The organism is Lactobacillus mulieris, assembly GCF_007095465.1.
Taxonomy (GTDB): Bacteria; Bacillota; Bacilli; order Lactobacillales; family Lactobacillaceae; genus Lactobacillus; species Lactobacillus mulieris.
On record NZ_SDGL01000010.1, the window covers coordinates 1 to 57,671 of the forward strand.

General features: G+C 33.3%; 57 protein-coding genes and 1 pseudogene (1 of these 58 running past the window's edge). 32 read left to right on the forward strand and 26 right to left on the reverse strand.

Annotated elements, in window-relative coordinates:
- Positions 1-145 precede the first annotated feature (145 nt).
- A complete protein-coding gene (locus ETI37_RS05330) occupies positions 146-796 on the forward strand; it encodes a restriction endonuclease subunit S domain-containing protein (RefSeq protein ID WP_006587305.1) in 651 nt (216 codons plus the stop codon).
- A 35-nt stretch (positions 797-831) separates the two neighbouring features.
- Here the strand turns inward: ETI37_RS05330 and ETI37_RS05335 are convergent, their stop codons facing one another.
- Entirely contained in the window at positions 832-1,755 is a 924-nt protein-coding gene (locus tag ETI37_RS05335) for a site-specific integrase (RefSeq protein WP_006586687.1), read from the reverse strand.
- 43 nt (positions 1,756-1,798) lie between these two features.
- Positions 1,799-2,920: a restriction endonuclease subunit S gene (locus ETI37_RS05340; RefSeq protein ID WP_006586688.1), complete on the reverse strand. Its 1,122-nt coding sequence runs from the start codon at positions 2,918-2,920 to the stop codon at positions 1,799-1,801.
- Positions 2,921-3,277: 357 nt separating this feature from the next.
- Between ETI37_RS05340 and ETI37_RS05345 the strand changes: the two genes are divergently transcribed.
- From ETI37_RS05345 to ETI37_RS05360, 4 genes are all read left to right on the forward strand, one after another.
- A complete protein-coding gene (locus tag ETI37_RS05345; RefSeq protein ID WP_006586689.1) occupies positions 3,278-4,201 on the forward strand; it encodes a restriction endonuclease in 924 nt (307 codons plus the stop codon).
- Positions 4,202-4,739: 538 nt separating this feature from the next.
- Positions 4,740-5,036, forward strand: coding sequence for a helix-turn-helix domain-containing protein (locus tag ETI37_RS05350; protein ID WP_006586690.1), 297 nt, complete (start codon positions 4,740-4,742; stop codon positions 5,034-5,036).
- 103 nt (positions 5,037-5,139) lie between these two features.
- The gene (gene rpsN / locus ETI37_RS05355; protein WP_006586691.1) at positions 5,140-5,409 is read left to right on the forward strand and encodes a 30S ribosomal protein S14; all 270 of its coding nucleotides are present in this window, start codon (positions 5,140-5,142) and stop codon (positions 5,407-5,409) included.
- Between the two features lie 14 nt (positions 5,410-5,423).
- On the forward strand, positions 5,424-5,849 hold the full coding sequence (locus tag ETI37_RS05360; RefSeq protein ID WP_006586692.1) for a hypothetical protein: 426 nt from the start codon (positions 5,424-5,426) through the stop codon (positions 5,847-5,849).
- Here ETI37_RS05360 and ETI37_RS07850 read toward each other — a convergent pair.
- Positions 5,842-5,997 carry a hypothetical protein gene (locus tag ETI37_RS07850; protein WP_006586693.1) on the reverse strand — a complete coding sequence of 52 codons (156 nt, stop codon included), beginning with the start codon at positions 5,995-5,997 and terminating at the stop codon, positions 5,842-5,844. The two genes, ETI37_RS05360 and ETI37_RS07850, sit on opposite strands and share 8 nt — an antisense overlap.
- Positions 5,998-6,146: 149 nt before the next feature.
- Between ETI37_RS07850 and ETI37_RS05365 the strand changes: the two genes are divergently transcribed.
- The gene (locus ETI37_RS05365) at positions 6,147-6,698 is read left to right on the forward strand and encodes a Panacea domain-containing protein (RefSeq protein ID WP_006586694.1); all 552 of its coding nucleotides are present in this window, start codon (positions 6,147-6,149) and stop codon (positions 6,696-6,698) included.
- Complete coding sequence (locus tag ETI37_RS05370) at positions 6,695-7,114, forward strand: type II toxin-antitoxin system death-on-curing family toxin (protein ID WP_006586695.1); 420 nt, start codon at positions 6,695-6,697, stop codon at positions 7,112-7,114. Before ETI37_RS05365 ends, ETI37_RS05370 begins: the two co-directional genes overlap by 4 nt.
- A gap of 158 nt (positions 7,115-7,272) precedes the next feature.
- Here the strand turns inward: ETI37_RS05370 and ETI37_RS07905 are convergent.
- Both ETI37_RS07905 and ETI37_RS05380 read right to left on the reverse strand, forming a co-directional pair.
- Positions 7,273-7,481: pseudogene (locus ETI37_RS07905) on the reverse strand (ISL3 family transposase); the annotation flags it as partial.
- 117 nt (positions 7,482-7,598) lie between these two features.
- Complete coding sequence (locus tag ETI37_RS05380; RefSeq protein WP_022091160.1) at positions 7,599-7,715, reverse strand: putative metal homeostasis protein; 117 nt, start codon at positions 7,713-7,715, stop codon at positions 7,599-7,601.
- 499 nt (positions 7,716-8,214) lie between these two features.
- Here ETI37_RS05380 and ETI37_RS05385 point away from each other — a divergent pair, with 499 nt between their 5' ends.
- The 22 genes from ETI37_RS05385 (at position 8,215) to ETI37_RS05490 (ending at position 31,434) form a co-directional block, all read left to right on the forward strand.
- Entirely contained in the window at positions 8,215-9,039 is an 825-nt protein-coding gene (locus tag ETI37_RS05385; RefSeq protein ID WP_006586697.1) for a hypothetical protein, read from the forward strand.
- A gap of 122 nt (positions 9,040-9,161) precedes the next feature.
- On the forward strand, positions 9,162-9,665 hold the full coding sequence (locus ETI37_RS05390; protein WP_006586698.1) for a sigma-70 RNA polymerase sigma factor region 4 domain-containing protein: 504 nt from the start codon (positions 9,162-9,164) through the stop codon (positions 9,663-9,665).
- 241 nt (positions 9,666-9,906) lie between these two features.
- The gene (locus tag ETI37_RS05395) at positions 9,907-10,785 is read left to right on the forward strand and encodes a PRD domain-containing protein (RefSeq protein WP_006586699.1); all 879 of its coding nucleotides are present in this window, start codon (positions 9,907-9,909) and stop codon (positions 10,783-10,785) included.
- Positions 10,763-11,107, forward strand: coding sequence for a PTS sugar transporter subunit IIA (locus ETI37_RS05400; RefSeq protein WP_006587309.1), 345 nt, complete (start codon positions 10,763-10,765; stop codon positions 11,105-11,107). The genes ETI37_RS05395 and ETI37_RS05400 overlap by 23 nt, the downstream gene beginning before the upstream one ends.
- Before the next feature lie 19 nt (positions 11,108-11,126).
- A complete protein-coding gene (gene lacG, locus ETI37_RS05405; RefSeq protein WP_143458481.1) occupies positions 11,127-12,536 on the forward strand; it encodes a 6-phospho-beta-galactosidase in 1,410 nt (469 codons plus the stop codon).
- 15 nt (positions 12,537-12,551) lie between these two features.
- Positions 12,552-14,264, forward strand: a complete 1,713-nt coding sequence (locus ETI37_RS05410) for a PTS lactose transporter subunit IIBC (protein WP_006586702.1) — start codon at positions 12,552-12,554, stop codon at positions 14,262-14,264.
- Positions 14,265-14,291: 27 nt separating this feature from the next.
- Positions 14,292-15,575: a PTS sugar transporter subunit IIC gene (locus tag ETI37_RS05415; protein WP_006586703.1), complete on the forward strand. Its 1,284-nt coding sequence runs from the start codon at positions 14,292-14,294 to the stop codon at positions 15,573-15,575.
- Positions 15,576-15,594: 19 nt separating this feature from the next.
- A complete protein-coding gene (locus ETI37_RS05420) occupies positions 15,595-17,481 on the forward strand; it encodes a DUF4838 domain-containing protein (RefSeq protein ID WP_006586704.1) in 1,887 nt (628 codons plus the stop codon).
- 177 nt (positions 17,482-17,658) lie between these two features.
- Complete coding sequence (locus ETI37_RS05425) at positions 17,659-18,006, forward strand: hypothetical protein (RefSeq protein WP_006586705.1); 348 nt, start codon at positions 17,659-17,661, stop codon at positions 18,004-18,006.
- A gap of 7 nt (positions 18,007-18,013) precedes the next feature.
- Positions 18,014-19,690: a formate--tetrahydrofolate ligase gene (locus tag ETI37_RS05430; protein WP_006586706.1), complete on the forward strand. Its 1,677-nt coding sequence runs from the start codon at positions 18,014-18,016 to the stop codon at positions 19,688-19,690.
- Positions 19,690-20,148 carry a signal peptidase II gene (gene lspA, locus ETI37_RS05435; RefSeq protein WP_006586707.1) on the forward strand — a complete coding sequence of 153 codons (459 nt, stop codon included), beginning with the start codon at positions 19,690-19,692 and terminating at the stop codon, positions 20,146-20,148. The genes ETI37_RS05430 and lspA overlap by 1 nt, the downstream gene beginning before the upstream one ends.
- Positions 20,145-21,053, forward strand: a complete 909-nt coding sequence (locus ETI37_RS05440) for an RluA family pseudouridine synthase (protein ID WP_180363055.1) — start codon at positions 20,145-20,147, stop codon at positions 21,051-21,053. The genes lspA and ETI37_RS05440 overlap by 4 nt, the downstream gene beginning before the upstream one ends.
- A gap of 8 nt (positions 21,054-21,061) precedes the next feature.
- Positions 21,062-22,120, forward strand: coding sequence for a carbamoyl phosphate synthase small subunit (locus tag ETI37_RS05445; RefSeq protein ID WP_006586709.1), 1,059 nt, complete (start codon positions 21,062-21,064; stop codon positions 22,118-22,120).
- Position 22,121: 1 nt separating this feature from the next.
- Entirely contained in the window at positions 22,122-25,295 is a 3,174-nt protein-coding gene (locus ETI37_RS05450; RefSeq protein WP_006586710.1) for a carbamoyl phosphate synthase large subunit, read from the forward strand.
- A 103-nt stretch (positions 25,296-25,398) separates the two neighbouring features.
- Positions 25,399-25,572, forward strand: coding sequence for a hypothetical protein (locus ETI37_RS05455; protein WP_022091161.1), 174 nt, complete (start codon positions 25,399-25,401; stop codon positions 25,570-25,572).
- Between the two features lie 296 nt (positions 25,573-25,868).
- Positions 25,869-26,417, forward strand: coding sequence for a hypothetical protein (locus ETI37_RS05460; RefSeq protein WP_006586712.1), 549 nt, complete (start codon positions 25,869-25,871; stop codon positions 26,415-26,417).
- Between the two features lie 399 nt (positions 26,418-26,816).
- The gene (locus ETI37_RS05465; RefSeq protein ID WP_006586713.1) at positions 26,817-27,038 is read left to right on the forward strand and encodes a helix-turn-helix domain-containing protein; all 222 of its coding nucleotides are present in this window, start codon (positions 26,817-26,819) and stop codon (positions 27,036-27,038) included.
- 122 nt (positions 27,039-27,160) lie between these two features.
- Positions 27,161-27,451 carry a type II toxin-antitoxin system MqsR family toxin gene (locus ETI37_RS05470; RefSeq protein ID WP_006586714.1) on the forward strand — a complete coding sequence of 97 codons (291 nt, stop codon included), beginning with the start codon at positions 27,161-27,163 and terminating at the stop codon, positions 27,449-27,451.
- Positions 27,452-27,464: 13 nt separating this feature from the next.
- The gene (locus ETI37_RS05475; protein ID WP_006586715.1) at positions 27,465-28,388 is read left to right on the forward strand and encodes a type II toxin-antitoxin system antitoxin SocA domain-containing protein; all 924 of its coding nucleotides are present in this window, start codon (positions 27,465-27,467) and stop codon (positions 28,386-28,388) included.
- 161 nt (positions 28,389-28,549) lie between these two features.
- Positions 28,550-28,834 carry a hypothetical protein gene (locus tag ETI37_RS05480; RefSeq protein ID WP_006586716.1) on the forward strand — a complete coding sequence of 95 codons (285 nt, stop codon included), beginning with the start codon at positions 28,550-28,552 and terminating at the stop codon, positions 28,832-28,834.
- A 961-nt stretch (positions 28,835-29,795) separates the two neighbouring features.
- Positions 29,796-30,851: a tyrosine recombinase XerS gene (gene xerS, locus ETI37_RS05485; RefSeq protein WP_006586717.1), complete on the forward strand. Its 1,056-nt coding sequence runs from the start codon at positions 29,796-29,798 to the stop codon at positions 30,849-30,851.
- A 214-nt stretch (positions 30,852-31,065) separates the two neighbouring features.
- A complete protein-coding gene (locus ETI37_RS05490; protein WP_006586718.1) occupies positions 31,066-31,434 on the forward strand; it encodes a helix-turn-helix domain-containing protein in 369 nt (122 codons plus the stop codon).
- A gap of 41 nt (positions 31,435-31,475) precedes the next feature.
- Here the strand turns inward: ETI37_RS05490 and ETI37_RS05495 are convergent, their stop codons facing one another.
- From ETI37_RS05495 to ETI37_RS05525, 7 genes are all read right to left on the reverse strand, one after another.
- The gene (locus tag ETI37_RS05495) at positions 31,476-32,978 is read right to left on the reverse strand and encodes a TcaA 3rd/4th domain-containing protein (RefSeq protein WP_022091162.1); all 1,503 of its coding nucleotides are present in this window, start codon (positions 32,976-32,978) and stop codon (positions 31,476-31,478) included.
- A gap of 153 nt (positions 32,979-33,131) precedes the next feature.
- Positions 33,132-33,797 carry a hypothetical protein gene (locus ETI37_RS05500; RefSeq protein ID WP_006586720.1) on the reverse strand — a complete coding sequence of 222 codons (666 nt, stop codon included), beginning with the start codon at positions 33,795-33,797 and terminating at the stop codon, positions 33,132-33,134.
- An 84-nt stretch (positions 33,798-33,881) separates the two neighbouring features.
- Entirely contained in the window at positions 33,882-34,862 is a 981-nt protein-coding gene (locus tag ETI37_RS05505; RefSeq protein WP_006586721.1) for a hypothetical protein, read from the reverse strand.
- Positions 34,863-34,986: 124 nt separating this feature from the next.
- Positions 34,987-35,454, reverse strand: a complete 468-nt coding sequence (locus tag ETI37_RS05510; protein WP_006586722.1) for a Dps family protein — start codon at positions 35,452-35,454, stop codon at positions 34,987-34,989.
- A gap of 79 nt (positions 35,455-35,533) precedes the next feature.
- Positions 35,534-35,779: a hypothetical protein gene (locus ETI37_RS05515; protein WP_006586723.1), complete on the reverse strand. Its 246-nt coding sequence runs from the start codon at positions 35,777-35,779 to the stop codon at positions 35,534-35,536.
- 106 nt (positions 35,780-35,885) lie between these two features.
- On the reverse strand, positions 35,886-36,770 hold the full coding sequence (locus ETI37_RS05520) for a DegV family protein (RefSeq protein ID WP_006586724.1): 885 nt from the start codon (positions 36,768-36,770) through the stop codon (positions 35,886-35,888).
- Positions 36,771-36,843: 73 nt separating this feature from the next.
- On the reverse strand, positions 36,844-37,257 hold the full coding sequence (locus ETI37_RS05525; RefSeq protein ID WP_006587315.1) for a MarR family winged helix-turn-helix transcriptional regulator: 414 nt from the start codon (positions 37,255-37,257) through the stop codon (positions 36,844-36,846).
- 279 nt (positions 37,258-37,536) lie between these two features.
- On the opposite strand from ETI37_RS05525, the gene ETI37_RS05530 reads away from it, so the two are divergent.
- The gene (locus ETI37_RS05530) at positions 37,537-39,225 is read left to right on the forward strand and encodes an Rqc2 family fibronectin-binding protein (RefSeq protein WP_006586726.1); all 1,689 of its coding nucleotides are present in this window, start codon (positions 37,537-37,539) and stop codon (positions 39,223-39,225) included.
- A 66-nt stretch (positions 39,226-39,291) separates the two neighbouring features.
- Here the strand turns inward: ETI37_RS05530 and ETI37_RS05535 are convergent, their stop codons facing one another.
- The 4 genes from ETI37_RS05535 to parE form a co-directional block, all read right to left on the reverse strand.
- Positions 39,292-39,876: a peptidylprolyl isomerase gene (locus ETI37_RS05535; RefSeq protein ID WP_034530348.1), complete on the reverse strand. Its 585-nt coding sequence runs from the start codon at positions 39,874-39,876 to the stop codon at positions 39,292-39,294.
- An 81-nt stretch (positions 39,877-39,957) separates the two neighbouring features.
- Positions 39,958-40,893, reverse strand: coding sequence for a manganese-dependent inorganic pyrophosphatase (locus ETI37_RS05540; RefSeq protein WP_006586728.1), 936 nt, complete (start codon positions 40,891-40,893; stop codon positions 39,958-39,960).
- A 66-nt stretch (positions 40,894-40,959) separates the two neighbouring features.
- Positions 40,960-43,440, reverse strand: coding sequence for a DNA topoisomerase IV subunit A (gene parC, locus ETI37_RS05545; RefSeq protein WP_006586729.1), 2,481 nt, complete (start codon positions 43,438-43,440; stop codon positions 40,960-40,962).
- Between the two features lie 12 nt (positions 43,441-43,452).
- Positions 43,453-45,396, reverse strand: a complete 1,944-nt coding sequence (parE, locus tag ETI37_RS05550; RefSeq protein ID WP_006587317.1) for a DNA topoisomerase IV subunit B — start codon at positions 45,394-45,396, stop codon at positions 43,453-43,455.
- Positions 45,397-45,480: 84 nt separating this feature from the next.
- Between parE and plsY the strand changes: the two genes are divergently transcribed.
- On the forward strand, positions 45,481-46,101 hold the full coding sequence (gene plsY / locus ETI37_RS05555; protein WP_167494286.1) for a glycerol-3-phosphate 1-O-acyltransferase PlsY: 621 nt from the start codon (positions 45,481-45,483) through the stop codon (positions 46,099-46,101).
- 68 nt (positions 46,102-46,169) lie between these two features.
- Here plsY and ETI37_RS05560 read toward each other — a convergent pair whose 3' ends face one another.
- The 8 genes from ETI37_RS05560 to ETI37_RS05595 all read right to left on the reverse strand — a co-directional run bounded on the left by ETI37_RS05560 (position 46,170) and on the right by ETI37_RS05595 (position 55,359).
- Complete coding sequence (locus ETI37_RS05560; protein WP_006586732.1) at positions 46,170-47,054, reverse strand: aldose 1-epimerase family protein; 885 nt, start codon at positions 47,052-47,054, stop codon at positions 46,170-46,172.
- 13 nt (positions 47,055-47,067) lie between these two features.
- Positions 47,068-48,450, reverse strand: coding sequence for an ATP-dependent protease ATPase subunit HslU (gene hslU, locus ETI37_RS05565; protein WP_006586733.1), 1,383 nt, complete (start codon positions 48,448-48,450; stop codon positions 47,068-47,070).
- Entirely contained in the window at positions 48,451-48,981 is a 531-nt protein-coding gene (hslV, locus tag ETI37_RS05570; protein ID WP_006586734.1) for an ATP-dependent protease subunit HslV, read from the reverse strand. It lies immediately after the preceding gene.
- A 2-nt stretch (positions 48,982-48,983) separates the two neighbouring features.
- Complete coding sequence (gene xerC, locus ETI37_RS05575) at positions 48,984-49,892, reverse strand: tyrosine recombinase XerC (protein ID WP_006586735.1); 909 nt, start codon at positions 49,890-49,892, stop codon at positions 48,984-48,986.
- Positions 49,885-51,204 carry a methylenetetrahydrofolate--tRNA-(uracil(54)-C(5))-methyltransferase (FADH(2)-oxidizing) TrmFO gene (gene trmFO, locus ETI37_RS05580; RefSeq protein ID WP_006586736.1) on the reverse strand — a complete coding sequence of 440 codons (1,320 nt, stop codon included), beginning with the start codon at positions 51,202-51,204 and terminating at the stop codon, positions 49,885-49,887. The genes xerC and trmFO overlap by 8 nt, the downstream gene beginning before the upstream one ends.
- 99 nt (positions 51,205-51,303) lie before the next feature.
- The gene (gene topA, locus ETI37_RS05585; RefSeq protein WP_006586737.1) at positions 51,304-53,391 is read right to left on the reverse strand and encodes a type I DNA topoisomerase; all 2,088 of its coding nucleotides are present in this window, start codon (positions 53,389-53,391) and stop codon (positions 51,304-51,306) included.
- Between the two features lie 161 nt (positions 53,392-53,552).
- Positions 53,553-54,395, reverse strand: coding sequence for a DNA-processing protein DprA (gene dprA, locus ETI37_RS05590; RefSeq protein ID WP_022091164.1), 843 nt, complete (start codon positions 54,393-54,395; stop codon positions 53,553-53,555).
- Between the two features lie 70 nt (positions 54,396-54,465).
- Entirely contained in the window at positions 54,466-55,359 is an 894-nt protein-coding gene (locus ETI37_RS05595) for a mucin-binding protein (RefSeq protein ID WP_006586739.1), read from the reverse strand.
- Positions 55,360-55,902: 543 nt separating this feature from the next.
- Here ETI37_RS05595 and ETI37_RS05600 point away from each other — a divergent pair.
- A complete protein-coding gene (locus tag ETI37_RS05600) occupies positions 55,903-56,331 on the forward strand; it encodes a GNAT family N-acetyltransferase (RefSeq protein ID WP_006586741.1) in 429 nt (142 codons plus the stop codon).
- Between the two features lie 46 nt (positions 56,332-56,377).
- Here ETI37_RS05600 and ETI37_RS05605 read toward each other — a convergent pair whose 3' ends face one another.
- Entirely contained in the window at positions 56,378-57,136 is a 759-nt protein-coding gene (locus ETI37_RS05605) for a ribonuclease HII (protein ID WP_006586742.1), read from the reverse strand.
- Positions 57,133-57,671 carry the 3' portion of a ribosome biogenesis GTPase YlqF gene (gene ylqF / locus ETI37_RS05610; RefSeq protein ID WP_006587319.1) on the reverse strand. 304 nt of this gene lie beyond the right edge of the window, so the window shows 539 of its 843 coding nt (coding positions 305-843); its start codon lies beyond the right edge, outside the window; it ends in the stop codon at positions 57,133-57,135. The genes ETI37_RS05605 and ylqF overlap by 4 nt, the downstream gene beginning before the upstream one ends.

Sequence of the window (57,671 nt, forward strand, 5' to 3'; positions counted from 1 at the left end):
TCAAAGCCGGTTGGAAATTGCAATTTTAGCTTATAATTTGGCTTATTGTCTAGAAAGATTTAACTAGCACCACGCGTCTACCTGTATAAAATCACTTGATTCCCTTCTTTCTCTTCAACAACGAAAATTAGAGTTAGAAAATCAGTTGAAGCAGTTTAATCTTCAAAACTTATTTTCAGATGAACAACGATTGTATCCCAAGGTTAGATTTCGTGGGTTTGATGAGCCTTGGAAGAAGGTTAAGTTGGGGAGAAATGTCAAAAGAATACGCAGAAAAAATAAAAATCTAGAAACTAATATTCCCTTAACAATTTCTGCACAATTTGGCTTAGTTGATCAAAGAGATTTTTTTGGTAGAGTTGTTGCCAGTGAAAATCTTGCAAACTATATTTTGCTTAAACGTGGAGAGTTTGCCTATAATAAAAGCTATTCTAAGGAAGCTCCATATGGTTCAATTAAAAGATTGGAAAAGTATAATGAAGGAGCGCTTTCCACATTATATATTGCATTTACACCTGAAAATATTAATTCTGATTTTTTAAAAGCGTTTTTCGACACTACTAAATGGTATTCTCACATAGTTCAAGTTTCTACAGAAGGTGCAAGGAATCATGGATTATTAAATATCTCACCACAAGATTTTTTTGAAATGAGTATAACTATCCCAAAAAGTGATGAACAAAATAATATTTCCAGGATTTATAATCTTATGAATTCCCTTCTTTCCCTTCAACAACAGGATATAAATACTACACAACAACTCAAGCAATTCCTACTTCAAAACTTATTTATATAACACAAAGTCCTAGCCATCTAGCTAGGACTTTTATTTTATAGCTGAGATAAATGATGCATTACTTTGTCATTATCCTTGTTTTCGAGTTCTTGAATAATATGCAAGTAAGTCTTTTGAGTAGTTGTAATATTAGCATGACCTAGTCGTTTGGCTACACTTGCTACAGATACGCCTTCATAAAGAAGCAGTGAAGCATGTGTGTGCCTTAGTCCATGAATTGAAATAACAGGGATTTCAGCTTGATAACATAATCGCTCTAGAATTATGTTTATTGTTGAATTAAAAGCTCGTCCTGATACAAAAATAGGCTTCTCAGGGTCCATACCTTGTGTAATCTGCTTAAATTGCTGAGCAAGTTGCCAATCAATCATTACATTACGCTTCGATGTTGGATTTTTAGTCGGTCTGAACCCTCCACCTGCATATTTGTAATTCCAGGTTTTAGTAACTGTAATAACTTGCTTTTCATAATTAAAGTCATTAGGAGTTAATGCTAGGGCCTCAGCATAACGCAAACCAGTTTTAGCAACTAATAATATAAACCAATCCCAATTAGGTTCTGTACCTAACTTTAGTTGTTTTAACAACATTTGTAACTCAAATAAATTTAGATACTTTTTCTTTTTTGGTTTAGGTTTTCGACCTTTAATAATTACTCTCCGAGTTGGATCAGTTTTTATCATTCCATCGTCTAGCGCGTCTATAATTGCAGCTTTAAGGTGATGATGGAAGTCTAGGGTTGTGTGCTTTTCGTGAGTTTCAGCATAATCATTTAATAATTTTTGATATGTTTGGCGATTCAGCTCAGATAAACGCAATTCTGGAGCTAACTCTCTTAATTTACGCTCGGTCAGATAATACTTATCGAGAGTAACTTGTCGAATTGCACCTTTTTTATACAAATCAATCCAATTACCATAATACCTATAAAACAACTTTGTACTAATTTTCTTTGACATAAGAAAACCTCCTAAATTTTGATTAGGAGGTTATTGTAGCAATCTAGATAAATAGATTTTGAAGTAGGAATTGTTTGAGTTGGGTGTAAACATTTATATTTGCTTGATATATTTTTAAACTTTTGGAATGTAGAATGAAAAGTTTAGAAATAATTACTTGTTCTTCTACAGAAGGAGCAATTGAAAACATAATATTCTGCATCACATTATTCATTAATTTAGGATTTCCAACTTTTGATACGTATTTCCATGCAATTTGATTTAAAGCTTCAGCATTTGCATCATTTACATATCCATTTTTAGATAATAAAACTCCATTAACATTTGTACCATAAAATTTTCCAGCTCTAAGTCTAACCGTACCTGCATTGGCACCATCAGTAGTCCACGTGATAGCATCTTCGAACAAATAATCATGATAATACCCCAAAAGGCCATTATTGAGTGTTTGTGAAGAATATACTGGATATTTCATAATATGATCTTTAGTTTTAGAAATCTTATCTTTTGATAATACCTTTCCTCTTGTAACAGTAAATATATCTCCAACTTTTACTTTTTTCCAATTAGTACTAAAATCATGAAATCTAAGATTAGGACATTTCTTATTATCAGATAAAATATTTTGTAAGCAAAACTTTTTCAACTGCTTTTCTAGCTCTAATTTTCGTTGTTGAAGAGAAAGAAGAGAATTTAGAATTTCAAAGATTTTATCTATTTGTTTAGTTTCACTTATTTTTTGACTTATAAACAGATGAACTTTCATAAAATCTGAATAGCTAATATTTAGTAAGCCATCCATTCGGGCAGATGAAGATATATACTTCCGTAATTGCTTATTCACATCTTTTTTCTTGAAAAAGTTTTCAATAAAAACTGGAGTGGTTTCCTTTATGATTTTAAAACTATGATATACATGAGGAATAAGCGCTTCAGAATAGTTCTGCAAACTGAAAACGGCACCATATTTAGCTACTTTTGAATTACCATGATTATATGATAATTCTCCTTTGTGTAATAAAGTATAATTTTTCTTTTGCTTGCCAGAAATATCACCAGAGAATCTATCTTCTTGAGTCATCCATCCTGTCTTAGCAGATATAGTTAATACAGGGAGATTAAATCTATTGTCATTTCCATTTACTCGTTCACTTATTTCCTCCAACTTAACTTTCTTCCAAGGCTCATCAAACCCACGAAATCTGACCTTCGGATACAATCGTTGTTCATCAGATTATTAATAGGCAACAAAAAGTGATATTTTTGTTTCACCCCAACAAAAAATGGAGAATGAAGTACTGTTCAAGCTTTGATTTTTACCGATAGATTTCATATAATTATAAAAGAAAAGAGGACAACGAAGTGCGAGTTCGTTATCCTCAATCACAGTCGAATAACTGAAGTTCTAGCTAATCTTTGTGATTAGCTTTTTTCTTTTGCTTAAATATTCTTTTATATTTTTGCTCGTTATATTACTGAACATTGATATAATAGCAATTGTATATTTGATTGAGGTTACAAAATGAAAAATTATATTTATCGAAGAAGAAGTGTATGGAAAGCTATTGTCCTTGCTCTTAGAGATTTAGGTGGTTCTGCTTCAAGAAAACAAATTCGTCGCACAATGGCAGAAAATGAATACGATGGTTTGGATTATGAAGGAGTATTTTACGTTAAAGTAAGTAAAAATGGTAAAAAATATTCGCCATTCTTGTTTGATTTTAATTTTGGTATGAAGAACCTATACACCATTGGTTTTATCGAAGAACCTCAACGTGGAAAAGATATTATTTTAACTGACCTTGGAAGAACCGCTGATTTAACCAATTTTCCATCTCAAGAACAGGTTGATAAAATAAGTGCTTATTGGAAGCAAAAAGATGAGTTACGTTACGCTAAGAAAAAACTCAAGGAAAAGATTGGTATAACAGGGGATACAGAATCAGAAGTTGAAGATACTGATGCACAAGATACAGCTGAAGATGATTGGAAAATCCAATTACTTGAACAGATTAAGCAATTTTCACCTGCAAAATTTGAAAGTTTCTCTAGATTGCTAATTTCTAAAATGGGTGTATCAATAGATAAAACAAAAGGAGTTAAACTATCAGGAGATCATGGAATAGATGGTTTTGGCTATTTCAGGTCAGATGAATTTAGAACCAGTCGTGTAGCAATTCAATGCAAGCGTTATACAAATGGATCAGTAGGGGAATCTGAAATTCGTGATTTTAAAGGGACAATGGATAGCTTTAATGCAGAATATGGGATTTTTGTGACAACGAGCTATTTCACAGATTCAGCTAAAGCTATTGCGACTCAAGGCAATAGAACTGTAACGCTGATAGATGGGCAAGAATTAACTGATTTAGTTGAGCGTTATCAATTGCATATTACTCCCGTTCAAACATATAGCTTAGATGATTATTACTTTGAAAAAGACTAAAATTCTCACCTAAATTAGTTAATTTAATTATTGACATAATATTTTTTATGATTAACGAGTATTTAATAAATGTTTTTTAAGCATATCACTGTAATCTTTTTAATAAAACTGCTATTATTGTTGGTGAGGAAAGCAATCTTTCCTCGATATACGCTCCCTAGCATATATTATTCCTACAAACATATATATTCCCACGATTGTTTGAAAAGGTACGTCAAAACTCCAATTGGCGTGCCTTTTCTTAACCAATCATGCTATAATCTTATTTACGGGTAAACAAACACCCAAACAATAATCCGGGGCTATAGAGCCAAAAGAGCATGATTCATTGAATCGTGCTTTTTTAGATTCTAGCAAGTAAAATTTGATATACAAATAAAAGTGTATAGAATCTGCTGAATTTCTTTCCCTAAGATGAATAGGGGTAAGAGATACCTCATTTTTAATTTTTTATCTTACACTGCAGCCTATCTATAATCAGTAGATGGGTGCTTTTTTATGATAAAATATCAGTATTAGGAGGAAAATAAGGGATTTTATGAATCGTACTAATTTGAAGAATTATTTGAAAGATAATTTTGAAAATGATCCGGATTTCGCTAAGGATTTTATTCAATGCAGCCTTAATGTTAAGACTGGTATTGCTATCATTAACTTACGTAAGAAGATGGGGCTTACTCGAGAAGAGTTTGCTCGCTTAGTTAATATGCCCCAAGCTACTATATTGCAGATTGAGCAAGGAGATATTGATGTAACGACCGATTTATTGATGAAGCTTGCCACTGCTACTAAACAACATGTTGAAATTAACTTTAGTCCAATTTTTAAAGACTAATTTAGTGGAGTGGTATTTGCGATGCTAAACAATTGACAAGAGATTTCAAGCTATGATATTCTGCTAAGTTAATTTAATATTTGTCACACAGAAAGGAAAGATTATGGCAAAGAAATCAAAAATTGTAAAAGCAGAAAAGCAAAGAAAGTTAATTGAAGAATATGCTGCAAAACGTCGTGAATTAAAGGCTAAAGGAGATTACATCGGCCTTTCTAAATTACCTAAAGATTCAGCTCCAACTCGTTTACAAAATCGTGATATGTTAGATGGCAGACCACATGGCTACATCCGAAAGTTTGGCCTATCAAGAATTAAATTCCGTGAACTTGCACATGCAGGTAAGTTGCCTGGCGTTAAAAAAGCTAGCTGGTAGAAATAGGTGATATTATGCAGATTTACTATCCACCCTTAGTTGAGCAAGCTTGCCGCTTCTTTTATGGTAGTAGTGATGTTAGTGTTGAGATGAAAACAACCATCTATAAAATGCTAATAGAGGAAAAATTACTTGATGAAAATGGAAATCCAACTGAATATGCCTTGAAAAAAGGGCTAATTTTAAGACGGGAAGAAGTGCCAAATTTATCTTTTGATGAATTTTTAGAACTATATCCAGTTTTTAAACGTTTTCCAGCTTCTAACTTTAGAAAAATAGGCGGCTTTTGGGAGATTAAAACTGAATTTGCAATGCAGATTCTTAAAGAAGTACAAGCAGGGAAATTTGACTTAGAAGAAGAAGTTGAATTAAGCAATTACTTTGAAGATAAGAAGATAAATGTCAATATTTTAAAGTTTAAACAAAGGGCAGTCACATGACTGCCTTTTTTATAGTAAAACCAGATTTAGATTTCTGCTCATGTACTGACTTATACTTCACAGAACCATCAGGCTGCTTAACTAATTTTTTGACACGTTTGGAGTATCTAGCTTGCCAAACTTTGCCTCGCTTAGTGATTGATGCCATTGTGAACTCCTTTCGTTATAATTGAATGTAAAAATAGAATCATTAGTAATTGTTTTTTTGTGTGTTATCAATTTATAATTGAAATTATTATACTTACGTGATAAATTACGGTATTATGATTTTAGAACAAATTGAAAGGAGGCTTTTGAATGTATAATGTTTTTAAAGTAGTTAATTGGTTTCGTTTGAAAAATGTAGAAGAATTAGTTAGCGAAGATGTAAATGTTGAACCATTAACCCAAATGAAGGTAATGAAATTACTTTATTATGCACAAGCAACCTTTTTAGTGAAATATGGTCAAAGATTATTTGATAGTGATATTTTAGCTTGGAAATTTGGACCAGTAATTGCGGAGGTTCATGACAAATATCGCGGGAAAAGAAATATTGTTGAGTCAATTTCTTATGAAGCATATCAAGACTTTAATACTTTGGAATCAGATATAAGAGCCTCTCAAGTTTTGAATGCAGTTTATATAGCTTTTGGCTCATATTCTGCTTCTACTTTGATGAAAAAGACACATACAGAGATGCCTTGGAAGTCTACTTCTCAGGGAGCAAAAATTGAAGATGATAAAATGGAAAAATTTTATAAAGAAACTGGGCTTGATACTGAAGTATCAGAAAAATATGATCATGTTATTATGAGAAAACTTTATGAAGAAAATAGAGAAGCAATGGATATTTTAAAATATAAATGATATATCTGAGTAGTAAGCAAATAATAGAAATGAATAGGCTTGTTCTAGATGAAGCAGATGAAAAATTTCAAGGGATTCAGTATGAAGATGGATTGTCCATTATCGAAGAACAGCTACAAGCTATTTATTTTGGTCAGGAATTATATCCCTCAATATGGGAAAAAGCAGCATTTATAATGCAAAAAATCACTAAAAAGCATATTTTTGGTGACGGAAACAAGAGAACTGCATTATTAGCTACAGTTTTTTTCTTGTATGAAAATGGCTATAAGTGGCAAAGAAGCCAAAAAGATAAAGTAGACCTTGTTTTAATGGTTACCAAATTAGATGATTCAAAAGAAGTTATGGATTTTTTAGCCGATGTATTAAGTAAAGAATGCATTGCCGTTAAGTCAAATCCTGTTGATAAGGAGTGATTTAAAGAACCAAGCAATATATAAATTGCTTGGTTCTTTTTATTTAACTTTGTTTTCTTCTAATCTAATTCTTGTTAGTAAGTTAATGTAATTTGAATAACCATAAGCCGTTCGTTCTATTTGTTTCTGAGGATTTGAACCACTTCATAATTTTGACTATCACAACAAATAACTCTTTGTTTATTTAACCTGATAATCACAGGACTACTAGCATTAGAAGTAATAAATCTAATATTAGTCTGAAGATGACCATTATGAATCAGATTAATAGAACCGCAAAAAGACAAGCAGGCTGAACAAGAGTAGCTTGAAAGACCTTATACTTAATACCGTTAATTAATTTAAAGAAATAATCAGTAAAAATGATATTAAGGCAGTCACATGACTGCCTTTTGTTGTATCAAAAAAGCAGCTTAGCATTAGCCAAGCTGCGTCTCCAGTAAACATGAATTTAATTAAAAATACAACGTCAAGGTTAATTAAATTACTTGTTACCTTTTGCTCGTTTGTGAGCTTTGATTATTTTCAAAGCCCGTTTACGTGTTTTAATGTTAGGACTTTGAAGTCTGCGATAAGCGCTGGAAAGATTGTTCTTTTCCATTTCGTTACCACCTTTTCCTGAAAGTTATTCACTTTAAGAGTAAATCCTCCTTTAGTGAACTAAGTAGAATATCATACTAAATCATTTTTGCCAATAACTTTCTAAAAAGATAAAAAATGATGATTAGTAGATAAGTTGAAGTTATCAAAATTATCATTACTATAATCATAGTTGTTAGAAAACTACCAATTACACGCATTGCGTGTAATTTATTCTTTAAGAGATCCTGTAAAGTCTTGATGATAAAGGTATAGATGGATTTTTAATGAAATTATTTTATAATTTAAAACACACCGATTCTACAATCTTTTTGAAATTTTAAGGACAAAATGATTCAAAAAACTTGTTTTACTATATTAATAATGTCTAGCAAAAATATCTTTCTTTATAAATTCTTAATAACATATATCTTGTAAATTAATGAAAAAGCAGATATTATTAGCAAATATATTTATTTAACCATCATAATTATTCAATTTTTTATTTATTAGGAGGATATATGACCGCTAATCACCAAGCTAATTTACCAACTGCTACCGAATTTCAAGTTTGGGATAAAGATAAGATTAGAGAGTACATACCGCACCACGATGCTTTGAAAAGATATATTACTATCAATTCTGATTATAAAGTACAGCCATCAATGATTGTTTTGTTTGACTTTAGTTCAGAACCAATTGCTACTAAATACAAGTCCGTTATTTTTGATACACAGGCTGGCATTATTTTAACTACCAAGAATTCTCGGCAACTTTTCAACTCATTATCGAAAAATAGTACCTTGGGCTTAAAGTATCAAAACAAACTCCGTGAGCAGCTTGGACTTAAAAGAAAGCATGTTTTCGCTTTAGGTAACTATGCTTACTTTTCGCTAAATGGGTTTAGCCAAATAAATACTAGTTGGCTAGCTTTACATCAATTTTCTGATTTTATTCAACTCGCTGAAACAGAGGCTCAAGCTTCAACAATCCAGCTAAATTCAATTCAATATTTATTTAAATTCAGTTCTTGTGCGCCTCAGATTCAAAAGCGACTTCACGAATCTATTACCTTAAATCAAGAATTAAAGCAAACAGCCATTAATTTTCACCGAGAACTTGGCCTTAACCAAACTATAAATAATAATCTCCTAACAGAAGAAGAACGGCTTTTCAAATTGCAAATGGCGAATAAACCTTCGCTCGCATCCCTAATCAAGCAAGTTCAAAATGATGACTTCGAACAATACAGCTTTTTCATGAAGAGTCAAACTGGCATGATTTGGACTAAAAACGATCACCAAACTGGGCTAAGCTTTACCAAGCGTAATAACTTAATGTTTTAAATCTTGCCTAATCTTGATAGTTTATACCATTAAGCAAAGTATAGCTTGTTTAGCGGGCTTTTTTCTTTTTTCATATTATTAATTCCGCAAGCTTGCAAAAATAGCAAGAAGGAAGTTAAGTAATGAAAAAAGAAAATATTTCTCCGCAAAGTCTTTTATTGGCTTGGGAAAATAAGGCATTAATTAAGCAAGCTCTTAAAAAAGCTAATGTTTATCGAACATATAATGATTATGAGGATTTATTTCATGAAGGCCTAATTACATATGCTCAATTATTAGATCAGTTTACAGGAAAAAGCCTATCTGAAATTAACAAGCTAGCGCACAAGAAAATCTTTTGGAAAATTAATGATGAATTACGAAAGAATCAAAGACGTTCCGAACTTTTTCTTCCAATTGAAGATCAGGAGTTTGAACTAGAAGAAAGCTTAAGTAGGGAAGATTGGCTTGCCCTTGCCACTGAACTAGGTCAATTAAGCCAAGTTGAAAGTTTGATTTTCAAGGAACATTTTATTCACAAGCGTCCCTTAAAAATTTTAGCCCAACAATATAATTTTGGTCTGCGGACACTTTCAAGAAAAAAGGGTGAACTAGTTAGTCGAATGCGTACTAAGCTAAAAAGATAGTAATATAGTACATATTATTATCAATTTATAAGTTTAAGTGATATGATACCCTTGAACAGTAAAAGTTCGTAATTTATGTAACTTTATAACTATGTAAGGGTTTACAAATTAAAAAGGTTGTGCTAAACTTAAACCATAGGATAATTATAAAGTGGATTGTTACTTTAATTAGGCAAGACCGCAAACACGAGTTACAACTGTACTCGCTGTTTGTGGTCTTTTTTTGTTGGAGGAATTAGTCATGACATTCCGGCTAGTGCAAGTATTGAATAATAATGTGGGCCTTGCTTGTAAAGAGGATGACTCACAAGTAGTAATTATGGGAAAGGGCCTGACTTTCCAAAAGAAGAAGGGAGATATTATTAAGGCTAGTGCAGTCCAAAAGGTTTTCAAATTACATGAAGAAAGTCCGTCAGATTTAACATCCTTGTTAGCGACAATCCCCCTCGACTTTCTAACAGTAAGTTATAGCTTGATAGATGAAGCACAAGAAAAATATGATTATTCAGTTGAACCATACATTTATGCATCCCTAACAACTCACCTTTATGAATCAGCCAAAAGATTAGCCGATGGTAGATTGGTTGAAACGTATTTGCCTGATTTAGAAAAAGATTATCCTTTACCCTATGAAATTGCGGGTTATGTATTAGATGGGTTTGCTACAAGACTTAATATAAAATTCCCTAAACAGGAACAAAAGAGTGTTGCCTTGCATTTCTTGAATGCAAGAACTGATATTCATACACAGAACCAGGCACAAAGAAGAAAAGTTGATAAAAACAAGCAAATACTTGCGATTGTCGAGAATGAATTGAATAATCATCAAATTTATCGGAATCGAGATAATGCCAATGATTATGAAAGATTATTAGTTCATTTGAAGTATTTTATCAATCGGATTAATCAAAAGCCTGCACCGCAAGTTTTATCGGCAGCGATTTTTCAAGAAGTTGTTAAAGATTACCCCCGTACTTTTGCAATTGTTCAAAAGATCAACGACCAAATAAAACAAAAGATGGGCTTAGAATTTACGAATGATGAACAAGTTTATTTGACAATACATATTCCAAGATTGATTAGAAAGGAGGAGACAAATGACAAACACAATGAAAAATAGTGAAGAGGTTGCTACAATTGGCTTTTCAATTGTGGCATATGCAGGAGACGCACGAAGTGATTTAGTAGAAGCACTCAAGAGTGCAAAAAATGGGAACTTTGATGAAGCACGGCAGTTAGTTAAAGAAGCAGAGAAGTCAATAAACTTGGCTCACAATGCTCAAACTAAAATGCTAACCAAAGAAGCCAATGGAGAAAATGTTACACTTTCTTTCATTATGGCTCATGGACAAGATACCTTGATGACTACAATGCTCTTAAAAGATCAAATGGACACTATCCTCGATCTATATGAAAGGGTGTTTGTATTAGAAAATAGGTAGAAGGATGTGACTTATAAAAATGGCTCGAGTGAAGAAGTTGCCAAAAGGCTTTTATCTAGGAGCAGCAACTGCAGCTTACCAAGTTGAAGGAGCTACTAAGGAAGATGGACGTGGTCAAAATATGTGGGATGTTTATCTGGCAAAGCATGGTCAGTATTCCCCTGATCCCGCTAGTGACTTCTACCACCGTTATCCTGAAGATATTGCCTTAGCAAAAGAGTTTGGCTTAAATGCAATTCGCCTGTCAATTTCTTGGGTGAGATTATTTCCTAAAATTGATGGCCCAGTTAATGAAAGTGCAGTGGCTTATTATCATGATTTGTTTAAAACATGTCTTGATTATGGGATAACTCCTTTTGTTGCTTTACATCATTTTGATTCACCACAAGAAATGCTTGAAGAAGGAGATTGGCTTAATCGAAAAAATATTGATCGTTTTATTAAATATGCGAAATTCTGCTTTCTAACTTTTCCTGAGATTAAGAACTGGTTTACGATTAATGAGTTAATTTCTCTAGCAAGTGGGCAATATTTAGGTGGGCAATTTCCACCTAATCATCACTTTAATGTATCTGAAGCAATCCAAGCCGAACACAATATGTTGGTGGCCCACGCTCGAGCTGTAATTGCTTATCATGATTTGAACCTGCCGGGAAGAATTGGCTGTATCCATGCCTTGAAAACAGGCTATCCAAATTCTAATCGCATAGAAGATATTCAAGCTTGCAAAAGGTATGATGCATATAATAATCGCTTTTTGCTTGATGGAACCTTACTTGATGAATATCAAAGTGAAACAATGCAACTATTACAAGAAGTATTGCAGGCAAACGATGCAAGTTTAACTATTTTGCCTGAGGATTTAGCAATTTTAAAAAAAGCTGCTCCTCTTAATGGAATGTTTGGGATGAATTACTATCGCAGTGAATTTGTTAGAGAATATCATGGCGAAAGTATTGATCAGTTTAATTCAACAGGGAAAAAGGGCACAAGTGCTTTTAAATTCAAGGGAGTAGGCGAGTTTGTCAAACGACCAGAAGTGCCAACTACTGATTGGGACTGGAATATTTATCCACGAGGTCTGTTTGATATGTTAATGAGAATTAAACGAGATTATCCGAATGTACCAACTATTTTTCTCACAGAAAATGGTATGGCACTAAAAGAGCAGTTAAATAAAGAAAAAACAGTTGATGATAGTCGGAGGATTGACTTTATTGATCAACATCTAGAGCAAGTCTTAAAAGCGCGACAAGCAGGAGTGAATATTCAAGGCTACTTTGTTTGGTCACTACAAGATCAATTCTCTTGGGCTAATGGTTATAACAAACGATATGGATTATTTTATGTGGATTTTGAAACACAAAAACGATACCCAAAGAAAAGCGCTTATTGGTTCAAACAATTAGGTGCTTCACTTGAGGAGTAAGGATGTGGGTTTATCATGAATAAAATAGTAAAGTGGATCCAGAAGCATCAAGACTTCTTTCTAAAAATATCTAAAAATAATTATTTGATGGCAATCAAAGATGGTTTTATTTCAATCATGCCATTGGTAATGTTTTCAAGTTTAATGATTTTAATTGTTCAATTACCAACCCTTTTTGGCATAGTATTACCTGATAATGCCAAACTAATTATGGTTAAGATATATAACTTAACCATGGGGATTATGGGACTAATGGTTGCTGGGACAACAGCTAAAGCATTGACTGGCAACTTTAATAGAACCATGCCAGAAGGAAAAGCAATAAATTCTACCTCAACCATGATTGCTGCTATGTCAGCTTTTCTATTCTTGGCTGTCAGTCCAGATCCCAAAACAGGAGCTCTTGATGTTGGATTTTTAGGGACACAAGGCTTATTAAGTGCATTTGTTGCAGCATTTTTGACGGTAAACATTTATAAACTATGTATTAAGAAAAATATTACTATTAAACTTCCCAAAGAAGTTCCAGGGACAATTGCTCAGAGTTTTAAAGATATTTTTCCCTTTGCCTTTGCAGTTTTAGCCTGTGTATTAATTGATTTGACTAGTAGAGCAGTTGTTGGTGCACCATTTGCATCAGTCTTTCAAAAGACATTAACACCTCTTTTAAAAGGGGTAGAAACATATCCTGGAATGTGTTTAATCTATGGATTAAGTGCGCTTTTCTGGTTTGTAGGAATTCATGGGCCTTCAATTGTTATGCCAGCTGTAACTGCCTTTCAATTAGCTAACACCGAGGCTAACTTAAAATTATTCGAAGCAGGGCAACATCCCTTGCATGCAATGACTAACAACTTCGGTAACTATATTGCTGCAATTGGTGGGACTGGTGCAACCTTTATTGTGCCACTGGTTTTGATTTTCTTTATGAAGTCAAAGCAACTAAAAACAGTGGGTAAAGCTTCATTTATTCCAGTTTTGTTTGCTGTTAATGAACCATTACTTTTTGCAGCACCATTAGTTTTGAACCCATACATGTTCTTCCCATTTATCTTAACGCCAATTTGCAACGTTATTTTGGGTAAGTTCTTCATTGACGTTTTAGGGATGAATGGCATGATTTACACCTTGCCTTGGACAGTTCCCGGACCAATTGGGGTCTTGCTGAATACTCATTTTCAACTTATTTCTATTATTTTCGTAATTATTATGTTGGTAATGGATGCTGCAATTTACTATCCATTTTTGCGAGTATATGATGCAGAACTAGTCAAACAAGAAAAAAGCAAAGCTCAAAAACTAGCAGAAGAAAAGACTTTTGCAAACACAATGAAAAAAGAACTTGCAAAACAGAAACTAGATAAGCAAGAGCAAGAACAAAAAGAAACAAATCATCCTAACTTAACCAAAGAGCTAAAAGTTTTAGTTTTATGTGCTGGCTCAGGTACTAGCGCACAATTAGCTCATGCTTTAAATGAAGGAGCAAAAGAAGAAAAAATGCCAATTATCGCAAATTCAGGCGCTTACGGCGCTCATTATGAAATTATGGCAAATTATGATGTGGTCATTTTAGCCCCACAAGTTCGTTCTTTTTACTCCGATATGAAAGCGGATACAGATAAACTAGGTATTAAATTAATTGCTACTAAGGGAGCAGAATATATTAATATGACGCGCAACCCAAAGCAGGCAGTAAATTTCTTACTTAGTCAACTAAATCTAAGTTAGTGGTTTTAATCTTAGGAGGAAACTACCATGCATAAATTTATGGATTTTTTGCAAAATAAATTAGCTCCTTTTGGAGAAAAAGTTAGTAAACAACGCCACTTGAAGGCGCTACGTGAAGGCTTCATGTTAGCAATGCCATTAGTTTTAATTGGGTCGCTATTTCAAGTTATTGCAAGCTTCCCAATGGAAAGCTTTACCAAATGGCTTCATCAAGTGGGATTAGATGTTATTTTCAATAATTTGATTAGTAACAGTTTTGGCTTGATTGCCTTACTAACATGTTTTGGTGTTGCTTATCGTTTAGCAACTTCATATAACGTTGATGGTCTTTCTGCTGGTGCATTAGCTGTTGCAAGTATGTTACTAGCAACTCCATCAATTACTGATAAAACCGGTGTAGCAGGTATTCCATATCCAGGAATCGGTGGTCGTGGTTTATTTACTGCTATTATTGTTGGTTTAATCACAGCTGAAATTTTCCGTTGGTTCATCCAAAAAGATATTACTATCAAAATGCCAGACAGTGTACCAGAAGTAGTAGGAAAGTCATTTATGGCCTTAGTACCCGGTGCAGTCATCTTAACATTCTTTGAAGCTGTAACTTGGGGAATCTCCTTAACACCAATTGGTAACTTGAACAACTTACTTGGAATTGTTATCGGTACGCCTTTAGGTTTAATTGGTGGAACATTAATTGGTACTTTTATTGCGATTTTACTTAATTCACTATTCTGGTTCTGTGGTGTTAACGGTGGTCAAGTAGTTAACACTGTTATGCAACCGGTTTGGTTACAAGCAGCTACTGCAAACTTAGCAGCTTGGCAAGCAGGCAAAGCTTTACCAAATATTATTACCTTACCATTTATTGACTTATTCGTTTACATCGGTGGTGGTGGTGCCACAATTGGATTGGCACTTTGCTTAATGTTCTTGAGTAAGAGTAAAGAATACAAGGTATTAGGTAAAGCAGCAGGTATTCCAGCCTTCTTTAACATTAATACAGCAATCTTATTCAGTTTCCCAACTGTTTTGAACCCAATTATGTTAATTCCATTCTTACTAGCTCCAGTAACTAATGCAGTAATTACATACTTTGCAATGGCTTTACATTTAGTTCCTTTAACAACTGGTGCTGTTATGCCTTGGACTATGCCACCTATCATTGGCGGATTCTTTGCCTGTGGTGGTAGTTGGGCAGCTGCAATTTTACAACTGGTATTAGTAATTGTTTCATTCCTTATCTACTACCCATTCTTTAAAGCTGCTGATGCAGCTCGTTTAAAGGCTGAAATGGAAAAAGAAGATAAATAAAAGAAATAGGAGTTAGATTATGACTATTTTAATAAAAAATACTGCAACCAATCCCACAGCAGATTATGCTGCAAGTGAATTAGCATATTATTTAGAAAAAATTACAAAGGCTGAAGTAGGCTTTAGTTCAGATGAGGCTGATATTGTATTACAACTAGTTGCTGATCATGAAGAAAATGATCATGCTCAATATCAAGTTCAAGATGGCCATGTTATTATTTCAGGTAATCGTCCCGTAGCATTATTAATTGCAAGTTATCAATACTTACATGCTCTAGGGGTTAGATTTTTAAGACCAGGCAAAGAAAATGAATTAATCCCAAATATTGAAGTGGCGCAAATTAAGAATGTTAAGGCATACGACCATGTTGCAAGTTACAAACACCGTGGAGTATGTATTGAAGGGGCAAATTCATTAGAAAACATTTTAGAATTTATTGAATGGCTTCCAAAAAATGGATTCAATAGTTTCTTCATTCAATTTGCTAATCCATATACTTTCTTAAAGCGTTGGTATAGTCATGAATTTAACCATTACTTAGAAGGGCGTGACTTAACTGATGCTGAAATTCAAACAATGAGTGATGAAATTGATGCTGCTATGGCTCTACGTGATTTGCGTCATCACCGGGTAGGACATGGCTGGACGGGTGAAGTATTAGGTTACTCATCAGAATTCGGTTGGGAAAGTGGCGTAAAATTAGCAGATGACAAACGTGATTTAGTTGCTAAAGTTGATGGTAAACGAGATCTAATTCAAGGAACTCCAATCTTTACTAACTTGGACATGAGTAATCACAAAGTAAATGAAGAAATGGCTAAAGTAATTGTCGATTATGCCCAAAAGCATAAAGAAGTCGATTACTTACATGTTGGGCTATCAGATGGAGATAACAACGTTTGCGAATGTGATGAATGCCAAAAGATTTTACCAGCTGATCAATATGTCAACTTCCTGAACTATCTCGATGAGAAATTAGCTGAAGCTGGGTTGGATACTAAGATTTGTTTCTTGCTCTACCACGAATTGCTTTTCGCACCACAAGAAAACAAGATTAAAAATCCTGACCGCTTTGTCTTAATGTTTGCACCAATTAGTAGAACTTTTGAAAAGAGTTATGCTGATGTTGATTACAAGCATGGTATTCCAGAACCAACACCATATGTAAGAAATAAAACGACTTTACCAAATTCACTTGAAGAAAACTTAGCATTTTTATTCGATTGGCAAAGAAACTTTAAAGGAGATAGTTTTGTATATGACTATCCTTTAGGTAGAGCTCATTATGGTGATCTTGGTTATATGAAAATTAGTCAAATTATTAGTAGGGATGTTCGTTATCTTGATAAATTGCATTTAAATGGCTATATTAGTTGTCAAGAATTAAGAACTGGTTTTCCAACTACTTTGCCAAACTACGTTATGGGTCGAACTCTTTGGGACAAGAGTTTAACATATGAAGAATTAAAAGAAGAATACTTCACAGCAGCTTTTGGTAAAGAGGGGATGCAAGTTTCAGCTTATCTTGAAAAATTGTCTGCTTTATCAAGTAGTGACTACTTCAACAAGATTGGGAGCAGAATTAATGCACAATTAGCTGCTCAATATCAGGGATGTGTAAGTGAAACTTCTGCAATCTTGCCAGTAATTATTAAAGGTTTAAGCCAAAGCAAGAATAGTCAACATGAAAACTGGCGTGTATTAGCATATCACCGTCAAGCAGTAATTAAATTGGCTACAGCCTTAGGATTGCAAGCTAGTGGACAGCAAGCAAAAGCAGAAGAAGCCTGGATTGACTTCCAAGATTTCATTAAACTTCATGAAGATAGCTTTGAACCATATTTAGATGTTTATCGAATTATCGAAGTTGCAACTAATTATGCTGGTTTTAAATATCGGGAATAAGCAAAAATATAACTGTAAAAAATTAAATACTCGTACAATGTAGAATAAATTAGTATCTCAAGTTCAACCTGCAAATGTAGGTTGAACTTGTTTTGTTTTATAAAAATCATGTCTTACCTTATACTATTAGCAACCATTTTGCTATAATTAAAACTGTTTGGTAATGGAGGTACTTTAATGAAGAAACATTTATTTTTCCTCGGTAAAGCAGGAACAATTTATTACAGCTGGTTGATGGTTTTACTATTTATTAGTTTGATTATCGCCTTAGAAGGAAACAAGGTTATAATGTGGCCAGCCGTGATAATTGGGGGCATATTTTTATTACTTGCAACCTATACTTTTTTATGTTCTTACATTAAAACAGAAAACAATTCTTTATTACTAAAATTACCTTATAAAAAGAAAGTAGTTTTGACACAAAAGCCACAAAAAGTGGCTAGTTGGCGTATTTTTCATATTTACCATGTAGAACTTTCTAAATATGAAGCAGTCAACTACTTAGTTATCCAAAAGAAAGGGTAGTGGGCCAATGAAATCAGATATAGAAATTGCACAGGCAAGTCAAGGCTTGCCAATTACCGAAATTGCTAAAAAGCTTGAACTTAACGAACAAGATTTGGAGCTATTTGGATCAGATAAGGCTAAAATTAACTGGTCAGCAATCAAGCAGGCTCAAGCAAATCAACATTTAGGAAAGTTAATTTTAGTTACATCAATTAGTCCCACACCAGCTGGTGAAGGCAAGTCAACAATGACAATTGGTTTAGCTGATGCCTTAAATAATCAACTTCATGAAAAAACTTTAATTGCACTGCGTGAACCCTCAATGGGACCGGTCTTTGGGTTAAAAGGTGGAGCTACAGGTGGAGGACGTGCGCAAGTTATTCCGATGGAAGATATTAACTTGCACTTTACTGGTGATATGCATGCATTAACCAGTGCAATTGATACTTTAGCTGCTTTAGTTGATAACTATATTTATCAAGACAATAGCTTGAAGCTTGATCCTAATCGTATTCTTTTGAAGCGTGGACTTGATGTTAATGATCGAACTTTGCGTAAGATTACTTTAGGACAAGGCTCACGTTTCAATGGTATTGAACATGAAGCTAGTTTTGCAATTACAGTAGCTAATGAATTAATGGCTATTTTATGTCTAGCAACTTCAATCAGTGACCTTAAACAGCGTATTGGAAATATTTTAGTAGGTTACTCTATTGATGATGATCCAGTTTTTGTTAAGGATTTACATTTTGAAGGGGCAATTGCGGCACTATTAGGTAAAGCATTAAAGCCTAATTTAGTTCAAACAATTGAACATACTCCTGCTTTAGTTCATGGCGGACCTTTTGCTAATATTGCTCATGGTGCAAATAGTGTTATGGCAACCAATCTTGCTTTACATTTAAGTGATTATGTTGTCACAGAAGCTGGATTTGGAAGTGACTTGGGTGGCCAGAAGTTTATGGATTTTGTGTCAACTCATTTAGAAAAAGCACCTGACGCTATTGTCGTGGTTGCTACAGTGCGAGCTTTAAAGTATCAAGCTGAACAATCAACCGATAATCTAGCTAATGAAAATTTGGCTGCTTTAAGAGAAGGCTTCAAAAACCTCGCACGGCATATGAATAATATGCGTCAATATAATCGTCCTGTAATTGTTTTAATTAACAAGTTTGATTCAGATACCGAAGCTGAATTAAACTTACTTCAAGACTTAATAGCAGAACATGGTATTGACAGTGAAGTTGTCACTTACCATAATGATGGCTCTCTTGGTGGCATCAAGGCTGCTGAAAAAGTTCGTGACTTAACTAACCAAGAACAAGGCGAAGTAATGCGTTCTTATGCCAAAGACGATACAATTCAAGTTAAAATTGAACAAATTGCTCAAAAGATTTATCATGCTGGTAAAGTTGAATACAGTGAAAAAGCACTTGCTCAAATTGAACACTTGAAAGAATTAGGTAAAGACAAACTTCCAGTCATTGTTGCTAAGACACAATATAGTTTCAGCGATGATAAAAAAGTTTTAGGAGCACCTACAAACTTCACTTTACACGTCAAAAACTTGGCTTTGAAAAATGGGGCTGGATTTATTGTTGTTTCAACTGGTTCTATTTTGGATATGCCTGGCTTACCAAAACATCCTGCAGCTTTAGACATTGATATTGATGATGAAGGAAAGATAAGTGGTTTGTTCTAATGCAACTACTATATTTATTTATCGCATTTTTAGTAGTCCTTTGTGATCAAGGATTAAAATACTATATCAGTCATAGTTTTATGTTAGGCCAAGAACATATTTTAATTGATGGTTTACTGTCATTTACTTATGTTAAAAATACTGGTGCTGCCTGGAATATTTTAACCGGGCAAATGTGGCTATTTTACATAATTAGTATTATTGCAATAATTGCTTGCTTGTATTTCTTGTACAACAAAAAGTATAATAATCCTATTTTCAAAACAGGAATTGGCCTTGTTTTAGGTGGAGTAATTGGTAATTTCATTGATAGATTACATTTAAAATATGTTATTGATATGATTCAATTAGACTTTATCAATTTCAATATTTTTAATATTGCTGATTCTGCTATCACAGTTGGTATTGTATTAGTTTTTGTCTACTTGATCTTTTTCTCAGAAAAGGAGGAGAAATAGTGGCTGATTTTGAATTAATTGTTGCAACTAAAGCAGGAAGATTAGATAAATACATAAGTGAGCATTCTGATTTATCACGTTCAAGGGTACAAGAGTTGCTTGGCAGCGGAGATATTTTAGTAAATGGTAAGCAAGAAAAGCCAAGTTACAAAGTTGCTAACAATGATCAAATCACAGTACATGTTCCCAAATTAGTTCCACTAAATGTTGAGCCAGAAGATATTCCATTAGATATCGTTTACGAAGATGAAGATGTAATTGTGGTTAATAAACCCCAAGGAATGGTTGTTCATCCCTCTGCTGGACATCCGAACCACACTTTAGTCAATGCTTTAATGAATCATACTAAGTTCCTTGCAGCTAGTCCTGAGGGCTTTCGACCAGGAATCGTTCATCGTATTGATAAAGATACAAGTGGCTTGTTAATGATTGCTAAAAATGCCAATGCCCGTACAAGCTTAGAGAGTCAGCTCGCGCATAAGACAAATAAACGTGTTTATTTAGCAATTGTTCACGGTAATTTTAAAGAAGCTACAGGAACAATTGATGCACCAATTGCTCGCAATCCTAAGGACCGTAAGAAAATGGCCATCGTTGAAGGCGGCAAAGAGGCAGTCACTCATTTTCATGTATTAGAGCAATATCCTGGTTATGCATTAGTGAGTTGTCAATTAGAAACAGGCCGTACTCATCAAATTAGAGTTCATATGAAATATATTGGCCATCCTTTAGCTGGTGATCCATTATATGGACCTAAAAAAACTTTAAAAGGACACGGTCAATTTTTGCATGCAAAAATATTAGGATTTAAGCAACCGAAAACTGGGCAATGGCTTGAGTTTCAAGTTGATCCTCCAGAAATTTTCCAAAAAGAGCTTACTTATTTGCGAAGCTTGAAGGGATAGGTTAATAAATGAAACGATATTTAATACTAGAAGATGGAACTTCTTTTGCTGGTGATAGTTTTGGAGCGGAAACTATTTCTACAGGAGAATTGGCAGTTCAAACGAGCAATTTTGGTTATCAAGAAGCCTTAACAGATCCTACAAATGCTGGGAAAATATTAGTTTTTACCACGCCAATGATTGGTACAACTGGAATTAACTCAATTGACTATGAAGCAATTGATCCTAGTGTTCGTGGCATTATTTGTAATGAAATTGCTACTCATATTTCTGATTCTCCCAATTTTCAAGAGCTGGATTATTTCTTAAAAGAGAAAAAAATTCCTGCTATAAGTGGTGTTGATACTCGTGCACTTGCCCATAAAATTAGTAATCAAAGTAAAATTAAAGCTTCTATTATGGATACTAACGATGAACACGCTTTTGACCAAATTAGAGCTTTAGTTTTACCTAAAAATAAAACAACAACTATTTCTACTTCCAACTCATATGCAGCACCGAATATCGGTAAGACTATTGCGGTAGTTGATTTAGGATTAAAGCATTCTATGCTTAGAGAATTATCTTTGCGCAAAGCTAACATTATTGTTGTCCCATACAATTCTAAGCCACAAGATATCCTTAATTTAAAACCAGATGGATTAGTTATTTCTAATGGACCTGGTACTGCAACAGAAGTTAAAAAAGGGCTAGCTCCACTTTTTGATGAATTTTATGGGAAATTGCCAATTTTGGGAATTGGTTTAGGTTTTTTGGCAATTTGTGATTATTTAAATATCGAATTAATTGACCTTCCCAAACCATTTAATGGAGTAAATTATCCCGTTATTTTACAAAATTCCAATACAATTTGGCAGACTGCTATGAATATTCCACAGCTGGCACTTTCTGAAAACGGCGGTATCAACTTTACTGAAACATACTATGATTTGCATAGTGACTTATTAGCTGGTTTTTATTTAAAAGATAAAGAAGTTCTTGCAACAGCTTTTAATCCCGAAGGAGCTCCGGGAAGTTTTGATGGATTAAAAATTTTTGACCAATTTATGCAATTAATGGAGAAGTAAAATGCCACTTGAGAATGATTTAAATAAAGTATTAGTCCTCGGAAGTGGGCCAAATATTGTGGGTAGCGTTGCTGAAATGGATGCCTATACTAATTCAGCAATTAAGGCTTTTTTAGAGGATGATATTCATGTTGTTTTAGTAAATCCCAATCCTGCAACTGTTTCAAGTGACCGGCAAAAAGGAGTTACTGTTTACCTTGAGCCGATGACTTTGGCTTTCATGAAGCGAATTTTACGAATGGAAGAACCAGATGCAATTGTAACTGCTTATGGTAGCACTAATGCATTAGCTGTCGCCAAGGAATTACTTGATGATGGCATAATTGATGACATGAAAATCAAGCTTTTGACAACCAATAAAGAGTTACTCAATTTGGTTGATCATAAAAAGCAAATTGCTTTTATGCAAAAGAATAATTTTGCAACAAGTGAATCTTGGCATTTGGTTAAAACCGATACTAGTGAAAGCATTGCTGACTTGCTTTCTCATGCTCGTTTCCCACTTTTGGTAACAAAATATCATCAATATATTCATAATGAGCATTTTAAGTTCAAAAATGTGGCTGAACTGTCTGAATTTTTCAAAACAGAAAATGATACAGAAGCAGATCATTTTAACTTAAATAATTATCGCCTAACTGAAGACTTATCTAATTGGGAAGAAGTTATTGTCGATGTTTTAAGAGATAACCGTGGTAATTTTAACTTTATTAATATTTCTTCATGCTTAGAAGATGTGGCAATTAATTCTGGAGATTCGTTAATCATTAGTCCAGCCTTAACTTTAAATAATGACCATGTTCGAAAAATTAGAAAACTAAGCAAGAAAATCATGAATAGGCTGAATATCCATGGCTTTTTGAGTATTCATTTCGCCGTTAGCCACCATGATACAGAAATTGACTTGAAAGTTTTAACATTAAAAAATCGTTTAACACGAACAAGTGTCATTGCTCGCAGAGTAGCAATGTATGATATTGGCTATGTTTTGGCTAAAATTGCCTTAGGATATAACTTTAATGAGATTGTTCAACCTTTGACAGGGCAAAATGCAGCAATTGAACCAGTTTTAGATGCGGTATCAATTAAATTCCCATATTTCTCTTTCAGCGAATCAGGATTAAATCACTATCAATTAGGTGATAGAATGCAAGCAAGTGGAGAAAGCATTGGAATTGGGCGCAATTTTGAAGCTGCCTTTTTAAAAGGATTAGAATCTAATTTTGATATTAATGGTTTACGAGATTTTTATTATTTGGGAAAGGCAAAAGATGGCCAACAATTATTGCAGCAACTAGCTCATCCCGATGAGCTACATATAATTACCTTATTAGCAGCGATCAGTAGTGGGTTAACATACACGCAAATTCATGAAGTATGTAGGTTACATCCACTTTACTTTGAAAAATTGAGCCAAGTTATTGAAGTAGGTAAACAATTAAAGAACGAGTTATCAAAAGAAGTACTTGTAACAGCTAAAAAATTAGGCTTTTCAAACACACTTATCAGTATAATCACCCAAAAAAGTTTAGAAGATATTGGTGACTTGTGCCGAAATTACCAGCTTAATTCTTCATATTTACTTTTAGATGGTAGTGCTGGTCTATATCGAGCAAATTGTTCAGTTTGCTATAGTAGTTTTGGTAGTGAAAATGAAGTTTCCCCACTTAAAGCAAATAGAAAAGTGTTAGTAATTGGTATGAAACCAATGCAAGTTTCTTTAACTAGTGAATATGATTATATGATTTATCATGCGTTGAAAACTCTAAAAGATGAGGGCATTGCTACTGTTTTAATTAGTAATAATAGTGAAGCAGTATCTACAGCATATGAACTAGTTGATCGCGTATACTTCGAACCAATTACTTTTGAAAATATCAAAAAGATTGCCCAAAAAGAGGGGATAGATGAGGTTTTAACGCAATTTTCTGGTAAAGAAATCAATCAATTAAGACCCAATCTTATCAATGCAGGATTAAAGTTATTAGGACAAGAAAACTTAATTTCTGAACTTGCTAAGCAAAAGATAAACGTAGATGAATTGCCAATTGAATTAGTACCTGGAGAGAAAATTTATACAGAAAGCCAAGCTAAAAATTTTGTTGAAAAGCACGGCTTCCCAGTTCTAATTGGGGGACGCACTCGAGAATTAAAAGTCAAGAGTGCAGTTGTTTATGATATTCCAGCGCTTGAAAAATACATTAATGAAAATGATATAGATGAGGGTACTATTTCTCGCTTTATTGAGGGGAGAAAGTACGAAGTCATCGCTATTTCTGACTCTCATAATGTAACAATTCCAGGGATTATTGAACACCTTGAGCAAACAGGCTCCCATGCTTCAGACTCAATTGCAGTTTTTCAACCACAAAATTTAAACAAAGAACAAAGAGCATTTTTAGGTAAGATGACAAAAGAAATTTTGCCACTAATACAAATGAAAGGCCTATTTACATTACATTTCTTGCAAGCAGATGGACAATTTTATTTATTGCAAGTTAAGACTTATGCAGGTCATAATTTAGCCTTTTTATCTAAGTCGTTAAACAGTGATTTAGTTGGAATTACAACTAAATGCTTATTAGGGAAGAGTTTAAAAGAATTAAACCTTCCTGAGACAATTTGGCCAGCTAGTGAATTAATCCACGTAAAAATGCCCGTATTTTCATATATTGACTATCAAAGTGGTAATACTTTTGACTCTAAAATGAAATCCTCAGCTTCAGTAATGGGGCGTGATACTTTACTTTCTAAGGCATTATATAAGGGATATGAAGGTAGTAACTTAACAATTCCAAGTTATGGCACCATTTTTATCTCAGTCCGTGATGAAGATAAGCAACGCACAATTAATCTAGCACAAAGATTTCATAGATTAGGATTTAAGTTGGTTGCTACAGAAGGGACGGCAACTATTTTAGCTGAAGCAGGAATTACGACTGGTATTGTAAAGAAAGTGCAAGAAGACCAACACAATTTATTAGAAAAGATAGCCAGTCATAAGATAGTAATGGTCATTAACGTTATTAATCTTTCAGATAATGCTAGTCAAGATGCAATTAGAATTAGAGATGTAGCTTTGAATACACATATTCCAGTTTTTTCTAGTTTACAAACTGCCGAATTAATTTTAGAAGTTCTTGAAAGTTTAGCATTAACTACTCAACCAATTTAAAAATGCTTAATACTTTTTCTATAAAAAATAAGCTTCATTTTCATAGAAAGTTCACAGATTGCAGGCATACTATAGTCAAATCTAAGATAAAGGAATGATTAATATGTCTAACAAAATTAACGATGTTGCCTTAAATAAGCAAGATATTTTGGAAAATGCTATTCCACTTGTAGCAAAGAAAAAGCATCGTTTGCTTAAATCTGTTGGCATTACGATTATAAGTTTATCAGGACTAGTAGGTCTAGGTATTTTAGGTAGAAAAAGGCGGCTATTTTAAATAGCAAATTAATGAATCTAAACTCGAAATCTAAAGAAAAATAATAAGTGAACAAAGAAGCCCTGTTCTTTGACTAGTAATTGGTTAAAGACAGGGCTTTTTAGTATGGTTTATAATAATTTTGAAACATCACTTTCTTATTTTGTTACTGTTAAATATAATATGTCATAATATATTTAAGGAGGAAGTAATATGGCACTAAAAACATATAGTACGACAATAACCGAACAATTAGAAAAAGCATCGAACAATCATTAGAAGAATATAAAGAGGAATAGGGGAAAAAGGTTAGTGCTATGTTTACTTTAAAGTTTATGTCAATCAAGTTATTGGAAGATAATCAAGATGAGTGGATATATAGTATTTATACTGATTATCAAGAAGGGCAAATAACTATTAATAAACAGACTTTTGATAGAAAACTTACCTCTTTTGAAAAAGCAAGCAAACGTGTTCAGATTAAAAAAGAAACTGTAGAATACGAAATTTACTATAGAATTGCTAAATTAATGAAAATAAAACCAGGTATTAAAAAATACTATTGGTTGCATTCTAGTAATTTTTCATTAATGCCATATGTTAACTTTATGTCAATAAAGTTATTAGAAGATACTGATAGGGAATGGATATATGAAATCTATACTGATTGCGAAGAAGGTATGGTTATAATTGATAAAGAAACCAAAATTGGAGATATTACCTCTTTTGAATTAACTAGTAAACAGCTTAATGTAAAACGAGAAACCGTAGAATTTTGGATTTATTACTGTATACTTGATTTAATGAAAACGGATCCTGGTATAGATGAATTTTATTGGATAAACGTAAAACTAGATAAAGATTGATAATACTAGATTTTTATAAAAAGATACTCAACATTTTTATTACAATGATGCATAATAATTAAAGGAATAGATTATAAAAATTATGGGACAGAGTGTTATGAAATTAGAAGTAAAAATAAGTAAAACAACAAGAAAAGAAAAGAAAAAATTATAAGTGCAATTTCTTATTCAATTTTGGGAATTATTATTTGGTACTTCTTCTTTAGAAAGTAAGAAGTTTGATTGTAATGTGTTAAGGAGAGCAAACTGTAAGATAGTATATCAGCAATGAAATAGGATATTTACTATCTTTCATTCAAAAGAAAATGCAAATTTTAAACCTAATTATAAAATGTGAAATATTAGTTGTCTTTGTATTGATTTTAGGAATTATTTTTTTATTTATAAAAGGGAAAATATATGAGCAACGTATTAAAGAAATACATCGAAGAAAAAAACATTAGTGCCTATCAAATTTCTAAAGAATCTGGGATTCCATATACGACCATCAATAATGCATTAAAAGATGGTAAAAAATTAGAGGGACAAACTGTTAAAGTGTTAAAAGCTGTAGCAATTGCAACAGATACAACACCAGGTCAATTATTTGATGAGCTAATTGAATTGGATAAAAGAGTTTAAAATAAAACTCTTTTTTATTTTGCTCCAAAAGAGATAGAGCCACTGTTCTGCTACTAATTAGTAGCAAGGTATTCTAGATATTGTTATAATAATATTATCAATAATAAATAAGGAGAGTTCAGATGGACGTTGCTGAAGCATTAGCAAGATTAAAATTTCTTGTTAGACACAACAAATTTAAAATGGTCAGGAGAACTGATAAAATGGCAATGCCAGTTTCTGTACCGCTTGCTAAAGAATTAATTAGGCAACTATCAATTGACGATTTTGTTAAGCATGAACCTAATCGTAACAATCCATTACAATTTGTATGGATATTTAAAACTGCTGATGAGCAGAAATACTATATAAAGTTTGTTTTTACAGAAAATAATAATTTAGTAGTGTTTATCAGTTTTCATCTGGATTATTAAGGAGGAAAGTTACATGGTTTACAAAAAAGATTTTTCAACAACCTACACAATCAATGGACATGAATACGCAATAACTTTTCCAGCTCTTTTTGATAGTAATACAAATGAATTGATTCCCAACAACGAATTAGATGATAAAGCTGCTGAAAAAGCCCGTCAGTTATATCGCAAAGATATGGGCCTAATTTCGCCTCAAGACTTGAAAAAGTATCGTGCAAAATTAAGTTTATCTCAGAGAAATTTAGCAGAATTAACTGGATTGAGTCCCAACACGATTGCTTTATACGAAGCAGGAGCTTTCCCAACTGCAGCAAATAATAATATACTAAAAGCTTTAATCAAAAATGATCAAGTTCTACAACAATATTTAATTGATAACTCTAATCAATATTCTGATGAATTACTTTCAAAAATAAATTCATATCTTAAAAATGAAAATAGCATTATTTCACCAGATAAAATAAAGCCTAAATATACAGCTGTTCAATTAGCTAATTGGCTACTTGTTGAAAATTATTTTGAAAGAGAGTGCAATAAGAATATTGATCCACTTTCTCAAATGAAAGTAATAAAGTTGCTTTATTTTGCATATGGGAGATATTTAGCTTCTACTAAGAATAAATTATTTTCTTCTCCAATTATCCATTTACAATATGGCCCTGTAGTTACTGAAGTACACGAGAAGTTTAAAGGACAAACTGTGTTAAACGATGAGAAAATCGAAAAAGGAGCGATTGAGGATTACAATACAGTTTCTCAAGATGAAGAAATATCAGAATTATTGCATGCGGTTAATCAAAAGTATATCGATTATACAGCAGCTGGTTTAAGCAAAATAACACATCGAAAAGGCTCTCCTTGGTCTTTAACACAAGAAAAGTTGATAATTAAGGATCAATTAATTTTTGATAGTTTTAGTAAAGGTAGAGAAGAATAATCAAAATTGAAAGTCAAAAGAGTTTGAAATAAAACTCTTTTTTATTTTACCTGTGTCAACAATCATTTTGATAGGAATACATGAGGATTATTGCTATTATGATTTCAGAAAAAATAAAAAATCAATTTAAATTTATATATATAATGGAGTATTAAACTTTTATGATTACTTTAAAGTATATGTCTATTAAATTGCTAGAAGATAATCAAGATGAGTGGGTATATAGTATTTATACTGATTATCAAGAAGGACAAATAGCTATTAATAAACATAATTTTGATGGGAAGCTTACATCTTTTAAAAAAGCTAGTGACTTACTTCGCATTGAAAAAGGAACTTTAGAATACGAGATTTATTATAGAGTTGTTAAATTAATGAAGACTAATCCGGGAATAAAAAAATACTACTGGTTGCATTCAACTAAGAAAATGGAACCGTTAGATTAAGTAACACTATAAAAAGCTCTGGCAACTGCGGTATTTCCAAAGTTGCCACAATTTTTGTGAAAACACAAGGGTAGAACATTGATATATAAGCATTCTTAGGTATAACTTCGTATAATCAATATTATGTAAAGTTATATAAAATCATCATTCAGAAAACAACTAGATTGAATTAAGTCCATATGCATATATATGCTATCAAAAATATTAATCATTAATTTCAAGCTTTTTCTATTTTTTATTCTAAGAAAAAGCTTTTATTTATAATCTATAAAATGAGTTCTACAAAATAGTTTCTTCGTAATTATATTTAGCATTATCTACTGATAATTAAAAGTATTATTAATTATGCTTCCAGGTGCAGTTGATGTTAACGTTGATGTTAACAATGTTAGATTTACTATAGTTATTTTCTAATTATTCACCTTAATAACCAACGGTTAGTTAATTGATCGTCTAATTATGCTAATCACTAGAATTGCTAACTTATAGCATATATTGTCATTCATCTACAATCTTTTATGCATATATAAACGTCCAAATAATCATTGCTGAGAGCGCAATTCTACAGCAAAAACAATTGCTTTAGTTAATAACTAATAAGCTTCAACAAATGAGTAGCAACTGCTTATTTGTACAAACCAGCTAAGTTGCAGAAAAATCTAATTACATAATTCAAAATCTAAATAAGGCATTTTCAGTTTTAATTGCTGATTCTGATAATCAATAATCAAATTTGGGTAGATATCATTCAAAATTTGATATGCAATTAAACAAACATCTAATACTTTAATTATTTGCGGACCAGAAGATTTGCTGCTACATATAATACCTAATCTTGTATTACCAGCTGTAAATTGCTATTATTAATATATTAGACTTAGCATTAAAACTATAATTTTAATGCTAGCTAGTAAAATACCTCTCTCGAAAGTACAATTTTTATGAATTTGGAGTTTTAGCCTTGGAAACAAAAAAATATTTAACATTAATTGATCAAGAATTAAATAATTTGCCTGTATTTATTCGTGAATACAACCTCAGTACTAACCATTCTCTCACTACTAGCTATCAATATTTAACCGAAATTCGTCGTTTCTTTGATTGGCTACGCCATCAATCACTTTCCCCTGCTAATTCTAATGTTGAAATATCAATAAACGACTTAAAGCAACTTACTCGTAGTGATATGATGATTTACATTGATGCTCTACGTCATAGCAAAAATCAGCAAGGTCGCTTAAATTCTCCAACAACGGTTAATCGCTCAATTAACGCTTTACGCTCATTGTTTACATTCTTAACAATTACCGCTGATAAGCCATATTTTGATCATAATATAATGCTGAAAATTCAATCTCTTAATAATTTAGAAACCTTAAATTATCGGGCGCATGTATTGGAATCTCACATGTATACGGGAAATTTAAAATATGAATTTCTTGACTTCTTATCTAATAAATATGCCAGCCTTTGTAATAAGCAAGCTTTAGCGAGTTTTAAACTAAATAAAGAACGTGATATTGCAATAATTGCCTTAATTCTTGGTACTGGAGTTCGTGTATCTGAATGCTCCTCAATTAACATATCTGACCTTAATTTAAAAGAAGCTACTTTAGATTTAACTCGTAAAGGTGGACAAAAAGATTCTATTCCTGTTGCTAGTTGGACTCTGCCATATATTTCAGCTTATGCTGAAGTTCGTACTAAACGCTATCATGCTGAAAAAAATGATAAAGCCTTCTTTTTAACTTATTATCATAAAAAAACTTCTCGAATTACTCCGAATGGTATCGAAAGATTAGTCAGCAAGTATTCTAAAGCTTTTGGTCATCCCCTTACTCCCCACAAATTACGGCACACTTTGGCTAGTGAACTGTATGGAGTTACTAAAGACCAAGTTCTTGTGGCTCAACAGCTAGGACAAAAAGGCACTACTGCTACAGATCTTTATACTCATGTCGATCAAAAAGAACAAAGAAAAGCCCTTGATCAATTAGCTGATAATCATGATAACTAGTCCCCTCTCCTACTCTGCTAGGGGAGCCCTCTTTCAAAACTTTTATTATTTTACAAGTGATATTATTTAAAGATACTAGAAAATTATGTTATATTAAGGTTGAGTTAAATAGTTGTGGGAGAACTTTTAATTCGTTTATATCCCTATTTACTTCGAATAAGATTTTAATTAGTTTTTAGGGCAGTGTTTTTATTATAGAGGGTTGTGACTTTGAATGGATATGTGTTTAGGTGCTGTAATACGTGACAGACGTAAGGCAATGAAATTAACCCAAGAAGATCTTGCTGAATTTAGTGGACTATCTGTTAACTTCATATCGAGAATTGAACGAACTGGTGACCAAAATATTTCGATTAAAAAGATTGATGCAATTGCTCAATCTTTGAATATGGACACGCCATCTTTAATTGCTGCAGCATATGGCAAAGTAGACATATCCAGTTACAAACTTAAAGGTGATGATATTTTTATTCAAAAGATTGTAACTGAATTACGAAAACTATCTACTTTTAGAGCCGAAAAAGTTTGCAAGGCAATTCTTTCGTTGGTTAAAGAAATTAATGAACCAACACGAACAAAATAAAGAAGGAAGTTGTAAAAACTCCCTTCTTTTTTGTTTGTTAATTAATTTTTCTTTGTTTTGTCACTGATGATACTTCCACCACCAACACTTTGTATTTTTATATTATTTCCTTTCTTGTATAAAATAGCGTTGCTGTATTTCATAACTTGTATGCGAGTATCAGACTTATGTTTAAATTTGTAAGTTACTTCATAACTTATTTGGCTTTCATTATTTCCAAGTGGTAAAACTTTAATAATTTTTACAGATGTAGAATATGATTTGATTTTGCTATCTTTATTAAATCCTTTAAACATTTTCTTTAAAGTCTTATAGTCGGTATTGTTCGTTGAATTTACAAAGTCATCACTAGTTATTTTCTTACTGAAGGCTTTAGCTAACAATGTTTTAGCTTCTTGAGAACTTGCTAACCCTTGCCAAGTTGGCGTATAAACGTATTTACCGTTCTTTTTCTGTAAATTACCCACTGCTTCTCCTTTTTGTGCAAAGTGGGCTAATGAAGAGCTGATTTCAGAATCAATTGTTGAATCATTATTCTCATAACTAACAAATATCTTAGTTTTACTTGTAATTGGATAATTATTTATAGTCGTTTTTCCCTGCTCGTTTAGGGTAGCTACTTTTTTGTTGTTAATATATACACTTGCATTTGGTAACGATTGAACTGTAAAAGTTAATGTTTTAATATCCATTTTTACAGTTTGATTATTGAATAATTTAATGCTCTTCGTAGAGCTCAAATCACGCCCTGATAGCTTTACATGGGTAGATAAGTTATATTGACCTACAATTAATTTATTCAAGCTTACAGCGTAGGTATTCCCCTGCTTACTCATGCTTTTGTAATTATTATTGATTTTTAATTTTGAATTAGCATGATTAGTAGTAACTGTTAATGAATATGTTGGCAAACTCAACTTGTACCTTGGAAAGACAAGCCAATACGCACCATTTTTTATTAATTTAATTGAGCTTTTATATGATTTGTTATGACTAATAGCCTTAATTAAATTATTAGTTTCAGTTGGATTATTAACTAAGAAATTTTGAAATGGTTTTAAATCGCTTTCACTAATAGCCCCAGTTTTATCACTAACAATGTATGCAGCAAAGCCTTTCTTGTTTGGATTTTCTAAATAATTAGTAATCTGAGAAAGTTGATTATCACGGCTATAATAATTCATCCCCCAGAAAGCAAAAAATAAAACAGAACAAGTTCCTAATAACAATCCAATTACAAGACGTTGCTTTCTTTTAGAAAAATTATTTTTAGGTAAATAATGGAAAATTTGCTTAAACGAATGGTTTTGATTGAACTTAATCCATTTTTGACGAAAAACCGAAAGATCAACTTTGTTTAGTAACCCATTATTATTGCGATATTTTTTAACTTTTTTAAAATCACTTCTAGTTAACAGAATGCGTTTTCTTTCAGCTTCAGAATTAGGAACAATTCTTGTTTTTTGATTTGCCCCACAATATGTGCAATAAACATCAGCCTTATTAATTTTATGTCCGCAGTTAAAACAGTAACGGATACTCAAAAAATCCAACTCCTAGTCTAGGTTATAGGTTTATTTAGAGAATATTATACTTTATTAATTGTGCAAATAAGATAATTTTTTCTTAAAAAACTGTTACAAATCTATTTGGAACAATAAAAAAACTAGCCTAGTGAAAACTAAGCTAGTTTTTTATTAATAGATTGAAATACCAACTGTATTGATATATGCACTAATAATAAGACTGGCAAATGCAAAAGTTAAAGCAATCAAAATAGCAAACAACAGTAAGAATAAAAAGCTAGCAAAAATTGGATCATGCTTAGCTTCTTCTTTACTTGAGTAAAGCATTTGGAAAGTAGCCACGGCATTAATAAATATTGAAACAAAGCCTAATATCATAGTTGCGATACTTGTCCATTCAGCTGTTGAATATGACAAAGCTACTATGATAATAACAGCTACCCAGCTAATCGCAATATGGTGGGCATAATCATTGATGAAATCTAACAACTTAACTTGCTGCTTAGGCTTGTAAATAAAGTTATGTGTAAACCAAATGATAGAAATGTATACTAAACGTGCAATAACCCCAAATATAGTAACTCCTAACATCCAAACCTTAGAAGTTAAAATACCATATAAGGCATTGAAATATGCTGATGTAGCAGCAAGATACTGTAATGCAGTATAATCTGTCTGCTTAGCAAGTAAACTAGTTAATTCAATTACTAAGATAGTTACAATTCCGAACCATACTTGACCTTTTACAGCTTGAGCAGGACTAGTAAAAGATGTTTTCAGCCAAGTTGCAAATGAGCTTGATATTTCCTTTGTATTTTCCTTAGGTTGGTTCTCCATAAAATACCTCCATCTTCAAACTATGTATAGTCTAATATAGATAGAAATAATAGACAAATAAAAAAGAAGATGTTAATTTTTCTTTTAATCATCAATTTCTTTCAAAAGAGGAAAAACTGGCTCAACCTTCAAAAACTCATCTTTAGTGATAGTAGCCTTTTCAAAGGCTAAGTTATGTCGGTTAAAGAGTAAAAAGTCTAAATAATTATTACAGCTTTCAATTAAATCATCTTTTGCTTCTAGCCCTATTAACTGCAAAATAATCAGTCCTTCAAAGAATTTAAGAACTTGAATTGATTTCTGAACCATTACTTTATTTGCTAAAAAAGACTCTGTTTTAGTTATATTGTTTGAATTCCAGCCTGCATTTTTAAGGATTAAGTTTAACACGTTAACAAGCCAATCTTTATTTGAAGGAAAAGATTGAATCGTTAATTTTAAATGTGTATCCTCAATTCCTTTCCAGTTAATCAAATATAACTGTTGTTGTTTGAGAGCTTTTTCTAACTTATCCAAAAGAAAGTTAGGTATTAATTGCAGAATTTGATCAGCCTTTTGCTCAATGGTTTGATAACTAACCTTTTCGTTATATAAATTAGATATGGCCGCAATAAACCCATTGAAGCTTTCTGATAAGTCATCGTTCAAATAGTCATCTATTAGACGTTCACACAAAAAGAATTTGGCGTCAATTTGCTCAAATAATTGCTTTGCTTGGCTTTTAAACACTTTAAAGTCTAATCTACTTGCTTCAATCTTTAACTCCCGATTGTAGTGAATTAATGGATTTCGAGAATCAATAAAAATGTATTTCCCATCACTTGTAATTATAAAGCGCTGTCCACAGGCTACTTTAGTACCCGTAAATAATGAAAAAATCAAATCAAAAAAGTTCCTTACCTGTTCAGCTTCTGATAAGGTTATAGCCGAGTTTAAGCTAATTTCTATAACTTCACTATTCCCAATAAAATGGACTTCTTTAAGGTATTGATGATTTAAGGAAATAATTTCTTCACTTTTTGGAAACCAATTCTTTAATGCTGGATAGTGAAATTGTAAAATCATATTTTCCCTCCTGATCAGATAACCTACTCCTAATCTACTATATATTTATTATTGCAAAAATTGGTAAGAAAAAACACAATGAGTTTTTCTCATTGTGTTCAGGAACTTAACTTTTACTAGGAAATTATGCATCAATTTCAGGTGCTTTACCTAATTCAGCTTGCAACATCCAAATTCTTTTTTCAGTATCAGTCTTAAAACTAGTAAAGATATCATTGCTTGAGGCATCGCCTTCCTTATCAGATATATCTATACCCTTTTGATATAAATCTGCTAAATAACGATAATCTTTTACTAAAATTTCTAATCTTTCATCCATCGTACGGTCCCAGCGACCCTTTTCGTCAGAAATCTTAGTATTATCTGCGAACTCCCGTAAAGTTGAAAAAGGGGCTCCGTCAATGGCAATTAAACGCTCAGAAACGACATCCATTTGTTCATTTAAATCATCCATAAACTTGTCCATCAAAGGGTGCAACTTCATAAAGCCACGACCACGCATGTACCAATGTGTTTGGTGAACAACGGTAATCATTTGATTCAAATCGGCAACTAATTGATTTAGCACTTTTTTAGTTTCTTGATATTTCATAATCGTACCTCCTATGAACTAAGTCCATCTTCATCATAGTCAAAAAAGTAAAAAATGTACACTGATTAGCTTAGAATAATTATAATTTATATTTTTTAGCTATTTTTCGATAATTATTTTTACTTATTAAAAAAATCTCACCATTCTCACGTGCAATGACAATGTAAACCAATTTAACTATTGTAGACTTTTTAGGAGCAATATAATCAAAGGTCAAATAATCATCATTATAATCAATTAAATCAATTTGTCCTTTAAGACCTTGAAAGAACTCGCAATTATGACAATAATCGTCAACTCTCTGTATCAATTCAGTAATTTTCATAAAAAAATCCTCCTCATAGTTAAATTACCCGCAAAAAGGAGAATATTTTTTTCAAAAATTATTTTTTAACAAAAAATGCTACCATACGGTAGCATTTACTAGCTAGCTATTTATCTAACTTAACTTTATTGATATCTTTCATCCACGTAATACCAATGGACTTTTCCCCAAGGTGAGTACCAATTACTGGACCGAATTCATCAACTTCAACTGGATTTTCTGGGAAGTTTTCATTAACCCAATTCTTGATTTCTTCTGCTTGTGTTGCATCATTTGAATGAACTACTAAGAAACGTAAATCTTTCTTGAAAGGAAGTTTATTAACTCGTTCCAAAGTTAAACTTTCAACCTTTTTAACTGCGCGCTTCATTGAACGAACTTTATCAAATGCTACGATTTTATCTGTTTCATCGTCAAAAGTTAACAAAGGTTTGATATGAAGCATAGTACCAATGAAGGCACCTGCATTGCTCAAACGGCCTCCACGGCTCAAATTATTTAGATCATCCACAATAAATAATTCATCAATCGAATCACGAATTTTATCAAGACGAGTGATAATTTCATCGGCTGATAAACCATTTTTAATCATCTTAGCAGCTGCTAAAACAAGGTAACCCATTAAACGAATAGTAATCTTGGAATCATATGGATAAAGATTATATTCAGGGTTGGTACGTGCGATATTCATTAATGTTTGGTTGAAACCAGAAATAGTTCCTGCCAAGGTAATAGTTATGATAGCGTCATACCCTTCATCATGAAGTCTATTAAAAAGACTAATCATTTCTCCCATACTTGGTTGGGATGTTTTAGGGAAAGCAGCTCCGGCATCTTGCATTCTAAATAATTGATCTGCAGTGATGTCAATGCCTTCCTTAAATTCCTTGTCACCAACAATGACAGGAATAGGTACAACTATAATATTATTATCCTTAACTTCTTCTTTAGTTAAGTAGCTAGTACTGTCGGTGATTAATGCTATTTTCACTTCAATAAGCCTTCCATCTCTAGGATTTAATTAAAGATAATTATAGCATAAATAATAATTCTAGTCGAAGCAATTATTGTATAGTTTCTTTATTTAATTCATCTAAGACCGAATCCATATGAGTTAAAAATGATTTAGTTTCTTCTTCATTCCATAGCGCATAGATTTTATCATGAATTGATGAAAGTAACTGCTTTAACTCAGAAGCTTTTAAAACACCAGCTTCATTCAAATGGACTAACTTACTTGAATCAGTTTCAGATCTGACAACATCAAGCAACTCTTTAGTTTTCTTTTGTTGTAACTGTCGACTAAGAGTAGATAAAGAAATATTTAATCCTTTTGCAAGCTCCCCCATTGTTAAAGAATCATTTTCTGTTTCATCGAAGAAAAGTAGAATTCGAGTTTGCGAAAGGTTAAGCCCCGCTTGTTCAAGAATCATTTTTTTAATCGTTTCTGCTATTTCATTGAAATGTAAAACGTCCATATTTACTCCCCATAACAAAATAGTTATCAGCATTTATAGCAAAATATCAATGGCATGCCAGTGATAATAAAATTATTATTGATATATTTACTTAATTGACTTAAATTAGTTTAATTCAATAATGCTGTTATAACAACTCTTGATTTTTTTAAGTTTCGTGGTATTTAAAATTCATGGTCCTCTTTTTTAAGATGAAATTGGTCTAGTTTTATGCGTGGGATTTCTTAATCTGGTTATATATTGTTATAATAGAAACTAGTTCTTATTTGAGGTGAGATTATGGCTTTTGATGGTCTATTTATACATAGTTTACTTAAAAATTTATCCCCTACCCTATTGACGGGACGGTTAACTAAAATTTATCAACCATTTGAACATGATTTAGTTTTAGTTTTTAGAAAAAATCGAAAAAATTACCAACTATTGTTATCAATTAATCCCCAATACCCTCGTTTTTACTTAACTAAAAACTCTTTGGCTAATCCAAAAGTTGCTCCAACCTTTGTTATGGTTTTACGTAAATATTTGGAAGGGTCTATTTTGCAAGATATCAAGCAAGTTGGGCAGGATCGGATTATCAACTTCTATTTTTCAAATCGAAATGAATTGGGAGATGAGGTTGAATTAGTTCTTTCTCTTGAACTTATGGGACGTCACAGTAACGTGATTTTATATAATAAGCAAGATAGTAAAATCATTGATCTGCTCAAAAGAGTCAATCCTGATGAAAATCGGGCACGACTACTTTTACCTAAAGCAAAGTATGAATTACCTCCCCTTAACCCTGGAATAGACGGATTTTTATTAACCAAAGAAGAGTTTAGCAAATTAGCTAGTGAAAATTCCGCATTCGATTTAGCGAAAAAAATTAATGGCTTGGATCGTGATGACCGTCTAGAATTAACTGGATACTTAGAAGATGATTATAGCTTTGAAAGTTTTAAAACTTTTTTCAATCATTTTGAGAATCCCAAGGGTTATATCTTCAGAAATAACAAACGTAAGGAAAGAATTTTTGTTTACCAGCCTTATCACTTAGACTTAACTCCTTATTCAAAAAATGAGGATATAAATCAAGCCTTAGATGAATTTTATCATGAGCAAGAAACTCGTGATTGGGTCCATCAACGGGCAAAAGTTGTCCTCAATATTGTATCTAATGAACAAAAAAAGCTTTCTAAGAAGTTAATTAAACTAAGAAAACAACTTGATCAGGCTGAAAACTCAGAGGACTACCGTATAAAGGGCGAATTGCTCAATGCTTATTTGCATTTAGTTAAAGCTGGAATGACTGAAGTTGAGGTTCCAAACTACTATGATGAAAATCGTCCGCTAAAAATCAATTTGGACCCTGCCCTTTCCCCAGCTAGAAATGCTCAAAAATATTTCACTAAATATCAAAAATTACGCAATTCGATTAAACACGTTAAAAAGCAAATCAGTCTGGCACAAGAAAATCTTGCTTATTTTGATTCAATTGAAACAGCAGTTAATAACGCTGAACCTGAAGATATTGATAGCATTACAGATGAACTTGTAGCTCAAGGCTATATTCGTCGCAATCGCAAACAAAGAAATAAAAAAATCGATGAGAAGGCGCTCAATAAGTTCAAATTATCATCAGGAAAAATTGTCCTCGTAGGTAAAAATAACTATCAAAATGACTGGTTAACCTTTAAAAAGGCCAATAAACACGATATCTGGTTTCATGTTAAGAATATGCCAGGTTCCCACGTTATTTTGACAGATAGCCAGCCTAGTGAAGAAGATATTCGTGAAGCTGCAGAAATTGCTGCGTATTTTTCAAAGGGTCGTTTTTCAGGACATGTCCAAGTAGATTATGTTGCTGATAAGCGAGTTAAAAAGCCCAATGGTGCCAAACCAGGTTTTGTAATCTACACTGGTCAAAATTCAATTGAAGTTACTCCTGAAGAAAAGAGTGTACTTTCTAAGAGAATTGACAAATAATACAGTATAAAAATTATGTTAAAAAAGGTGCTAACAACTGTTAGCACCTTTTGCTTTATTTAATAATTACTTTTTAATTGTAATACCTTCAATTACTACGTCATCATTTGGTTTATCCATATTGTTAGTTGCAACCTTAGCAATTGCATCAACAACGTCCATACCTTTAATTACTTGCCCAAAAACAGTGTGGTGGAAATCAAGCCAAGGAGTTCCACCTTGTTTGTAACGCTTAATAACTTCTTGTGGGTAACCTGCTTCGCGCATATCACGAGTATAGCGTTTTGGCATGTTTTGATTTTGAACAATGAAGAATTGACTACCATTGGTACTTGGACCTGAATTAGCCATAGAAATTGCTCCACGGAAGTTAAACAATTGTGAACTAAATTCATCTTCAAATGGGTGTCCCCAGATACTTTGACCACCAGTACCATCACCCTTAGGGTCTCCACCTTGAATCATGAAATCTTTGATTACACGGTGAAAAATCACCCCATCATAATAACCTTTTTCAGCAAGACGGACAAAGTTTTCAACTGTCATTGGAGCTTGTTTTTCAAAAAGTTGAAATTCAATCTCACCCATATTAGTTTTCATAACTACTTTTGGTCCTACAGCTTTATCAAGCTGTAATTGAGGAAATAACATTTTTTTATCTGTCATTATTTATTTTTTCCTTTCCATAAAAAATAAGACCCTCTCGAGCCTTATCTTATTCAAATTAAAGTATCAACCTTCAAAAGCTTCAGTTAATGGTGGAACAACTTGCTTCTTACGTGATACAACACCAGGTAATTCAACAGCATCATCAACTAACTTCTTATCAAATGCTTTTTCAAATAATGCCTTAGTTTCGTCACCACCGACAACAATACCTTCAGAATTACTTTCTAAGATGTCAGTTAAAACAAGAACAAACATGTCGTAACCATTTGCTTTAGAAGAAGCTTCCATTGCATTAATAAATGCAGCCTTTCTTTCCATAGCTTCTGGTAAGTCAACAGTGTTAACTTGAGCAATTCTTACAGTATGACCGTTTAATTCAAAGCTCTTAGCATCAAGATCAATTAAGTCTTCTTCACTCTTGTCAGCAATGTTAGTACCGGCTTTAAGCATTTCAAGACCGTAGCTCTTGTAATCAACACCAGCAATCTTTGCTAATGCTTCAACTGCTTGGTGATCTTTATCAGTAGTAGTTGGGCTCTTCAAAAGTAAAGTATCAGAAATAATTGCACTAAGCATGATACCAGCAATATTTTGAGGGATTTCTAACCCCTTTTCGTTGAACATTTGCCATAAAACTGTTGAAGTACAGCCTACTGGTTCATCACGGAAGTAAAGTGGTGCAGCTGTGTTGAAGTTCATAATTCTGTGGTGATCAACAACGTGAGTTACAGTAACCTTATCAATATCTGAAACAGATTGTTGTGGTTCGTTGTGGTCAACAAGCATAACAGCATCTACTTCATTAGCAGCAGTCTTGATAACACGTGGTGCTTCAAAACCAAACTTCTTGAGTGCAAATGCAGTTTCATCATTTGGTTCACCTAAAGCAACTGCTTCAGTATCAAAACCAAAGTGATTTTGGAAGTATGAGTAAGCAATTGCAGTACCAATTGCGTCAGTATCCGGATTTTGGTGTCCAAAAATTAATTCTTTTGCCATTGTATCTACCTCTTTAAAAATATCTATCTTTAGTTTACTAGAATTTTTATGTTTGTAAAACCCTAACTAAAATAATTCCGAAACATCATCTCTGCCATAATGAGTAGGCTTGCCTAAAGTTAAACTAGTGGGCTCTCCATCCCCAATCGGATCAATGACAAATGACCCGTTTGAATAACGATCTCCTAATGGAAAATCATTGGTCTTAATTGTCATAGTTCTAGCACTTGATGTTTCAACAAGTAATTCATGATTTTGCGCAAAGAGAACCACTCCAGCAATTCTATGTGGATTCTTCTTTAATTCACGTAAAACTAAGACGCCACGCTTTGCTCGGCTAACTTTATTAATTAGTTCATATTTAAACTCTTTGAAAGCTCCTCTTTGAGTGACAATTCCTAATTTCATCATGTCTAAATATTCTGGCAAAACAGTGACATAATCAACTACAAAATCATCATCTTTCAAGTTAACGCTCTTAACACCAGCTGCTCTTGCCCCACTAGTCGGAATTTCGTTAACATCATAGCGAACTGCATAAGCATGATTAGTAAATAAAGTGATTTCCTTCTTGGTATCCGGAGAAATCATTTCAACACGTACAACACGTGAAGCGGTTTCCTTTAGCTTCATTGCAATCATTGCGCGTGATTTATAAGTTCTAGTTGGCTGAATATCAGCTAGAGCTAATTGCTTAATGTAGCCATCGTTTGTAGCTAGTAAGAAGTTTAATCTAGAATCCAATTTAGCCAATTCAAAGACTGCAATAATTTGTTCATCAGTATCAAGTCCCAATTCTTGTGACAAGTGTTGTCCTGGTTCTTTCCATTTAGCTTCTACAAGCTCATGAACAGGTCTAAAAATCACATTTCCTTTATTAGTGAAGATATATAGATTAGTCAAAGTTGACATAGTCTTTTCAAAAACTACCTTGTCAAAGTCAGGTAAGCCATTTTCACTGTCATTAGTAGATTGGAAGGAACGTAAACTTGACCGCTTGAGATAACCATCACGTGATACTAATACCCGTACATCTTCTTCTGCCACTAATGCTTTTTCATCAATTTCGATTTTGGCAGTTTTACTTGAAATCTTAGTTCTACGTTCGCTGCCGAATTCTTTCTTCACTGCATTTAATTCTTTTATGATTTGTTTTTCTAATACCTTACGATCAGTTAAAAGTAAATCATAACTAGCAATTTTTTCCTCTAAATCACTCTTTTCAGCCTGTAAAGCATTAACGTCAGTATTAGTTAAGCGATAAAGTTGCAAAGAAACAATCGCTTCAGCTTGTCTTGGAGTAAAACTAAATTTATCAATAATGTTGTTTTTGGCATCAGCCTTATTTTTACTTGCTCGAATGGTCTTAATTACATCATCTAAAATATCAAGAGCATGAATCAGCCCTTCAATAATTTCAAGTCGAGCCTTGGCTTTACTCAAATCATATTTTGTCCGTTTGGTAATAACATCAGCATCATGTTCCAAATATGAACTTAAAATTCGTTTTAACCCTACTTGGACTGGTGTCATATGGTCAATTGCGACCATATTGAAACTGTATGATACTTGTAAATCGGTTGATTTAAACAGATAATTCAAAATATTTTGACTATCTGCACCCTTTTTTAATTCGATAACAATTGATAAACCATGGCGATCTGTTTCATCACGTACTTCACTGATACCATCAATTTCTTTATTTAAACGAATTTCATCAATCTTCTTAACCAAAAAGGCTTTATTGACGCCAAAAGGAATTTCGGTAACCACAATTTGTTGACGACCAGCCTTAATATCTTGAATGCTAGTCTTAGCACGCACTTGAATTCGGCCACGACCAGATTCATAAGCTTCCTTAATTCCTTTATCCCCTAGGACAATTGCTCCCGTTGGGAAGTCTGGCCCTTTAACAAATTGCATTAAATCAGCTAAAGAAGCATTAGGATGCTTTAATAAATAAATTGTCGCATCAATAACTTCAGCTAAGTTATGTGGTGGTATTTCAGTAGCATACCCTGCTGAAATACCGGTTGCTCCATTAACTAATAAATTAGGAAATTGAGCAGGTAAAACAGTTGGTTCATACTCGGTATCATCGAAGTTTAAAACCATATTAACTGTATCTTTATCAATATCAGCCAATAAATGATTAGAAATTTTGCTTAATCTTGATTCTGTATAACGCATGGCAGCTGGGCTATCGCCATCCATTGACCCATTATTACCATGCATTTCAATCAAAGGTTCACGCATCTTCCAATCTTGAGATAAGTGAACTAAGGCCCCATAAATAGAACTATCACCATGTGGGTGGAAATTACCCATGATATTACCAACTGCCTTAGCAGCTTTTTTAAATGGCTTATCAAAGGTATTATTATCCAAATACATTGCATACAAAATGCGGCGTTGAACAGGCTTTAAGCCATCTCGAATATCAGGTAAAGCACGTTCTTGAATAATGTATTTAGAGTAGCGTCCAAACCGCTCACCCATGACTTGTTCTAGCGGCATTTCCCGAATTCTCTCGGTCTTTTGCGCCATTAATTATTCCTCCTAATTTTCAGCTTCAAGGATTGAGCCTTCTTCACCCATACGGAATTTTACATTTTGTTCAATCCATTTTCTTCTTGCTTCAACTTTGTCACCCATTAAAGTTGTAACTCGTCTTTCAGCAAGTGCAGCATCATCAATCTTAACTCTAATTAACATTCTTGATTCAGGGTTCATAGTTGTTTGCCAAAGTTGATCAGCATTCATTTCCCCTAAACCTTTGAAACGTTGCAAACTATAGCCTTTACCCATAGCTTTTTCATCACGTTCTAATTCTTCATCTGTCCAAGCATATTCAATTTTAGCCTTTGCTCCATTACCTTTTTGTAAGCGATAAAGTGGAGGTAAAGCAATGTAAACTCGCCCTGCCTCAACCATTGGTCGCATATAACGATAAAAGAAAGTCAAAAGCAGAATTTGAATATGGGCTCCATCGTCGTCGGCGTCAGTCATGATGATAATTTTGTCATAATTTGCATCATCAATCTTAAATTCAGTTCCAACACCAGCTCCAATTGTATGAATCATTGTATTGATTTCTTCATTTTTGAAGATATCTTGAAGTTTTGCTTTTTGAGTATTCAGAACCTTACCACGTAAAGGTAAAATTGCTTGGAACTTTCGATCACGGCCTTGCTTAGCAGAGCCTCCGGCAGAATCACCTTCGACTAAGAACAATTCATTCTTCTTGGGATTACGTGATTGAGCTGGAGTTAATTTTCCTGATAATAGCTCTTTTTTACGACGCTTTTTACCATTACGGCTTTCATCCCGAGCTTTTTTGGCAGCTTCACGAGCATCCCGTGCCTTTTGAGCCTTCTTAACTAAAGTCTGCGCAAATTCACCATTTTCAAGTAAATAGTAGCTCATCTTTTCATAAACTAAAGCATCTACAGCACTTCTAGCCTGTGGAGTACCTAATTTACCCTTAGTTTGACCTTCAAATTCAAGCAATTCTTCCGGAACTTTTATTGAAAGAACAGCACTCAATCCTTCACGATAGTCACTACCTTCAATATTTTTTTCCTTTTCTTTGAGTAAGCCTTGCTTTTTGGCATAGTCGTTAAAAGCACGAGTAAAGCCTGAACGGGCTCCCATTTCATGAGAACCCCCATCAATGGTACGAACGTTATTTACAAAAGAAACAAAGTTTTCTGAATAACCATCATTATATTGTCCAGAAAATTCAATCTCTATTGAGTCTTGCTTTCCTTCAAAATAAAAAACATCCCCAAATGTATCTTTTCCTTCATTAAGATAAGAAACAAAAGATTTTATCCCATCAGTATAGAGAAATTCTTCATAATGATTAGGTGTCCGTTCATCTTTTAAAGTAAACTTGACCCCTTTAAGTAGGAAAGCTGATTCACGAATTCGTTCTTCAATAGTTTCGTATTTATATTTTGTTGTTGAAAAGACCCGTTCATCAGGCTTGAAAGTAATTGTTGTTCCAGTTTTATCGTTAGTTTTACCTAAATGTTTTAAACTACCGATTGGCTTTCCACCATCATGAAATTCTTCTTCATAGGCTTGTCCACCACGTACAACACGGACCTTTAAGTACGAAGACAAAGCATTAACAACACTAGAACCAACCCCATGAAGACCCCCTGAAGTTTTATAGTTCTTTTCAGTAAACTTCCCACCAGCATGCAAAACTGTAAAGATAACCTCAATTGTTGGAATTCCCGATTCATGCATCCCAGTTGGCATTCCTCGCCCAAAATCTTGAACAGTGATGCTGTTATCTTCATGAATGGTTACGTTAATTTCTTTACCATAACCAGCCATCGCTTCATCGACACTGTTATCGACAATTTCATAAACTAGCTGGTTAATACCTTTGATATCGGTAGAACCGATATACATTCCAGGTCTTTTACGAACTGCTTCTAGCCCGTGCAAAATCTGGATTGAGGAATCATCATAACTATTTGCTTTTACCAAGCTATTTCCCTCCAATAAATTTTTTCTGCCACACTATTATAATCTTTGTTACAATAACACATAGATTTTAAGTGAGGTTTGAAAATGTTAACAATTAAAATTGCACTATTACTTATTTTAGCATATCTCTTAGGTTCATTCCCTACTGGCGTGATAGTTGGAAAAGTTTTTTTTCATAAAGATATTCGCACACTAGGCTCAGGAAACCCTGGGTCAACTAATACTTTTAGAACTTTCGGACCAGTTGCTGGAATGAGTGTTTTATTAGTTGATGTTTTGAAAGGAACTTTAGCAACACTCTTGCCAGCAATCTTTCACCTCGGGCCACACCCATTAGGAACAGTTTTTGGAATGGTAGCTATTTTGGGGCATACTTTTTCAATCTTTCTGGGCTTCAAAGGTGGAAAAGCAGTTGCTACAACAGCAGGTTTTATTTTAGGCTATAATTTAGCATTCTTTTGCGTCTGTGCTGGTATTTTCTTTCCTATGCTATTTATTACAAGTATTATGTCACTTACGGCAATGCTATGCATTACATTATTCTTTATTTTTAGTTTTTTATTCCATGATCCATATCTAAGCAGCATGATGTTTGTCTTGTTAATTTTGATTTTTAATCGCCACAAAGCAAATATTATTCGCTTAAAAAATGGGACGGAAAACATTATACCTTTTGGAATTTATTATTGGTTAAAAAATAAATAAATTTATAATTAAAAATCTAAAAAAAGACACTAGACGTTTTTTTGTCTAGTGTCTTTTAAAATAGCCATTTAATCATGCAAGGCTATCGTAATCTTACCTGTCCATTCTTCATTTGGACCAAGTTTGATAATTCCACGCTTTTTACTAATATCACCATCAGCATTCACATCGTCGCAAAGACCCCACCATGGTTCAATGCAAACATAATCTGCTGTTTTAGGATATTGTGACCAAACACCAATAAATGGACTATCTTCAGTTGTTACATTAACATGATAGCTTGTTTTTTCACTACGTAATGATACTTTAGTTTCTCCTTTAAGTTGGAAAATTAAAGCATCATGTTTAAATAAGTCATCAGTTAATTCAATCGGGGTATCTGTTGCTGCAATTGTCCGTTTTGCCCAATCATGTAAGCCTGTTTCTTTATTAAGAGGGATGCGAATATGATCTTTAGATGGTAACATCTGTAAATAATAATTGCTTTTCTTAATTTGATTATTAACCGGCACATTAAACCCTGGGTGACAGCCAATTGAGAAGAACATTTCTTCATTAGCAGGGTTTTTAACACTTAAATTCTCAATCAATAAATTATTAAGTAATCGGTATGTAATTACCAGCTCAAAATGAAATGGATATTCCTTTAAACTAGCTTCATCATCACGCAAAACTAAACTAATTGCATCGCTTTCTTGACTTAGCAACTTAAATTCTTTATCTCTAGCAAAGCCATGTTGACTAAGTTGATAGCTTTTACCTTGATATTGATAAGTATCATTTTTTAAGCGACCAACAATTGGAAACAAAATTGGTGCATGACGATTCCAAACTTCTGGATCAGCTTGCCAAAGAAACTCGGTATCTGAATTTACACTTTTTACTGAAGTTAGTTCAGCACCCCGACTATTAATTTTTACGTTTAAAAATTGATTCTTAATTTCATATTCCATTTTATGAAGTCCTTTATAGAATAAATTTAGTTAAATCCTTATTCATAATTATATCACTAAGTTTTTCTTCTACGTAAGCTTGAGTGATAGTTATTTCACCCATCTCCATATCTGGACCTTCATAAAGAACATCTTCAAGCAATTTTTCTAAAATTGTCGCTAAACGACGCGCCCCAATATTATCTGTTCCTTGGTTAACGTCATAAGCGATTTCAGCAATTTTATCAATTGCTTCCTGAGTAAAGATTAACTTAACGCCATCAGCTTCAAGCAAAGCAATATACTGCTTGAGCAATGAGTTTTCAGGATCTTTTAAGATTGATACAAAGTCAGCCTTTGTTAAAGCATTAAGTTCTACCCTAATTGGGAAGCGGCCTTGCAATTCAGGAATTAAATCGCTAGGTTTACTTTCAGCAAATGCCCCTGCAGCAATAAAGAGGATATGATCTGTTGAAACAGGGCCATATTTCGTTTGTACTGTCGAACCTTCAACAATTGGCAAAACGTCTCGTTGAACTCCTTCACGAGAAACTTGGCCAGCATCTTTACTTTTACCAGTAATTTTATCAATTTCATCAATAAAAATAATACCATTTTGACTGGTCCGTTCGATTGCCTTTTGGTAAATGGTATCGTAGTCAACCATCTTACGAGATTGCTCTTGAATTAACACTTCTCGAGCATCTCGCACAGCAAGCGTACGCTTAACTTTCTTCTTAGGCATCATATCACCTAAGAGAGAATTCATATCCATTCCCATTTGCCCCATCATATCGCCCATCGGGTTAACTTTAGGAGCTTGTTCAACTTCAATAGTAACTTGACGATCTTCAAGCAAGCCTTTATTGAGTTGTTCTGCAACACTTAATCGTTGATTTCTAATATCATCGGTAACTTCTTCTTGAGGCTGCTCAGCTTGTTGTGAACCCATTAACATTTGCATCATTTGTTGCATTTGGTTTTCACGATTTTCATGTTTAATACCAGGTACTAACAAACGAACCAAAGTTTTGTTGGCTTCTTTAGTAGCATCGGCCTTAACACGCTTAAATTGCTCTTTTTCTTCCATGCGGACAGCTTCAGTTACTAAATCGCGAACCATTGATTCAACATCGCGACCAACATAACCTACTTCAGTAAACTTAGTAGCTTCTACTTTAACAAAAGGTGCATCCACAATTTTTGCTAGACGACGAGCAATTTCTGTTTTACCTACACCAGTTGGACCAGCCATTAACATATTTTTAGGAGTAATATCCTGTTGCAAAGACTTAGGCAATTGCAAGCGACGATAACGATTATAAAGCGCAATTGCTACTGCTCGTTTGGCTTCATTTTGACCAATAATATATTCATTTAATAAACGTACTATTTCTTTTGGTGTTTTAATGGACATCTAATCACCTATTTCATCTGTAATAATTTCATGATCAGTAAAGACATCAATATCTGCCGCAATTCCTACTGCTTCTTTAGCAATTTCACTAGCATCCATGTCTTTAGCATGACGAGTCATAGCTACGGCTGCTGCTTGTGCAAAATAGCCACCAGATCCAATTGCGACTACATTTTCATCTGGTTCTAAAACTTCACCATTACCAGAAATCAAGAGTAAGTCCTTATCATTAAAAGCAATTAACATTGCTTGCAATTTTTGCAAAGTGGGATCCTTACGCCATGATTGCGCCATTTCAACGGCTGCACGACGCAAATCGCCTGAATAGCTTTCAAGTTTTCCTTCAAGCATTTCTTCTAAGCTAACTGCATCAGCCACACCTCCAGCAAATCCAATTACAACTTGATTGTTATAAATTCGCCGAATTTTCTTAGCTGATTTTTTAGAAATATACTTTTCACCTAAGGTAACTTGGCCGTCACCAGCAATAGCGGTCTTACCATTATGTTTTACACTAACAATTGTTGTCATAACTAATCCTTTCCTTCATTACGTGGGAAAAACTTTTCATAATCTTTCTGCAGACGTTCCATTGTTACATGGGTATAGATTTGAGTAGTTGACAAAGATTCATGGCCTAATAATTCTTGAACACTTCGTAAATCGGCTCCATTATTCAACATTTGAGTAGCAAAAGTATGCCGTAATTCATGGGGATGCACATTGGCACTAAGTCCACCTTTTTGGAAGACTTTTCGCATAATGTATTCAATTCCACGACTAGTTAACTGATGTCCTCGATTGTCTAAAAAGACAAAATGATTATTTTCATCAGGATTAAATAAACTTCTAGCTTCATTCAGATAACGTAAAAGACTAGCCTTTGCATAATCACCAAATGGAACGTAACGATCTTTATTACCTTTCCCATGAACTAAAATCATCTGAACATCAAAATCAACTTGCTGCAAGGTTAAATTACTAACTTCGCTAACCCGCATCCCTGTCGCATAAAACAGTTCAAACATTGCCTTATTACGAACAGTAAACTTATCAGAAGCAGAAAGAGAATCTAACACTTTTTTTATTTCAGGTTCATAGAAAAATTCTGGTAGTTTTTTACTTTTGCGATGAATACTTACAGTTTGGGTCGGATCAACCGCAACCAAATTTCGTCGCGTTAAAAACTTATAAAGAGATTTCAAAGACGACAGTTTTCGTGCTTGACTGGCTTGTGATAAGCCGGCACTAGCGAGGGAGGTAATAAAAATTTCAACATCTCTACTAGAAACTTGCTCAAAGCCATTAAAACCACCGTTATTTTTCCAAAAGTCCTCAGCCTGCTTTAAATCATTTATGTAAGCTGTCAAAGTTAAGTTGGAATAACCTCGTTCATATGCTAAATAATCTTTAAATTGTTCAAGTAGTGACTTCTTAGTCATTAATCTTCATTTCTTCCGCAAATTCTGCTAACTTTTCTAAACCACGTTCAGAAATCATTTGCTTACGTTCGCGCTTGTTGCGAATTTTCTTTTCAAGTGGCGGAATCAAACTGAAACTCGCATTCATTGGTTGGAAATGTTTAGAGCTAGTTGTAGTTATATAATTAGCCATTGATCCTAATGCTGTTTCAACTGGAAAAGTTGCTAAATCTAGTCCTCTTGCTAAACGACTTGCATTAATCCCAGCGACTAATCCACTACCTGCGCTTTCAACATAACCTTCAACTCCAGTCATTTGACCAGCAAAAAAGAGACCTGCTTGTTTTTTAGCTTCATAAGTTGCATTCAATACATCTGGAGATGCCATATAAGTATTTCTGTGCATCTTACCATAACGAACAAAACGAGCATTTTCTAGGCCTGGAATCATCGAAAAGACCCGCTTTTGTTCACCATATTTTAGATGAGTTTGAAAACCAACTAAATTATACATTGAAGAAGCTGCATTATCTTGGCGCAACTGAACAACTGCATATGGAGTTTTACCAGTCTTAGGGTCTTCAAGTCCAACTGGCTTGAGCGGACCAAAGAGCATAGTTTTTTCTCCACGAGCAGCCATAACTTCAATTGGCATACAACCTTCAAAAACTTCATCCTTTTCAAAGCCATGAAGTTCAGCAGTATCCGCCTTAACTAATTCTTCCCAAAATCTAGTAAATTGTTGCTTATCCATTGGACAATTCAAATAAGCGGCTTCTCCACGATCATAGCGTGATTTTTTGTAAACAATATCCATATTTATTGAATCACTAGCAACAATCGGTGCAGCAGCATCAAAGAAGTGTAAGCTACTTGTGCCAGAAAATTCTTGAATTTGTTTAGCTAAATCATCACTAGTTAATGGCCCTGTTGCAATAATAGTAATACCATCATTCGGGATTTTAGTAATTTCTTCATGATGAAGATGTAAATTATCAAATTTGGCTAATTCGTCGGTAATATACTTACTAAATAATTCACGGTCGACAGCTAAAGCACCTCCAGCTGGGACCTTGGTAGCATCAGCAGCCCTTAAAACAAGTGAGTCAAGACGGCGCATTTCTTCTTTTAAAAGTCCCACAGCATTAGTCAATTGATCACTTCTCATTGAGTTCGTACATACTAATTCTGCCAAATTCCCCGTTTCATGAGCAGGTGTCATTTTAATTGGGCGCATTTCATAGAGGTGAACTTCAACTCCTCTTTTCGCTAATTGATAACTAGCTTCACTACCAGCAAGTCCACCACCAATTACAGTAACTTTTTGCGTCATTTATTTCATCCTTATCCTAATTTATATTGATAAAAAAATAATATCATCAATTAACAATACTTCTGATGATATTATCTCACAATGTCAAAGATTTAACTTTTATTTAGAATTTTCGCTTTCTTCACGTTCTTCCTTGTAGTCACCATTTGGACATTGAACAACAAGTCCTTTTTTTGTTTTCTTCTCTACTAAGAAATGACCATCATTTGGACAATCACGTCCAACTGGTTTATCCCATGAAACAAAGTCACAGTCCGGATAATTACTACATCCAAAGAACTTACGTCCACGTTTTGATTTCTTTTCTACAATTTGACCTTTGCCACACTTAGGACAAACTACACCAATTTCTTTGACGATTGCTTTAGTGTTTCGACAATCTGGGAAACGTGAACAAGCATAAAACTTGCCATAACGTCCCATTTTAATAACCATTGGCGCTCCACAAATATCACAATTAAAACCAGCTGGTTCATCTTTGATTTGAACCTTTTCAATTTCGCTATCTGCCTTTTCAAGCTCTTTAGAAAATGGCTTGTAGTATTCATCAACAACCTTAACCCAGTTTTTCTTACCTTCTTCAACATGGTCTAGGTCATTTTCTAATTGAGCAGTAAAGTCAACGTTAACAATATCAGGGAAAAATTTACCAACCAAATTATTAACAATCTCACCTAATTCAGTCGGTACAATTGAGCGTCCTTCAAGCTTAACGTAGTAGCGTCTTTGAATTGTATCAATTGTTGGTGCGTATGTTGAAGGGCGTCCAACTCCATTTTCTTCAAGAGCATGAACTAAACTAGCTTCAGTATACCGAGCTGGTGGCAAGGTAAAGTGTTGCTTATTGTCTTGCTTAGAAAGTTTAACATTGTCACCTTCTGCAAGATCTGGTAATTCTACACTCTTATCACTACCTGCATCATAAACCTTCGTAAATCCAGCAAACTTCATCTTAGATCCAGTTGTCCGATACATTACTCCATTTTGGACAATATCTGCACGAACTGTATCAAAAACAGCTGGTGTCATTTCACTAGCCGCAAATCTTGACCAAATTAACTTATAAAGTTTAAATTGTTCGCTTGTCAAACTTCTTTTAAGTGATTCTGGGGTACGGTAAATACTAGTTGGTCGAATAGCTTCGTGAGCATCTTGAGCATCTTCTTGGTTTTTGAAATGTCGTGCGCTTTTTGAAGCAAATTCTGCCCCAAAAGTTTCAGTTAAAAACTTACTTGCTTCTGCTTGAGCAACTGGTGAGGTACGCTTAGAGTCAGTACGCATATAAGTAATTAACCCAACCGTTCCTTCTTTCCCAAGACTAATACCTTCATAAAGTTGTTGAGCAATCGACATTGTTCTTCTAGTTCGATAGCCTAAACGCTTGTTAGCTTCTTGTTGCAAAGTAGAAGTTGTAAATGGAGCTGGGGCTTGACGCTTACGTTCCTTTTTAACTACAGTTTCAACAGTAAATGGCTTGTTTTTGTCTATTTTCTTTAAAACTGCTTGAACTGCTTCATTATTAGGAAGTTCAGTCTTTTTACCGTCCAAGCCATAGAAACTTGCTTGAAACTTCTTTCTGCCTTTTGTAAATTCGGCATCAATAGTCCAGTATTCTTCAGGCTTAAAGTCTTTAATTTCTTGTTCACGGTCTAAAACTAGTTTTAAAGCAACTGATTGAACACGTCCAGCAGATAATCCCTTTTTTACCTTGGCCCACAAAATCGGACTCAAAGAATAACCCACAAGACGATCCAAAACTCTACGAGCTTGTTGGGCATCAACTGTGTCCATATCAATCATTCTTGGATTTTTAAAAGCATTTTTTACCGCATCTTTAGTAACTTCGTGAAAAGTAACGCGATGCTTTTGACCATCATTCAAATCTAAAATATGAGCGACGTGCCAAGCAATTGCTTCCCCTTCACGATCGGGGTCGGATGCTAAATATACAAATTTTGCTTTTTTGGCCTCTTTTTTTAATTCTTTAATTGTTTCGCCTTTACCACGAATCGAAATATATTTAGGTTGATAATCATGTTCGATATCAACACCCATTTGCGATTTAGGTAAATCTCTAATATGTCCCTTAGACGCAATAACATGGTAAGAGCGCCCAAGATATTTTTCAATTGTCTTTGCCTTTGCAGGAGATTCGACAATAACTAAATTTTTCTTTCTAGTAGGCATCAAATGCCCCTTTCTTAATCTGTAAAAATCATGCTTAAGGATAAAGTAGCTTTTTCAGATTGTCAAATAATATGTTGTTTCAGTATCTAGCTTAATATATAGTAGAAAAAAATCAACTATATTAAGCTATTAAAAATAATAATTTATTTACATTAGTTAAATCAATGTATATTATCATAAAAAGTTTCAAGATTTAATAGTGGACACGCCCCTGCTTTAATAAGTTCATTTGGGCCTTGTGATAATGGTGAAAAGACTGATCCCGGCAAGGCAAAAATATTGCGATTTTCATACAATGCATAATTAGCAGTAATTAATGAACCCGACTCGCTTTTTGCTTCAGTTACAATCACATTGTCGCTTAAACCTGCCAGAATACGATTACGTTCTGGAAAACGAAAAGGTCGTGGTGGCGTGTCAGGAAGATACTCACTTATCAGTAAGCCATGTTTTATAATTTCCAGCTGTAAAAGTTGGTTTTCTTTAGGATAAAAGTGATTTAATCCATTACCAACTACGGCAATTGTTTTACCATGATACTTTAAAGCTGTTTCATGAGCAAAACGATCTGCTCCCTTTGCCAAACCAGAAGCAATTACGTAATCTTGACTTAAACGTGGCACCCAGGCATCTAAAGCTTGCTGAGTATATGAGCCTGCTTGCCGAGCTCCTACAATTGTTGTGATTGGCTTTTTTAGCAGAGAAATATCCCCTTTAGCAAATAAAAGTAACGGCGGCCTATAAATTTGGCGCAATTTATCCGGGTATTCTTTATCAAAAAAGCTGATAATCTTACACTGCTTGGTAAGTAAATCAATGGTATGGGGATGCTTAGGATTAGAATAGGCCTTAATTGCTAATTCCTTTATTTGTTCGGGCAAAGTTTCTAAATCGGCCAAGTTTACAGCAGATAAACTAGTAAGCTTAGTCAAAATTGCTAAGGACTTTTGATATCCAATTCCCCTTTCAAGCTTTAATCTCAGTAAAAATTCTTTAATAGTCATTCTCATTCCTTCTTTCAAGTATATATACTCGAAAAAAGTTGATTTTTACTAAAAAAGTCTAGTTTGGTAACTAGACTTCTGACTTTAATTTTATTTTACAAATGAAAAATGAAGAAATAATTATTACAGTCCCTAGTACTATTAAAGAACACTGGTTAAAATTAAGTTCAGCTTTTTTAAATGATGAATTCCTCTTGTTCTTCTTATTTTTCATCACTGCCTTTTTTCTGTTCGGCATAGTATACAAGCTTATCGCCTTGTCATCATCATTTAGATAGGTATCAGGTAAACTTCCATTTGTTTTGGGATTTTCTTTAAGATTTATATTTGGACTGGTTATTTTATTTCTTTTCTCCTCTTCTTTTTTGGAGTTGCTATTTTTATCTTTTAAATAAATCTTAACCTGTTGATTAGAATCACCTGTAAATGTATAAGAACTAGGAATTATATTATTATCGATTGAATATTTGTTTTTATCAGGATTAACAATATTTAAAGTTATTTTTTCCCCTGACTTTCCAGAATAACTATCTTTGGATAAAATCTCATTAGTAGTTTTATCAATATACTCAACTGAGAGAGTGCGTTCATCAGGATAGTAAATAATATAATAATTCCTATCCAAATTAGTATTATCAAGACTAGTTAACGTAACTTCAGATTTTGGAATAATTCCATCAGCTAATTTTTCTTCTTTTTGACCAGTTTCATCTGTTAAGAATGCTGTATACCCTTCTTTTTTAGGCATAGTGTAATTAGGCCACTCAGAACTAACTTCTTTATCCAAAGTAAATTTTCTTTGGTTGTTCTCGATTGAAACCTTTTCATCATAAGTTAGAGTTGCTCTATCTTGATGAACTAGTTGAAAATCTTCATCACCATCGACTTTGGCATAAATCTTTCTATTAGCAGTAAGTGTTTGATTTTTTATACTTTCAGTTAAACTTGTTGTTTCTGCAAACACTACCCTTGAATTAAAAAACAATAAAAATGCAGAAGTAGCAGCAATTTGTGCTGCTTTTTTAAAGAAAATAATAGACCTCTCCTATTTCTAATCTGTATTTTTATCATACTATATTTATAAAATATTACAAATATAAGCAATTAAAAAGAAAAACGACACTCATTCTGAATGTCGCTTCTGGGGTATTAAAAGCAATTAAACTCGTTTCTTTATAGAAAGGAGGAGAACCTATCTAGGGATTCAATAGGCTCTGAATAAAGGATAAATAACGTATGGATTCGATAAGTAAATTACGTTTATACCTAAAGGCGAATCGGTTAATTGCTTTCAAGCAATATTATATCATCTTTTATTAAAAATTATTATTATTCGCACTAAGAAATATTATAATTAATTTCACTTTAATCAAAATTGAAAGCTTTTACATCTTTGATATAATATTTATCTTGTTTTATAAAATAATCATACATAATGTTATTTGGTTGATTTATTAATTTTATTCCAATTAAAATAATATTATAATTAAAAATCATGAGGTAAACTATGAAAATTCAAACCACTAAAGATATTAGATCAACTCTTTATCAACAAATTTTAGACTTACGAAAAGAAGTTTTTATAAAAGAACAACATGTTCCTGCTAATTTAGAACTTAAAGATGAACAGGGACCTATTTATTATGGTGGCTTAATAAATAATAACCTTGTTTGTTGCGCTCGTGTTAAAGAAGAACACGATAAAACATGGCATATCCAAAGAGTAGCAACTAAAGCAACTTTTCGTGGCCAAGGACTTAATTCACAACTAATCAAAAGAATTGAAAATGATGCCCAGGCTAAAGGGATTTCTACTCTAATTTTAGGAGCCCAAGATCAAGCACAAGGTTTTTATCTAAAACTGGGCTTTAAAGTTGTTGGGGATGCTTTTATTGATGCAGGTATAAGTCATCATATGATGCAAAAGAAAATATAATTTAACATAATTTTTGAAATGTAAAAAGGAGCAAATCGCTCCTTTTTTATTTATTAAAATCATACTCACTAACAGGTGAAAAACTACGTCTATGAATTGGAGTTGCACCAAATTCTTTAAGTGCGGCAATATGTTTTGCTGTCCCATAACCAGCATTATGCTCAAAATCATATTGAGGATAGACCTTGGCGTAATCATTCATTAATTCATCCCTAAAAACCTTGGCAATAATTGATGCAGCCGCAATCGAATTAGATTTACTATCGCCTTTAATTAGTTCAATTTGTTTAATATCAACTGGTACATTCATTGCATCTACAAGCAATAAATCAGGCTTAATAGCTAAGTTATTTACTGCTTGAGCCATTGCCACACGATCAGCTTCGTAAATGTTGATTCTATCAATCAATTCAGGACTACCAACTCCAATTCCGACTGCAACTGCTTTATCCAAAATTTGGGGATAAAGTTCTAACCTCTTTTTGGGACTTAATTTTTTAGAGTCATTAACTTCAACTAAATCAAAGCTATCATCTAAAATAACAGCAGCTGTTACAACGGGGCCAGCAAGTGGCCCACGTCCTACTTCATCAACACCAGCAACAATTGAACCAGCTTTCCAAGCCTTTTGCTCATACTGGAAACGATTCATAAAAGCTGCCTTGGCTTTTGCAAGTTTTGCAAGTCGTTTATTGTAGCTTTCAAGGAGTTTTTGAACGCCTTTGCGCTCATCCTTTTGCAAAAGTGCCAGTGTTTCTGAATCAACCTCACCTTGTAATATTTCTTTTATTTCTTTAATACTCATGCTTCAACTTTTTCTAAATTAATTCTACCTAGTCGGCCTTTACGTAACTGATTAAGCAAGAATAAGCTCATCTTTTCATAATCATCTCGCATACCATATTTTTCTGTCATTGCGAGTAATAGCTCAGGCAATGGTAAATCATTTACACTTTGTTCAGATAAACGACTAAATTTTACCAAGCTCTTAAAATAATTTTCTTTCAAGTATTCCATTACAAATAATGCAACATCATCCGCATGAAACACACTTTCTTTAATTGAGCCAAGAGCAGCTAGCCTAAAGCCAACAGCTTGATCTTCAAATTTTGGCCAAAGAATACCAGGTGTATCAAGAATTTGTACACTTTCACTTGTTTTAAGCCAACTTTGCCCTTTGGTTACACCTGGACGATCACCAACAATAGCGACATTTCTACCAACTAAGCGATTAATGATTGTTGATTTACCACAGTTAGGAATTCCAACTAAGCAAATTCTAATGGTAGGATTGCTGGCCCCTTTAGCTTCCAGCTTATCAATCCGATCTTTAGCTGCTA

Excerpts from the sequence above, each read along its gene's own strand:
- hslV (WP_006586734.1), bottom strand. The coding sequence starts at position 48,981 with ATGACAACAATTGTTAGTGTAAAACATAATGGTAAGACCGCTATTGCT.
- hslU (WP_006586733.1), bottom strand. The coding sequence starts at position 48,450 with ATGTCCATTAAAACACCAAAAGAAATAGTACGTTTATTAAATGAATAT.
- ETI37_RS05395 (WP_006586699.1), top strand. The coding sequence starts at position 9,907 with ATGACATTCCGGCTAGTGCAAGTATTGAATAATAATGTGGGCCTTGCT.
- ETI37_RS07850 (WP_006586693.1), bottom strand. The coding sequence starts at position 5,997 with ATGGCATCAATCACTAAGCGAGGCAAAGTTTGGCAAGCTAGATACTCC.
- rpsN (WP_006586691.1), top strand. The coding sequence starts at position 5,140 with ATGGCAAAGAAATCAAAAATTGTAAAAGCAGAAAAGCAAAGAAAGTTA.
- ETI37_RS05455 (WP_022091161.1), top strand. The coding sequence starts at position 25,399 with ATGTCTAACAAAATTAACGATGTTGCCTTAAATAAGCAAGATATTTTG.
- topA (WP_006586737.1), bottom strand. The coding sequence starts at position 53,391 with ATGCCTACTAGAAAGAAAAATTTAGTTATTGTCGAATCTCCTGCAAAG.
- ETI37_RS05600 (WP_006586741.1), top strand. The coding sequence starts at position 55,903 with ATGAAAATTCAAACCACTAAAGATATTAGATCAACTCTTTATCAACAA.
- ETI37_RS05510 (WP_006586722.1), bottom strand. The coding sequence starts at position 35,454 with ATGAAATATCAAGAAACTAAAAAAGTGCTAAATCAATTAGTTGCCGAT.
- ETI37_RS05380 (WP_022091160.1), bottom strand. The coding sequence starts at position 7,715 with ATGGAAAAGAACAATCTTTCCAGCGCTTATCGCAGACTTCAAAGTCCT.
- ETI37_RS05465 (WP_006586713.1), top strand. The coding sequence starts at position 26,817 with ATGAGCAACGTATTAAAGAAATACATCGAAGAAAAAAACATTAGTGCC.
- ETI37_RS05420 (WP_006586704.1), top strand. The coding sequence starts at position 15,595 with ATGACTATTTTAATAAAAAATACTGCAACCAATCCCACAGCAGATTAT.
- ETI37_RS05430 (WP_006586706.1), top strand. The coding sequence starts at position 18,014 with ATGAAATCAGATATAGAAATTGCACAGGCAAGTCAAGGCTTGCCAATT.
- ETI37_RS05530 (WP_006586726.1), top strand. The coding sequence starts at position 37,537 with ATGGCTTTTGATGGTCTATTTATACATAGTTTACTTAAAAATTTATCC.
- ETI37_RS05540 (WP_006586728.1), bottom strand. The coding sequence starts at position 40,893 with ATGGCAAAAGAATTAATTTTTGGACACCAAAATCCGGATACTGACGCA.
- ETI37_RS05490 (WP_006586718.1), top strand. The coding sequence starts at position 31,066 with ATGGATATGTGTTTAGGTGCTGTAATACGTGACAGACGTAAGGCAATG.
- xerC (WP_006586735.1), bottom strand. The coding sequence starts at position 49,892 with ATGACTAAGAAGTCACTACTTGAACAATTTAAAGATTATTTAGCATAT.
- ETI37_RS05360 (WP_006586692.1), top strand. The coding sequence starts at position 5,424 with ATGCAGATTTACTATCCACCCTTAGTTGAGCAAGCTTGCCGCTTCTTT.
- ETI37_RS05450 (WP_006586710.1), top strand. The coding sequence starts at position 22,122 with ATGCCACTTGAGAATGATTTAAATAAAGTATTAGTCCTCGGAAGTGGG.
- ETI37_RS05335 (WP_006586687.1), bottom strand. The coding sequence starts at position 1,755 with ATGTCAAAGAAAATTAGTACAAAGTTGTTTTATAGGTATTATGGTAAT.
- lacG (WP_143458481.1), top strand. The coding sequence starts at position 11,127 with ATGGCTCGAGTGAAGAAGTTGCCAAAAGGCTTTTATCTAGGAGCAGCA.
- ETI37_RS05560 (WP_006586732.1), bottom strand. The coding sequence starts at position 47,054 with ATGGAATATGAAATTAAGAATCAATTTTTAAACGTAAAAATTAATAGT.
- ETI37_RS05470 (WP_006586714.1), top strand. The coding sequence starts at position 27,161 with ATGGACGTTGCTGAAGCATTAGCAAGATTAAAATTTCTTGTTAGACAC.
- ETI37_RS05365 (WP_006586694.1), top strand. The coding sequence starts at position 6,147 with ATGTATAATGTTTTTAAAGTAGTTAATTGGTTTCGTTTGAAAAATGTA.
- ETI37_RS05505 (WP_006586721.1), bottom strand. The coding sequence starts at position 34,862 with ATGATTTTACAATTTCACTATCCAGCATTAAAGAATTGGTTTCCAAAA.
- lspA (WP_006586707.1), top strand. The coding sequence starts at position 19,690 with ATGCAACTACTATATTTATTTATCGCATTTTTAGTAGTCCTTTGTGAT.
- ETI37_RS05475 (WP_006586715.1), top strand. The coding sequence starts at position 27,465 with ATGGTTTACAAAAAAGATTTTTCAACAACCTACACAATCAATGGACAT.
- ETI37_RS05345 (WP_006586689.1), top strand. The coding sequence starts at position 3,278 with ATGAAAAATTATATTTATCGAAGAAGAAGTGTATGGAAAGCTATTGTC.
- ETI37_RS05350 (WP_006586690.1), top strand. The coding sequence starts at position 4,740 with ATGAATCGTACTAATTTGAAGAATTATTTGAAAGATAATTTTGAAAAT.
- ETI37_RS05400 (WP_006587309.1), top strand. The coding sequence starts at position 10,763 with ATGACAAACACAATGAAAAATAGTGAAGAGGTTGCTACAATTGGCTTT.
- plsY (WP_167494286.1), top strand. The coding sequence starts at position 45,481 with ATGTTAACAATTAAAATTGCACTATTACTTATTTTAGCATATCTCTTA.
- ETI37_RS05500 (WP_006586720.1), bottom strand. The coding sequence starts at position 33,797 with ATGGAGAACCAACCTAAGGAAAATACAAAGGAAATATCAAGCTCATTT.
- ETI37_RS05605 (WP_006586742.1), bottom strand. The coding sequence starts at position 57,136 with ATGAGTATTAAAGAAATAAAAGAAATATTACAAGGTGAGGTTGATTCA.
- ETI37_RS05410 (WP_006586702.1), top strand. The coding sequence starts at position 12,552 with ATGAATAAAATAGTAAAGTGGATCCAGAAGCATCAAGACTTCTTTCTA.
- ETI37_RS05425 (WP_006586705.1), top strand. The coding sequence starts at position 17,659 with ATGAAGAAACATTTATTTTTCCTCGGTAAAGCAGGAACAATTTATTAC.
- ETI37_RS05415 (WP_006586703.1), top strand. The coding sequence starts at position 14,292 with ATGCATAAATTTATGGATTTTTTGCAAAATAAATTAGCTCCTTTTGGA.
- ETI37_RS05445 (WP_006586709.1), top strand. The coding sequence starts at position 21,062 with ATGAAACGATATTTAATACTAGAAGATGGAACTTCTTTTGCTGGTGAT.
- parC (WP_006586729.1), bottom strand. The coding sequence starts at position 43,440 with ATGGCGCAAAAGACCGAGAGAATTCGGGAAATGCCGCTAGAACAAGTC.
- ETI37_RS05370 (WP_006586695.1), top strand. The coding sequence starts at position 6,695 with ATGATATATCTGAGTAGTAAGCAAATAATAGAAATGAATAGGCTTGTT.
- dprA (WP_022091164.1), bottom strand. The coding sequence starts at position 54,395 with ATGACTATTAAAGAATTTTTACTGAGATTAAAGCTTGAAAGGGGAATT.
- ETI37_RS05525 (WP_006587315.1), bottom strand. The coding sequence starts at position 37,257 with ATGGACGTTTTACATTTCAATGAAATAGCAGAAACGATTAAAAAAATG.
- ETI37_RS05515 (WP_006586723.1), bottom strand. The coding sequence starts at position 35,779 with ATGAAAATTACTGAATTGATACAGAGAGTTGACGATTATTGTCATAAT.
- ETI37_RS05390 (WP_006586698.1), top strand. The coding sequence starts at position 9,162 with ATGAAAAAAGAAAATATTTCTCCGCAAAGTCTTTTATTGGCTTGGGAA.
- trmFO (WP_006586736.1), bottom strand. The coding sequence starts at position 51,204 with ATGACGCAAAAAGTTACTGTAATTGGTGGTGGACTTGCTGGTAGTGAA.
- ETI37_RS05385 (WP_006586697.1), top strand. The coding sequence starts at position 8,215 with ATGACCGCTAATCACCAAGCTAATTTACCAACTGCTACCGAATTTCAA.
- ETI37_RS05460 (WP_006586712.1), top strand. The coding sequence starts at position 25,869 with ATGTTTACTTTAAAGTTTATGTCAATCAAGTTATTGGAAGATAATCAA.
- ETI37_RS05535 (WP_034530348.1), bottom strand. The coding sequence starts at position 39,876 with ATGTTATTTCCTCAATTACAGCTTGATAAAGCTGTAGGACCAAAAGTA.
- ETI37_RS05480 (WP_006586716.1), top strand. The coding sequence starts at position 28,550 with ATGATTACTTTAAAGTATATGTCTATTAAATTGCTAGAAGATAATCAA.